The sequence below is a fragment of the Crocosphaera sp. UHCC 0190 genome (assembly GCF_034932065.1).
Lineage (GTDB): Bacteria > Cyanobacteriota > Cyanobacteriia > Cyanobacteriales > Microcystaceae > UHCC-0190.
On sequence record NZ_JAYGHP010000004.1, the window covers coordinates 287,971 to 337,811 of the forward strand.

The 49,841-nt window shown below is 40.3% G+C and carries 48 protein-coding genes (1 of these 48 running past the window's edge); 24 read left to right on the forward strand and 24 right to left on the reverse strand.

Annotation, left to right across the window (positions count from 1 at the left end; all coding sequences use genetic code 11):
* On the forward strand, positions 1 to 56 hold the 3' end of the coding sequence (locus tag VB715_RS08950; protein WP_323300851.1) for a cytochrome c. The gene continues 403 nt to the left of window position 1, outside the view; 56 of the gene's 459 nt are visible here — the last part of the coding sequence; its start codon lies beyond the left edge, outside the window; its stop codon occupies positions 54 to 56.
* A 49-nt stretch (positions 57 to 105) separates the two neighbouring features.
* Entirely contained in the window at positions 106 to 468 is a 363-nt protein-coding gene (locus VB715_RS08955) for an STAS/SEC14 domain-containing protein (protein WP_323300852.1), read from the forward strand.
* 48 nt (positions 469 to 516) lie between these two features.
* Here VB715_RS08955 and secF read toward each other — a convergent pair whose 3' ends face one another.
* The 3 genes from secF to VB715_RS08970 are packed head-to-tail and all read right to left on the reverse strand — an operon-like array spanning position 517 to position 3,853.
* Positions 517 to 1,440, reverse strand: a complete 924-nt coding sequence (gene secF, locus VB715_RS08960; protein ID WP_323300853.1) for a protein translocase subunit SecF — start codon at positions 1,438 to 1,440, stop codon at positions 517 to 519.
* 7 nt (positions 1,441 to 1,447) lie between these two features.
* A complete protein-coding gene (gene secD / locus VB715_RS08965; RefSeq protein WP_323300854.1) occupies positions 1,448 to 2,854 on the reverse strand; it encodes a protein translocase subunit SecD in 1,407 nt (468 codons plus the stop codon).
* Between the two features lie 15 nt (positions 2,855 to 2,869).
* Complete coding sequence (locus tag VB715_RS08970; protein WP_323300855.1) at positions 2,870 to 3,853, reverse strand: alpha-ketoacid dehydrogenase subunit beta; 984 nt, start codon at positions 3,851 to 3,853, stop codon at positions 2,870 to 2,872.
* Between the two features lie 570 nt (positions 3,854 to 4,423).
* On the opposite strand from VB715_RS08970, the gene VB715_RS08975 reads away from it, so the two are divergent.
* Both VB715_RS08975 and VB715_RS08980 read left to right on the forward strand, forming a co-directional pair.
* Complete coding sequence (locus tag VB715_RS08975) at positions 4,424 to 5,509, forward strand: sodium-dependent bicarbonate transport family permease (protein ID WP_323300856.1); 1,086 nt, start codon at positions 4,424 to 4,426, stop codon at positions 5,507 to 5,509.
* 106 nt (positions 5,510 to 5,615) lie between these two features.
* Positions 5,616 to 5,948 (forward strand): P-II family nitrogen regulator, encoded by a 333-nt coding sequence (locus VB715_RS08980; RefSeq protein WP_323300857.1) that lies wholly within the window; start codon positions 5,616 to 5,618, stop codon positions 5,946 to 5,948.
* Between the two features lie 510 nt (positions 5,949 to 6,458).
* Here the strand turns inward: VB715_RS08980 and VB715_RS08985 are convergent.
* From VB715_RS08985 to glmM, 4 genes are all read right to left on the reverse strand, one after another.
* On the reverse strand, positions 6,459 to 7,373 hold the full coding sequence (locus VB715_RS08985) for a S1 RNA-binding domain-containing protein (protein WP_323300858.1): 915 nt from the start codon (positions 7,371 to 7,373) through the stop codon (positions 6,459 to 6,461).
* 161 nt (positions 7,374 to 7,534) lie between these two features.
* On the reverse strand, positions 7,535 to 8,194 hold the full coding sequence (locus VB715_RS08990) for a DUF4335 domain-containing protein (protein ID WP_323300859.1): 660 nt from the start codon (positions 8,192 to 8,194) through the stop codon (positions 7,535 to 7,537).
* Positions 8,191 to 8,799: a DUF3038 domain-containing protein gene (locus VB715_RS08995; RefSeq protein WP_416336917.1), complete on the reverse strand. Its 609-nt coding sequence runs from the start codon at positions 8,797 to 8,799 to the stop codon at positions 8,191 to 8,193. The genes VB715_RS08990 and VB715_RS08995 overlap by 4 nt, the downstream gene beginning before the upstream one ends.
* 172 nt (positions 8,800 to 8,971) lie before the next feature.
* Positions 8,972 to 10,426: a phosphoglucosamine mutase gene (gene glmM, locus VB715_RS09000; protein WP_323300861.1), complete on the reverse strand. Its 1,455-nt coding sequence runs from the start codon at positions 10,424 to 10,426 to the stop codon at positions 8,972 to 8,974.
* 143 nt (positions 10,427 to 10,569) lie between these two features.
* Between glmM and VB715_RS09005 the strand changes: the two genes are divergently transcribed.
* Positions 10,570 to 11,949: a phospholipid carrier-dependent glycosyltransferase gene (locus tag VB715_RS09005; RefSeq protein WP_323300862.1), complete on the forward strand. Its 1,380-nt coding sequence runs from the start codon at positions 10,570 to 10,572 to the stop codon at positions 11,947 to 11,949.
* Between the two features lie 176 nt (positions 11,950 to 12,125).
* Here the strand turns inward: VB715_RS09005 and radA are convergent, their stop codons facing one another.
* Complete coding sequence (gene radA / locus VB715_RS09010) at positions 12,126 to 13,685, reverse strand: DNA repair protein RadA (protein WP_323300863.1); 1,560 nt, start codon at positions 13,683 to 13,685, stop codon at positions 12,126 to 12,128.
* A gap of 246 nt (positions 13,686 to 13,931) precedes the next feature.
* Here radA and rpaB point away from each other — a divergent pair, with 246 nt between their 5' ends.
* Positions 13,932 to 14,663, forward strand: coding sequence for a response regulator transcription factor RpaB (rpaB, locus tag VB715_RS09015; RefSeq protein WP_323300864.1), 732 nt, complete (start codon positions 13,932 to 13,934; stop codon positions 14,661 to 14,663).
* Positions 14,664 to 14,726: 63 nt separating this feature from the next.
* On the opposite strand, the gene VB715_RS09020 is transcribed toward rpaB, so the two are convergent.
* Positions 14,727 to 18,989: a G8 domain-containing protein gene (locus VB715_RS09020; RefSeq protein WP_323300865.1), complete on the reverse strand. Its 4,263-nt coding sequence runs from the start codon at positions 18,987 to 18,989 to the stop codon at positions 14,727 to 14,729.
* A 623-nt stretch (positions 18,990 to 19,612) separates the two neighbouring features.
* Here VB715_RS09020 and VB715_RS09025 point away from each other — a divergent pair.
* The 7 genes from VB715_RS09025 to VB715_RS09055 all read left to right on the forward strand — a co-directional run bounded on the left by VB715_RS09025 (position 19,613) and on the right by VB715_RS09055 (position 27,515).
* Positions 19,613 to 20,953 (forward strand): oligosaccharide flippase family protein, encoded by a 1,341-nt coding sequence (locus tag VB715_RS09025; RefSeq protein WP_323300866.1) that lies wholly within the window; start codon positions 19,613 to 19,615, stop codon positions 20,951 to 20,953.
* 104 nt (positions 20,954 to 21,057) lie between these two features.
* On the forward strand, positions 21,058 to 21,951 hold the full coding sequence (locus VB715_RS09030) for a sulfotransferase domain-containing protein (RefSeq protein ID WP_323300867.1): 894 nt from the start codon (positions 21,058 to 21,060) through the stop codon (positions 21,949 to 21,951).
* A 30-nt stretch (positions 21,952 to 21,981) separates the two neighbouring features.
* Positions 21,982 to 22,914, forward strand: a complete 933-nt coding sequence (locus tag VB715_RS09035; RefSeq protein WP_323300868.1) for a hypothetical protein — start codon at positions 21,982 to 21,984, stop codon at positions 22,912 to 22,914.
* A gap of 29 nt (positions 22,915 to 22,943) precedes the next feature.
* Positions 22,944 to 24,062: a glycosyltransferase family 4 protein gene (locus tag VB715_RS09040; protein WP_323300869.1), complete on the forward strand. Its 1,119-nt coding sequence runs from the start codon at positions 22,944 to 22,946 to the stop codon at positions 24,060 to 24,062.
* Between the two features lie 51 nt (positions 24,063 to 24,113).
* Positions 24,114 to 25,097, forward strand: coding sequence for an NAD-dependent epimerase (locus VB715_RS09045; protein WP_323300870.1), 984 nt, complete (start codon positions 24,114 to 24,116; stop codon positions 25,095 to 25,097).
* A 39-nt stretch (positions 25,098 to 25,136) separates the two neighbouring features.
* Entirely contained in the window at positions 25,137 to 26,513 is a 1,377-nt protein-coding gene (locus VB715_RS09050) for an O-antigen ligase domain-containing protein (protein ID WP_323300871.1), read from the forward strand.
* A gap of 57 nt (positions 26,514 to 26,570) precedes the next feature.
* Complete coding sequence (locus tag VB715_RS09055; protein WP_323300872.1) at positions 26,571 to 27,515, forward strand: sulfotransferase; 945 nt, start codon at positions 26,571 to 26,573, stop codon at positions 27,513 to 27,515.
* A gap of 28 nt (positions 27,516 to 27,543) precedes the next feature.
* On the opposite strand, the gene VB715_RS09060 is transcribed toward VB715_RS09055, so the two are convergent.
* Positions 27,544 to 28,047: a pentapeptide repeat-containing protein gene (locus tag VB715_RS09060; protein ID WP_323300904.1), complete on the reverse strand. Its 504-nt coding sequence runs from the start codon at positions 28,045 to 28,047 to the stop codon at positions 27,544 to 27,546.
* Positions 28,048 to 28,112: 65 nt separating this feature from the next.
* On the opposite strand from VB715_RS09060, the gene VB715_RS09065 reads away from it, so the two are divergent.
* Positions 28,113 to 28,541: a YraN family protein gene (locus VB715_RS09065; protein WP_323300873.1), complete on the forward strand. Its 429-nt coding sequence runs from the start codon at positions 28,113 to 28,115 to the stop codon at positions 28,539 to 28,541.
* A 42-nt stretch (positions 28,542 to 28,583) separates the two neighbouring features.
* Here VB715_RS09065 and VB715_RS09070 read toward each other — a convergent pair whose 3' ends face one another.
* Together VB715_RS09070 and VB715_RS09075 are read right to left on the reverse strand one after the other, a co-directional pair.
* On the reverse strand, positions 28,584 to 29,918 hold the full coding sequence (locus tag VB715_RS09070; RefSeq protein WP_323300874.1) for a serine hydrolase: 1,335 nt from the start codon (positions 29,916 to 29,918) through the stop codon (positions 28,584 to 28,586).
* A 242-nt stretch (positions 29,919 to 30,160) separates the two neighbouring features.
* The gene (locus VB715_RS09075) at positions 30,161 to 30,925 is read right to left on the reverse strand and encodes an RNA methyltransferase (RefSeq protein ID WP_323300875.1); all 765 of its coding nucleotides are present in this window, start codon (positions 30,923 to 30,925) and stop codon (positions 30,161 to 30,163) included.
* Positions 30,926 to 31,035: 110 nt separating this feature from the next.
* On the opposite strand from VB715_RS09075, the gene VB715_RS09080 reads away from it, so the two are divergent.
* Entirely contained in the window at positions 31,036 to 31,362 is a 327-nt protein-coding gene (locus tag VB715_RS09080) for a hypothetical protein (RefSeq protein WP_323300876.1), read from the forward strand.
* Between the two features lie 91 nt (positions 31,363 to 31,453).
* Here the strand turns inward: VB715_RS09080 and VB715_RS09085 are convergent, their stop codons facing one another.
* Positions 31,454 to 31,651 (reverse strand): hypothetical protein, encoded by a 198-nt coding sequence (locus VB715_RS09085; RefSeq protein WP_323300877.1) that lies wholly within the window; start codon positions 31,649 to 31,651, stop codon positions 31,454 to 31,456.
* A gap of 173 nt (positions 31,652 to 31,824) precedes the next feature.
* Here VB715_RS09085 and VB715_RS09090 point away from each other — a divergent pair, with 173 nt between their 5' ends.
* The 3 genes from VB715_RS09090 (at position 31,825) to VB715_RS09100 (ending at position 33,623) form a co-directional block, all read left to right on the forward strand.
* Complete coding sequence (locus VB715_RS09090) at positions 31,825 to 32,544, forward strand: precorrin-2 C(20)-methyltransferase (protein ID WP_323300878.1); 720 nt, start codon at positions 31,825 to 31,827, stop codon at positions 32,542 to 32,544.
* 161 nt (positions 32,545 to 32,705) lie between these two features.
* Positions 32,706 to 32,951, forward strand: coding sequence for a DUF4327 family protein (locus tag VB715_RS09095; RefSeq protein WP_323300879.1), 246 nt, complete (start codon positions 32,706 to 32,708; stop codon positions 32,949 to 32,951).
* Between the two features lie 429 nt (positions 32,952 to 33,380).
* A complete protein-coding gene (locus VB715_RS09100) occupies positions 33,381 to 33,623 on the forward strand; it encodes a DUF4327 family protein (protein WP_323300880.1) in 243 nt (80 codons plus the stop codon).
* A gap of 1 nt (position 33,624) precedes the next feature.
* On the opposite strand, the gene VB715_RS09105 is transcribed toward VB715_RS09100, so the two are convergent.
* The gene (locus VB715_RS09105) at positions 33,625 to 33,981 is read right to left on the reverse strand and encodes a hypothetical protein (protein ID WP_323300881.1); all 357 of its coding nucleotides are present in this window, start codon (positions 33,979 to 33,981) and stop codon (positions 33,625 to 33,627) included.
* Between the two features lie 60 nt (positions 33,982 to 34,041).
* The gene (locus VB715_RS09110; protein ID WP_323300882.1) at positions 34,042 to 34,257 is read right to left on the reverse strand and encodes a hypothetical protein; all 216 of its coding nucleotides are present in this window, start codon (positions 34,255 to 34,257) and stop codon (positions 34,042 to 34,044) included.
* A 126-nt stretch (positions 34,258 to 34,383) separates the two neighbouring features.
* Between VB715_RS09110 and VB715_RS09115 the strand changes: the two genes are divergently transcribed.
* Together VB715_RS09115 and VB715_RS09120 are read left to right on the forward strand one after the other, a co-directional pair.
* Complete coding sequence (locus VB715_RS09115; protein ID WP_323300883.1) at positions 34,384 to 35,592, forward strand: transposase; 1,209 nt, start codon at positions 34,384 to 34,386, stop codon at positions 35,590 to 35,592.
* Positions 35,593 to 35,967: 375 nt separating this feature from the next.
* On the forward strand, positions 35,968 to 37,359 hold the full coding sequence (locus VB715_RS09120) for a M23 family metallopeptidase (protein WP_323300884.1): 1,392 nt from the start codon (positions 35,968 to 35,970) through the stop codon (positions 37,357 to 37,359).
* Positions 37,360 to 37,515: 156 nt separating this feature from the next.
* Here the strand turns inward: VB715_RS09120 and pstB (VB715_RS09125) are convergent, their stop codons facing one another.
* The 5 genes from pstB (VB715_RS09125) to pstS form a co-directional block, all read right to left on the reverse strand.
* Positions 37,516 to 38,310, reverse strand: a complete 795-nt coding sequence (pstB, locus tag VB715_RS09125) for a phosphate ABC transporter ATP-binding protein PstB (RefSeq protein ID WP_323300885.1) — start codon at positions 38,308 to 38,310, stop codon at positions 37,516 to 37,518.
* A gap of 48 nt (positions 38,311 to 38,358) precedes the next feature.
* Positions 38,359 to 39,174 (reverse strand): phosphate ABC transporter ATP-binding protein PstB, encoded by an 816-nt coding sequence (gene pstB / locus VB715_RS09130; protein WP_323300886.1) that lies wholly within the window; start codon positions 39,172 to 39,174, stop codon positions 38,359 to 38,361.
* Positions 39,175 to 39,225: 51 nt separating this feature from the next.
* Positions 39,226 to 40,107, reverse strand: a complete 882-nt coding sequence (gene pstA / locus VB715_RS09135) for a phosphate ABC transporter permease PstA (RefSeq protein WP_323300887.1) — start codon at positions 40,105 to 40,107, stop codon at positions 39,226 to 39,228.
* A 58-nt stretch (positions 40,108 to 40,165) separates the two neighbouring features.
* Positions 40,166 to 41,128 carry a phosphate ABC transporter permease subunit PstC gene (gene pstC, locus VB715_RS09140; protein WP_323300888.1) on the reverse strand — a complete coding sequence of 321 codons (963 nt, stop codon included), beginning with the start codon at positions 41,126 to 41,128 and terminating at the stop codon, positions 40,166 to 40,168.
* Between the two features lie 163 nt (positions 41,129 to 41,291).
* Entirely contained in the window at positions 41,292 to 42,464 is a 1,173-nt protein-coding gene (gene pstS / locus VB715_RS09145; protein ID WP_323300889.1) for a phosphate ABC transporter substrate-binding protein PstS, read from the reverse strand.
* Positions 42,465 to 42,759: 295 nt separating this feature from the next.
* Between pstS and VB715_RS09150 the strand changes: the two genes are divergently transcribed.
* The 4 genes from VB715_RS09150 (at position 42,760) to petG (ending at position 45,742) form a co-directional block, all read left to right on the forward strand.
* Positions 42,760 to 43,800, forward strand: coding sequence for a PstS family phosphate ABC transporter substrate-binding protein (locus VB715_RS09150; RefSeq protein ID WP_323300890.1), 1,041 nt, complete (start codon positions 42,760 to 42,762; stop codon positions 43,798 to 43,800).
* 30 nt (positions 43,801 to 43,830) lie between these two features.
* The gene (gene pgeF / locus VB715_RS09155) at positions 43,831 to 44,646 is read left to right on the forward strand and encodes a peptidoglycan editing factor PgeF (protein ID WP_323300891.1); all 816 of its coding nucleotides are present in this window, start codon (positions 43,831 to 43,833) and stop codon (positions 44,644 to 44,646) included.
* Between the two features lie 76 nt (positions 44,647 to 44,722).
* Positions 44,723 to 45,493: a methanethiol S-methyltransferase gene (mddA, locus tag VB715_RS09160; protein ID WP_323300892.1), complete on the forward strand. Its 771-nt coding sequence runs from the start codon at positions 44,723 to 44,725 to the stop codon at positions 45,491 to 45,493.
* Between the two features lie 132 nt (positions 45,494 to 45,625).
* A complete protein-coding gene (petG, locus tag VB715_RS09165; RefSeq protein WP_008278251.1) occupies positions 45,626 to 45,742 on the forward strand; it encodes a cytochrome b6-f complex subunit V in 117 nt (38 codons plus the stop codon).
* Positions 45,743 to 45,769: 27 nt separating this feature from the next.
* Here the strand turns inward: petG and tsaE are convergent, their stop codons facing one another.
* From tsaE to VB715_RS09185, 4 genes are all read right to left on the reverse strand, one after another.
* Positions 45,770 to 46,246: a tRNA (adenosine(37)-N6)-threonylcarbamoyltransferase complex ATPase subunit type 1 TsaE gene (gene tsaE / locus VB715_RS09170; RefSeq protein ID WP_323300893.1), complete on the reverse strand. Its 477-nt coding sequence runs from the start codon at positions 46,244 to 46,246 to the stop codon at positions 45,770 to 45,772.
* A complete protein-coding gene (locus VB715_RS09175; RefSeq protein ID WP_323300894.1) occupies positions 46,243 to 47,619 on the reverse strand; it encodes a gluconeogenesis factor YvcK family protein in 1,377 nt (458 codons plus the stop codon). Before VB715_RS09175 ends, tsaE begins: the two co-directional genes overlap by 4 nt.
* 280 nt (positions 47,620 to 47,899) lie before the next feature.
* On the reverse strand, positions 47,900 to 49,030 hold the full coding sequence (locus VB715_RS09180) for an aldo/keto reductase (RefSeq protein WP_323300895.1): 1,131 nt from the start codon (positions 49,028 to 49,030) through the stop codon (positions 47,900 to 47,902).
* Positions 49,031 to 49,078: 48 nt separating this feature from the next.
* A complete protein-coding gene (locus tag VB715_RS09185; protein ID WP_323300905.1) occupies positions 49,079 to 49,585 on the reverse strand; it encodes a bifunctional nuclease family protein in 507 nt (168 codons plus the stop codon).
* Between the last annotated feature and the right edge of the window lie 256 nt (positions 49,586 to 49,841).

Sequence of the window (49,841 nt, forward strand, 5' to 3'; positions counted from 1 at the left end):
AAATTGGCAAAGACGATCTAGCTGATTTGATGGCTTACCTGAATACATTACCTTGAATAGAAACAAGAATAAATTTACATAAACTTAGGATTAAGGAGTCAGAAAATGCTGAATATACTCACTGATTTACCGGATCAAGTTTTAGCTTTTTCAGCAGTAGGAAATATAACTGCTGACGACTATGAAACACTTCTCATACCAATAGTCAAAGAAAAATTAAAAAAATACGGCAAAGTCCGTCTACTCTATCATCTTGGAACTGAATTTAACCATTTTTCTATGATGGCACTTTGGGATGATTTAAAATTTGGGTTAGCACATTGGAATGAGTGGGAAAAGATTGCCGTGGTCACTGATTCAAGGTGGTTGCGCGGGATGATTCAAATTTTCCGGTGGCTGATTCCGGCCAGATTCAAATTGTTTCAGAATAAGGAACTAGAGCAAGCACGTCAATGGATATCTAAGTAAAAAAAACTCTATTAGATATTAATCAAATAGTCTGAGAAAGAGTTTTCCTTAATTTTTTGCCAATTCCTGACGGTTACGCCACCAAGCGAGGAGGGTACTCGCAATAAAAATACTGGAATATGCTCCGGCAATAAACCCAATAATTAAGGCGAGGGCGAAATATTTTAGGGTTTCTCCCCCAAACAAGAAAATAGCAATTAGGGGTAAGATCGTGGTTAAGCTAGTATTAATAGAACGGGTTAAGGTTTCATTGACAGAAATATCAATCACCTGATTAATAGAAAGATCCGGTGAACCTTCAAAATTCTCTCGAATGCGGTCATAAATTACTACGGTATCGTTAACAGAAAAGCCCACAATTGTCAATAAAGAAACGAGAAATAAACTATCAATTTCTACCCCGCCTACTAATCCTAAAATAGCAAAAATACCCGCAGTCACTAAAACATCATGAAACAGGGCCACAATGGCAAAAAACGCATAATCAAACTTAAAACGGATACTAAGATAAACAATAATGCCAAAGAAAGACACTAATAAAGCTAAAATTCCCGACTCAAATAATTCTTTCCCAATGGTAGGGCCAACCGTATCAATTTGAATAGTTTCAGGATCAAACGGCCCAATTTTATCGTTTAATTCCTGTTGTAATTGAGTCCTTTGATCCACATCAAGAGTTTTGGTACGAATTGAAAGAATATTTCCTTCTAAGACTTGAATGGTACTTCCTGCCAAATCTTGGGCGACTAAAATATTTCTTACCTCTCCCGTATCAATCGGTTGATCACAGGTTTTCTCAACAGCACAAGCTAACTGTAATTGTAGTCTGGTTCCCCCAATAAAGTCTAATCCTGGACGTAATGGGGCCTTAAAAGTTGAATAAGAAATCACCATACCAATGAGCCCAGCTAGGATGATCAAAGAAGAAATTGACCACCATAACCGTTCCCATTTAATGACATTTAATTGCATAATTGTTCTAAGATTTCGTGGGTAAATTAGGGCAAAATAGTTCAGGTTTTTTACGAACTGCTGGCAGTCCCAAAACCGTTATTAATAGTAAGGTACGACTACAAGTTAAAGCAGTAAACATACTAACTAAAATACCGATCGCCAAGGTAAGAGCAAACCCTTTAACTAAGCCAGAGCCTAACCCAAATAAAGCAGCACAGGCGATCAAAGTAGTGATATTACTATCTAAAATACTAGAAAAGGCGCGATAAAATCCCGATTCTACCGAACTATAAAGAGTTTTACCAGCACGCAATTCTTCACGGGTTCGCTCAAAAATCAAGACATTAGCATCCACTGCCATACCAATACTGAGAATAAATCCGGCAATACCAGGTAAAGTTAAAGTGACACCAATGAGAGAAAAACAGGCTAGGGTTAATAACGTATAAACCCCCAAAGCTAAATCAGCAAGTAAGCCAGGGAGACGATAATAAACCACCATAAAGATTAATACTAAAATTAATCCGGCCACCCCTGCATAAATACTGCGTCGGATACTATCTTTACCTAAAGTAGCCCCAACGGTACGATTTTCAACAATTTCCACCGGAAAAGGTAAGGAACCGCCCTTTAATTGAACTGCCAATTCATTAGCGGTTTCTGTGGTAAAATTCCCCGTAATGACAGCACTTCCCCCGGTAATTCCCGTATTAGCAAATTGGGCCCCAACCACAGGCGCACTAATTAAAATATCATCCAAAAAAATGCCAATACTGCGACCTGTTCCCGCAATATTTTTAGTCAGTGCAGCGAACTTTTTACCCCCATCACCGTCAAAATCAAGAATGACTTCCCATTCCGTGCCTTGGGACGGTCCATAACGAGCATTTTTCAAGTTTTTTCCCGTTAAATCAACAGACTCAAATAAGTCTAAGATCGCTTTATTAGATATTTCTAAAGATTGGGTTAATTCCTCTGCCCTAGCAACATTTTCTGGGGTTTTCGTCGCCAATTTTAAGACGGCTAATTCTGCTTCTTTTTGCCGTTTAATCGTATATTCAGCATTAAACTGCCCTTCTGTTCCCTGACGTTGTTGACGAAACTCTAATTGGGCCGTTCCCCCTAAAACCCGTTCTGCTTGTTGAGGGTCTGTTACTCCGGGTAACTGCACCACAATTTTATCCTGGCCAACGGTTTGAACAATAGGTTCGGCCACCCCTAACCCATTAACCCGATTTTCTAAGACACTCTTTTCTGCGGCCAAGTCTTCGGGACTAATATTGGGAACTTCTTTGGTGGGTTTAACTTGGATGGTTAATTGGGCCCCACCCCTGAGATCTAATCCCAATTGTAAAGGCAGGGCGGCCAAAACGGCGATCGCACCAACTACGAGGGCAAGAATTAAACCGATCAGCAAACGCTGTTTTTGCATGGTAAGTCCTTGATATTAGATTCGCAGGGTCATTAATTTTTCCACTGCTTCAACGATTTTCGGGGGTTGAACAATGGTCAATCTTTCTAACATTCCATTGTAAGGGGTAGGAATGTCTTGAGAGGATAATCGCACCACGGGGGCATCTAATTCATCAAAAAAGTTATCATTAATTAGGGCAATTAATTCTGCGGCAATGCCCCCGGTTTTCATACATTCTTCCACAATAATCACCCGATGAGTTTTGCGTATGGAGTCCCCAATGGTTTGTAAGTCAAAGGGTTTGAGGGAAATTAAATCAATAATCTCCGGATCATAGCCTTCCTGTTCCATTTGTTTGAGGGCCTGTACACAATGATGACGCATTCGAGAATAGGTAAGAATGGTTACATCTTTTCCTTTACGGACAATTTCTGCCTTGTCTAAAGGGACAATATATTCAGTTTCAGGGAGATTTTCTTTGAGGTTGTAGAGTAAAACGTGTTCAAAAAAGAGAACGGGGTTATCATCCCGAATAGCTGCTTTGAGGAGTCCTTTGGCATTATAAGGCGTAGAACAAGCCACAATTTTTAAGCCGGGAACCGCATGAAAATAGGCTTCTAACCGTTGAGAATGTTCGGCCCCTAATTGTCGGCCTACACCCCCTGGGCCACGAATTACCATGGGAATTTTGAAGTTACCACCGGAAGTATAGCGCAACATTCCCGCATTATTGGCAATTTGGTTAAAGGCTAACAATAAAAAGCCCATATTCATGCCTTCAATGATAGGCCGTAAACCTGTCATCGCGGCCCCGACTGCCATTCCTGTAAAGCTATTTTCCGCAATAGGGGTATCCAAAACCCGTAAGTCTCCATACTTCTTACAGAGATCTTTGGTAACTTTGTAGGAACCCCCATAGTGGCCCACATCTTCCCCTAAGACAAACACTGTCTCATCTCGTCCCATTTCTTCATCAATGGCTTGACGAAGTGCATTGAATAATAAAGTCTCTGCCATATCTTTACCAATAACCCACCCTTGTCATCCTATCATCACAGCCTTACATTTTATCGTTTTCGGGAGCGCATGGCCATTTTTTCTGATCCGTTAGACATTAACCTAAGTTGGGTGAAAATTCAGGAGCATAGATCGCAATTATTCAGACAGAAAGCATAAGCAAAGCTTATTGATATGATTTGAAAGTTGTTTTTGCTAAATAAATACTTCCTTAAGATTTTGCTATAGAATAACTTAGATTGAAAAAGTAAGTTGCATCGAAAAAACTCTATGAATTGTCTAATTCGATCGAGCAAGATAGGCGATCGCTCACTTTTACACAGGTGGGCATCACCTTCTATCGAACAAACTTATTCCCGAATATGAATCGCCACTGATTAACGCGATCATTTGCACTCACCGGAGCGATACCCTATCTCCCAGGACACGACGCACCGCGATGCAGATGCAATGGAGTGGCGGGTTGACTCGCTGCTCACCCGAATGCGTAGAGCCAGCCATCTAGGATTCGAGGCCCCACTTGCCTGCAGTCCTGACCCCTAATATCTGAATTTGAGGAGTAATTACAAAGTGGAATTCTTATCTGATTTCTTGACAAAATTCGTGGCGCAGTTGCAGTCCCCGACACTCGGCTTTTTGATTGGTGGCATTGTCATTGCCGCCCTCGGTAGCGAACTGACAATTCCAGATCCGGTCTATCAGTTCATCGTCTTCATGCTGCTGATGAAAGTCGGACTGACTGGTGGACAGGCGATCCGCGACTCCAATCTAGTGGAGATGCTGCTGCCCGCGTTGTTTGCCGTTCTAATTGGTATCCTTATCGTGTTCATCGGGCGCTATACGTTGGCAAAGCTGCCGAAGATCAGGGTCGTGGATGCCCTTGCGACTGCGGGTTTATTTGGAGCTGTAAGTGGCTCTACCATGGCCGCCGCCCTGACGATTTTAGACGAGCAAGGCCTTGCATACGAGCCCTGGTCCGCCGCCCTCTATCCCTTCATGGACATTCCAGCACTTGTGACTGCGATCGTCGTGGCCAGCATTTATCTCAACAAGAAGTCCAACAACTATCTCAGCAAGGAAGAGTCTCTCAGCGATCGGGAGTATCCCGCCACCAGGCAAGAGTATCTCAGCAAGCAGCGCGGTACCGGAGGCAACCAGGTCGAGATATGGCCTATTATAAAGGAAAGCCTCCAAGGATCAGCCCTATCAGCACTGCTACTCGGCCTCGCTCTAGGCCTGTTAACCGAGCCGGAAAGTGTCTATAAGACCTTCTACGAGCCCCTCTTCCGAGGCTTTCTTTCGGTACTGATGTTGATCATGGGTATGGAGGCATGGGCAAGGCTCGGTGAGCTACGCAAGGTAGCCCAGTGGTACGCGGTATATGCTTTTGTGGCACCTCTGATCCATGGATTTATCGCCTTCGGTCTCGGCATGATTGCCCACAAGTTAACGGGATTCAGCCTTGGCGGCGTAGTGATCCTGGCCGTCATCGCTTCCTCCAGTTCAGACATCTCCGGTCCGCCCACGTTACGCGCAGGTATCCCGTCGGCCAATCCCTCCGCCTACATCGGCGCTTCCACGGCCGTTGGCACACCGGTTGCGATTGCCTTGTGCATACCGCTCTTTACCGGGCTCGCCCAGGCACTGGGCGGCTGATACCAAACAGGTTGCGGTCTATTGGGCTAAGATAGCATCGACAGATCGAGTAGATTAATATCTGTCTTGAAACTTTACGATACACCTATGTAAGGAGGTAACCAAAATGGCCAAGCCAGCCAAAAAGCTCGTTATCGTCACGGAAAAGATTCTGCTGAAAAAGATCGCCAAGATCATCGATGAAGCAGGGGCAACCGGTTATACGGTGTTGGAGACTGGCGGTAAAGGCAGTCGCAACGTGCGCTCATCAGGACAACCCACCGTTTCTGACATCGAGTCTAATGTAAAGTTCGAGGTGCTTACCGAAAATCGGGATATGGCCGAGAAGATTGCGGACGAGATCGCAGTGAAGTTTTTCAACGATTATGCGGGCATCGCCTATATCTGTGACGCGGAGGTACTGTATGGGCACAGTTTCTGCGGGCCAGACGGCTGTTGAATCGACACGACGCAGACCGAAAAAGCTGGGGTCATGTCCCAGCTTTTTGTGGTCTTCTCTTAGACCTTACTGTTAGGTTTGAGTGACTTAGTCTTTCTCCTTAAGACACTCTCTATTCACCAGTGAATTTTCTGACAGGTGTTTCCATAGCAGCGGGCACTTGCCCGCCACCGCCACACACATTCGATCGGCATGGAGCGGACATCATGAACAAGTTTGACCCAACTAAACTACGAACCAAATTTGACAACACCAGCGAAGGCTGGCTAGTGCAGGTATATAGGGGCGATCGCCGCCTGCTCTGCGTACTCGATTCCTCTCACACCTGGGCTTTTTTGTTGGGCTGTGGGTTCGGTCTTCTCCTGGCGGTGGGGTGGTTTAATCTCGCCAGTTACAGTCCGTCCAGGACTTATAAGCCGGCAACAACTCCCCCCGAAAAGTGGATTGATTAGCCATTCGTGACGGCTATAGCCAGATGTCAAGCCAGGGCAAGGCCCAACCTTACAGTAATCAACTCTGTGCTTCTTCTGCCATTTTTTCCTGAGCTTGAGCAACCCTAGTAGATGCAGTGGCCATCACTTCATCAAATTTCTCAAGAATTTCTCCCGGATAATTTTCGAGGATTTTTGTGGAAAGAGAAATGCGATTTTTGTATTCATCAATATTCAAAATCATGACCTGAATATCTTGGCCATATTGAAAAATTGTGGTCAAAGCATCAACGCGAGAACCACTGACTTGAGTAATATGTAATAATCCTGATACCCCATCAAAATCGACAAAAACCCCATAAGGTTGAATTTTTGCCACTTTTCCACTGACTAATTTACCTACTTCCAGTTTATTCATACTTGCCGCTGCGATCGCCCGACGTTGAGACAAAACTAATTTATTATTTTCTTGATTCACTTCTAAGAAAGTCGCGGTGAGCAACTGGCCCACCAAAGAACTCAAGTTTTCTTTTTCCTGGAGATGCGATCGCGGAATAAACCCCCGCAACCCTTCCACCTCACCAATAACGCCCCCTTTATTGGTTCCCGTCACGCGCACTTGGACAGAATGGCCCATTTCAGCGATTTCTGCCAGATTTTCCCAAGCGGCTTGTAGTTGTAATTGACGACGGGAAAGTTGAACTTGTCCCTCAGAATTTTGCTCGCTAGTGATGAGAAATTCCCAGTCTGTATTTAGGGGAAGAACCTCAGCCAAATTGGGTTCAAATTGCAAGTCAGCTTCTTTTAAAGGCACATAGGCGATTGATTTGCCACCAATATCAACATAAGCCCCATCAGTAGTATGTTGAATCACCTTACCCCGAATAACTTGTCCCTTTTCAAAATGATAATCATGTTGTTCAAGGGCCTTAGCAAAGTCATCCATTGAGAAGGAAATTTGGGAACCTTTAGGGGAGGTAGAATCTGAAGTCATGGTTATTAAATGAACAGGAAAGATCAATTCGGACTAACATCATCAACCATCTATTATGAGTCATCAAGTCACTCAATCAGAAGATTTGATTACCTGAGTGTTTCATTTCAGGCAGTCCAAATCAATTATAGTTCTCCGTGATCCCCTTTGATTATTACGCTTTATTGATTAGGGGGCGTAGAATTAGATGGGGCTGAATTAGGGATTGGTTGTGTGGGTGTGACTGGTAATTTAGGTTCTGGTTCGCGGACTTCGGGAATAGGGACAAAATAGAAAGCAAAGGCTGCCAGGACGACACTGATAATGCCCAAGGTTGCGGGAACCACCCGTTGGGCGAAGGGTTCATCAGGGGGACGATAGCGACGGGAAACGGGCTGTAATTGTAGAGTTAAATCCGGTAAGGTACGACTATCGGCAAAAAACTGATCGATCCCTTCTACTAAGTCGAATAATTGCACCGTGGTTAAGGTGATTTCCACCGGATTATTATTGTCCTCGGCAGGATACCAGGTCAAACGATGGAGATGTTTGCCCGCAATTTTTTCTAAGCGAATCCGATCTTCTTTGGTTTGGAGATCGACGGGATGAGGAATACCACTCAAATATTCTTGGGCGTAGGCACTCACAACTTTGACTAAATTTTCTAAGAACACGCGCCCCCCATGCAAAGCTTGAGGAATGCCGACAAAGCGACATTCCGCATTAACCAAAATGGAGAGGAGGGGACGACTATCTTGAGCATCCCCAGGAGCAAAACTATCCCCTAACCCTTCTAAAATCAAGGTGCAATTTGGCAAACTATAGTAACGTTGAACGCTCATGCGACTTCCCCATCAAACAAACTAATCCAAAACCGTTGCATTCCGGTGGTTCCTGTACAAAATAACAATTGTTTGAGCAGAAATAGGGCCAATTCGTTTAACTCATCTTCTGACCCTAGATAGATAGAAACTTTAGCACGACGGGGGTTCATCCGACTCTGAAAATGGGAACGAAATTGATCTAAATATTCTGCCAAGAGAAAGTGACAACTGACCGGTAGACCTTTCTCCCGCATTTGTTGTTCAGCTAATAACAATTGTCGAATTTGAACGGTTAAGGGTTTAACTCGATAACTGGCGATAATGACTAGGGATTTTGCTTGTTCTAGGGTTAGGGTATCACGGTTATAGGAACGCCGCCAGGGATTAGTAGAACGCAACCGCCACAAGGCTATTCGACCTCGAATGATCTCCTGCAAGTTTAACTCTTTCAGGGTGGCTAACATATGCTCTGAAGCCCCCAATTCTAAGGCTTCGAGGGCCAGCAACAACAGGTCTATTTGTTGTTGAATACGGGCGGCACATCGCTGCCCAGAAATCGTAAAATCTGGCAGAACATTTAAAATAGTTGGTTTTGAGGCAACTGGAGAACTAGAATCGGACATTAGGTTTACAGAAGGACTCATCCTAGAATAGCTTAGGGGCAAAAGGGTCGATTTGTTTTGTTTTCAACAAAATGTCTTGATCCATTGATGGTACAGGGCAGGTTTATTTAAGCTATTGATAAACCATTGTCAAAAACCCGCCCCTCGAAATTTATGGCTTATCTTGCTCTTATTATCCCAAATATTCTTCAACCTTAGCGACTAAATATTCTACCCAGTAACTGGCATCCTCTGCCCGTTCTGATTCAACCATGACACGAATTAGGGGTTCGGTACCAGAGGCCCGCACTAATACCCGGCCTGTGTTTCCCATGGCTTTTTCTGCTTGGGCGATCGCTTGTTGTAGGGGTTCGCATTCTTGCCAATAACGGCGAAGTTCTCGATCTTCAACCCGCACATTGCGTAAAATTTGGGGATAGGTTTGAAAACTGTCTTGAACTAACTCAGCTAAGCATACCCCTGACTGACGCACTAAGGCCGCTAGGTGTAATGCTGTTTGTACTCCATCTCCTGACACCCCATAATGATGACAGATGATGTGTCCTGACTGTTCACCTCCAAGCATGGCCCCAGTTTCCCACATTTGGGCTTGAACATGGCGATCGCCAACAGCAGTCCGCAGGAATTTACCTCCTAAAGCTTCCCAAGCTCGTTCAAACCCCAAATTGGCCATCACAGTCCCAATTAACAGGTTATCGGGTAATTCTCCCCGTTCTAGGAGGCATTTTCCCCAGAGGTATAAGATATAATCCCCATCTATGGCTTTTCCGCTATTATCAACGGCCATGACGCGATCGGCATCTCCATCAAAGGCAAATCCTAGATCAGCTTGATGGTCAATCACTGCCTGTTGTAACAAATTTAGGTGAGTTGAGCCACAATTAACATTAATGCGATCGCCGTCTGCTTGGTCATGTAAACAGATTACTTCAGCCCCTAATGCTTCAAACATGGCGGGGGCAACTTTAACAGATGCACCCCAAGCTAAATCTAACACCACCCGCATTCCTTGCAAGTTTAAGGACTCTGGTAAGCTTTTCTGAAGGAATTGACAATAATGCTCAACAAAGGCGGGTTGATGTAAGGTTTTGCCCCAAGTCTCTATCTCGTCTCCTGGGAGGAAAATATTGCCCCGTAACCCGTCTTCAATTTGTTGGGCGAGGGTTTGAGATAATTTAGTGCCATCTGCGTTAAAAAACTTGATTCCGTTGTCTTCTGGGGGGTTATGACTGGCAGAAATCATAATTCCTCCTATGGCCTCAGTTTTGCGGGTAAGATAGGCTACACAGGGCGTAGGGCATAGGCCGAGTTGCCATACTTCTAACCCGGCTGAGGTTAGTCCCGCGGCGATCGCCATTGCTAACATATCGCTGGAGTTGCGGGAGTCTTGCCCAATAATAATGGGGCCAAGTTTGATATTATTTGATTTTAAAATTTGTCCGGCCCAAAATCCCAATTGAAGCGCAAAGGGGGCCGTTAATAAGTCTCCTGCTTTACCCCGAATGCCATCAGTCCCAAATAAGGGGGTATTCGGTAGATGGGCTAACTGACCGAATAAATTTGTACTCAGTTCCGTATGGGGACGGTTCAGACGACTACTGCCGTTTGGAGATAGGGAGATAACCATTAATTCACTTCCTCACAACTCACTCACCTTTACAGGATATAACGTTACTACAGATTTGTGGAAAATTTATATTTACCAGACTGTTAAACGCTTAGAGTTGCCCAAATGTTCCTGATCTATAACAGTTCTCTTAATTATTAACTATGAATGGCTCCAAATTTAATCATATTTTTTCGAGATGGTTTCCTTTGGCAGTGGGGGGAATTTTTTTCCTGTCATTGATTTTGCGGTTTTGGCATTTGGGACAGTTTAATCGTTTGGTTTTTGATGAAGTTTACTATGCTAAATACGCTAATTATTATTTAATTGGTAAAGATTTTTTCAATTCTCATCCTCCTCTCAGTCAATATATTATTGCTATCGGAATTTGGCTAGGTTCTCATTTTCCTGCTTCTCCTGATATCACCAATAATTTAACAGGTTCTTTCAGATCAACCCTGAGTTACCGATGGATAAATGCTTTTGTTGGATCCTTTCTTCCTTTAATAGTTGGGGCGATCGCTTATCAATTAACTCATCGTCGTAGTTACACAATAATTGTGGCTTTTTTAGCGGCAATGGATGGGTTGTTTTTAGTCGAATCTCGTTATGCGTTGAATAATATCTATTTAGTGATTTTTGGTTTATTAGGACATTTGTTATTTTTATTGTTTCTCAATAGAACCAATTATTTATATTTAACCATTAGTGGTATCTTTTTTGGAACTGCTGCTGCGGTTAAATGGAATGGTTTAGGGTTTTTATTCGGGATTTATTTAATAATTTTTCTAGTTTATTTCAAAAGTATATTAAATAAATATTTTAGGAGCAATAAATTAATTATCAATAATTGGGGTGTTTTTGAAATAATTAAATCTCTTAAAATATCTCTATTGGCTTTTAATTTATTAATCATTCCTTTGTTTATTTATAGTATTCTCTGGCTACCCCATCTATTAATGAATCCACAATATGATTGGTGGGAAGTCCAACAAAAAATCTGGAAGTTTCATCATAATATTGGTGCTGATTCATCGGTACATCCCTATTGTTCTAAATGGTATACTTGGTTAGTTATGGTTCGACCCGTGGCTTATTTTTATGAACGCACAAAGACTGAATCGGGGACTATTATTCATGATGTTCATGCAATGGCTAATCCAGTTTTGTTATGGTTGTCTACCGGAGCTATTTTAGTTATTTTATTGGTGTTTATCCTAGGAAAATCAAAGAAAATATGTTATAAAAATAATGGTTTATTTATTTATATATTAATTAATTATCTAACTAATTTACTCCCTTGGATTAAAGTAAGTCGCTGTACATTCTTTTATCATTATATGCCTTCTTATGTGTTTTCTTGGTTAGCTTTAGGTTGGATAATTGAACAATGTTTAAATAGTAAACTTATCTTTTGTCGCCGTTTAGGAATTGTCATAATATTATCGATTTTTATAGCTTTTATTTATTGGTTGCCTATTTATATAGGATTGCCTTTATCTCAACAAGGATTTAATATGAGAATGTTATCAAATTGGATATAACTTATTAAGTTTACTTTGCGTATTGATAATCATAGGTTTCTTCGACATTGCTTTGATTCGTATAGTTTATCTTATATTTATCCATTAGATAATGCAGGGACTGGTTTTTGACCAAACTCATTGGCCCTAACAAATATATTAGATAAAATTGCCTTATAGTTCATTTTTTAAGCTAATTAGAAATTCTCTTCATCAGTTTCCTCTGGACTAAAATCAGGCATTTCTTCCCCAAACTTTTGTTGAGGAGGAATAGCAGCAATAATAGCATCAATCACCTTAGCAACGGGAATAATTTCTAAGCCAATATCATCAGCAAAACTCTGTCCTTTTGGCACAATTGCGCGTTTAAATCCTAACTTGGCAGCCTCTTTTAATCGTAATTCCATTTGAGATACTAAACGAACTTGTCCCCCTAATCCTACCTCACCAATTAACACAGTTCTAGGGTCAACAATTCTATCTCGAAAACTCGCTACAATAGCAATAGCAACCCCCAAATCTGCGGCTGGTTCTTCTACCCCTAAACCCCCCGCAGAAGCGACATAAGCATCTAATTTTGATAAAGGAATTCCTACCCTTTTTTCTAATACTGCCAAAATTTGTTGTAAGCGACTATAATCAACACCAGTAGTCGAACGACGGGGAGAGGAATAACTCGTAGGACTGACTAAAGCTTGTAATTCTACTACCAAAGGACGGGTCCCTTCACAAGCAACAACAGTAGCAGTTCCTGGGGCAAATTCATCTCGATTTCCCAAGAATAATTCCGAGGGGTTAGCTACTTCAACTAACCCATGTTCTGCCATTTCAAAAATACCGATTTCATGGGTGGGGCCAAAGCGATTTTTAACGGATCTTAACAGACGATGGGACGCATAGCGATCGCCTTCAAAATATAAGACTGTATCGACCAAATGTTCTAAAACTCTTGGCCCTGCAATCGCCCCTTCTTTAGTCACATGACCGACAATAAATAAAGTAATATTATCCCGTTTTGCTACTTGCATTAAAGCAGAAGTACATTCTCTGACTTGAGCAACGGAACCAGGGGCAGAAGTTAAAGCAGCAAAGTATAAGGTTTGAATACTATCAATAATAGCCACTTGGGGCTGTAAAGATTCTAACTCTCTTAAAATCTCCTCTAAATCCGTTTCTGGTAAAATAAAAAGGTTGGCCCCACCGTCTACTTCTGGAGTCTTTTTTGTGGCTTTTCGTTTGCCATTTTTCCCATTAGTTTCTGCTTCTTTCGCCTCAGTTACACTACTCGCTTCTGCTACCCCCAAGCGAGATGCTCTTAACTTAATTTGTTGTCCTGATTCTTCAGCCGAAACATAGAGAATACGTGGTAAACTTTGAGATAATTGATTAGCGGTTTGTAATAATAAGGTCGATTTTCCGATACCAGGATCACCGCCAATTAAGACTAAAGAACCGGGGACAACTCCTCCCCCTAAAACCCGATCTAATTCCCCATAGCCTGAAGGAAACCGCGCTTGTTCCTCTTCCGTAATATCATTAAAAGGAACAGAAATACGAGGTTTTGGGGCAACATTCCCCCGATTTTCCCCACGATTATTCGACTGCCATCCGCCTCGTGCCGCCCCCGTCGGGTTATTAGGGGCTAACATTTGCTCTTCTAAGGTACCATAAGCTTGACAAGCCTCACATTTACCGAACCATTGGAGAGATTCGGCCCCACAGGTACTACAAATATAGACAGTTCGTGTTTTAGCCATGGTTAATTGGAAAGAAAGGTTAAAAAACTTAAAAAAATAGGGGATCTCAGAAAACAAGACTGAGAAAATGATTGGGAGTAGAAAGACAGTAGTGAACCTTAAATCCGTATTATGTTTGGAGTCGTTACTCAAGAATTTAGGCTTAATGATAACGAGAAAAGGATATTCTAGATCCTATAAAGATCGATGGATCACGACTTAACTTAAAGGTTAGCAATTTTACTTAACGAGGGAGCGTGGGAGCAATTGGAAATTCATAAGGAAAAAATTCTCGTGGTTGATGATGAAGCCAGCATTCGCCGGATTTTGGAAACCCGTCTTTCCATGATTGGCTATGATGTTGTCACAGCCGCTGATGGAGAAGAAGCATTAGATATCTTTCACGATACCACCCCTGATTTAGTGGTTTTAGATGTAATGATGCCTAAATTAGATGGCTATGGAGTTTGTCAAGAATTACGCAAGGAATCGGATATTCCTATCATCATGTTAACCGCGTTGGGGGACGTGGCTGATCGCATTACAGGATTAGAATTAGGGGCTGATGATTATGTAGTCAAACCCTTTTCTCCCAAGGAATTAGAAGCCAGAATTCGCTCCGTTTTAAGACGGGTGGAAAAAAATGGCGCACCGGGAATTCCCAGTTCAGGGGTGATTAGTATTGGTTCGATCAAAATTGATACTAATAAGCGTCAGGTTTATAAAGGAGATGAACGTATTCGCCTGACGGGGATGGAATTTAGCTTATTGGAATTATTAGTTAGTCGTTCGGGGGAACCGTTTTCCCGTTCGGAAATTTTACAAGAAGTGTGGGGATATACGCCTGAACGTCATGTGGATACTAGGGTAGTCGATGTCCATATCTCTCGTTTAAGGGCTAAATTGGAAGATGATCCTAGTAATCCTGAGTTGATTCTTACAGCTAGGGGAACAGGTTATCTTTTTCAACGAATTTTAGAACCTGGTGAAGAATTGTAAAGATTAATCATCCCTCACCATGAAAAACTAGCCCGCCAAGGCGGGCTTTGTGGGTAAAATTAATCAAAGAACAAGTTCTAGAACCCCTGGTAAAACATTAAGGGTTAATTCATTGGGTAAGATTCCTGGAAGGTCAATCCCTTGGTTATTACCCACATCAAGGAAAGCATGGCCAGCTTGTTCAATTAACTTGACAGCATTGGGATCAATATTAGTCAGACGCAGTTTATCCCCCGCCTCAAAATCTTGTATAGTATCTAGCCCATCACCAGCTTGATAATTAAAAATATCGGCACCGGAACCACCCCTAAGAACATCATTACCGCGGCCACCTGTGAGGTTATCTCCCCCGGAACCCCCTGTCAAGGTATCATTCCCCCCGTCACCTGTTAAGGTATCATTGCCTGAACTCCCATCAATGAGATCATTACCCGTCGTCCCATTGATGAGATCATCGCCTCCGGTTCCAGTGATAGTATTGGTTACGGTTGAGGAATTGTCGGCGGTTTGAACCGTTGCAATAGTTTGAGAAGGAGATGGTACTGTATTCGTTGGGGTTGAGGTTGGAGTACCGATAAAAACATTATCGATGGCTTGAAATTCCGTAGCCGTAACCCCCCCTGTGGTAAAACGTATGGCAATAAACTCGTATCCATTTTGAAAGTCAACTTGATCAAAAGTCAATGTCTTCCAGTCAAACTCACTTGTCGCAACATTACCTGTATCAAGAAGGGTAGCAACATTAATTGCTTGAGTTCCATTACTAACCGGGGTTTTAGTATCCCAATTACTCATTTTGAACTGACCATCGATACCATAGACTTGTAAACGCAGTGTATTCCCTGAACCCGAATTTTTAGCATCAAAGCTGATAGTTTGTAACCCTTTAGTATTGGTGTTGTTCCCAATGATTTCCGTTAATCCTGATGCCCCATCATTATCAGCATAAGCCCATTCTTTGAGAGCATCTTTGTTCCATTTGCGAGCATTAGGACGAATCCAACCTTTATCAGCATCCTGCCAAACTGTAGTTCCCCAATTTTGTACAAAGGTATCCCCACTAGCAGCACTAAAAGTAGCGTCATTGACTATATTGCCATTACTGCCATTAACGGTTAGGTCAACTGTTGCTGTGCTTATACCACCTTTTCCATCAGCAATTGTGTACTCAAAACTATCATTTCCTACAAATTGAGATTGGGGTGTATAAGTTAGAGTTCCATCTCCATTGTCAATTACTGTACCATTGGTGGGTTTAGTGACATTATTAACAAAAATAAAATCTCCATTTTCATCACTATCATTGGCGATAACATCAATAGTCACTGACTTATCTTTATCAGTTTTGGCAATATCATTAACCGCTAGGGGAGGAGTATTTTGAGGAGTATAGGGATTAGATAAATTACCAATAAAAACATTATCAATGGCTTGAAATTCAGTTGCACTAACTCCTGTTGTTCTGAATCTTAGGGCAATAAATTCATAACCAGCACCAAAATCAATATTTTCCCACTTAAAGTTTGTCCAGTCAAACTCACCATTGGCAATATTTCCTGTATCTAGAAGAGTAACAGACTCAAAAGGAACGGTGTTGCTGACATTTTGGGGAGAATCCTTACCATTATTAATCAATGTAAATTGTCCATTAACACCAAATACTTGCAATTGTAAGGTATTACTCAATCCTAAATTTTTAGCATCAAAGCTGATAGTTTGAAGTCCTCTATTAACTGATTGATTATAAATAATTTGGGTAAGTCCATCGGCTCCACTATCATCAGCATAAGCCCAACCGTTAACTAGATCTTGATTCCAGCGATGACCGCCAGGAATAAACCAAGTTGACTCTGATGGTGAACTTTTACTATCAAGAACGGAATTATACCAATAAGTAGTTCCATAATTACTACTAAAGCCTGTGTCAGCACTATTAAAACTCCCATAGTGAACAATATTTTGAAAAGGTTGAGATTCAACAGTAATATTTTGAGCAGTAGTTGCTGTATTTCCTTGTAAATCAGTTACTTGAAGTTCTACAGAATAAGTTCCTGGATTTTCATAAACATGAGTGGCGTAACGACCAAAATCATCAAATTGGCCGTCGTTATCAAAATCCCAAGCAAAGGAGGCAATGGTATTATTGCCAGCAGTATAAGGATTATTGGTTGAGTCGGACCAACTAAGAAGATAATCTGGATCAAAAGATTGACTCCCATCAAATTCTAGAGCTAATCCCCCTTTTGAGATAGTTTTGAATTGAGCAACGGGAGCTTTATCATTAGAGGGGATTTCAAAGATAGGATTACCCTGAATTGCAAAATAAGGAGTTATCGGTATTTGATCTGTTCCTGGCGAGAGTGGAGTATCATTTGCAGCATTACCTATACGACCCGCTCCTGGAGCAAGATTATAGATATTATTAGCATAAGTTCCACCGATTAACTGAGAACTCCCAAACGAAGCTTCAGAATTATATGCCTGTGTACCAGTTTGCGGAATGGTTACGCCAAATTCAAAACCTTCTACATGAAGATTATCGTAAATAATATTACGAGCATTCTTATCACTATAAATTCCGACCCCTCTTGGTTGAGAGATGTCAACACCTTCTCGCAAAATCGGTGAGTCAGGATTGCCAACAATCAGAGAATCCTTCAGAGTAATATAGGAAGAGTAAGAAATCTGAACGCCATCTTGACGAACTCCCCAAATTTCAAAACCTTCAAAAATACTTTGTTGATCGTGTCTAATTCCCAACTGATCAAAGCCACTATCATCACGAGTGACTCCTCGAATTTCTATACCAGCATCGGCATTATAAACCGTATTATTTTTAAAGTCCTGAACGGGAACCTTCCAAGAATCAATAGTAGTTGCATCGCCCGCGATTTCTTGCAAACCTGTCGGCAGATTATCAACAGATATTTGAGGTTGGCTAAAAATATCGTTGTGTCCGTAGACAATAATCCCAGAATCTTTGGTTCCTGTTACGATGTTGTTTTCAAAGGCGGTGGCGGAATAAGGAGTTTCCAACCAAAATCCCATACCTTCAGTGCCAAAATCTTTAAGTAGGCCTCTAGCATCGTTAGGTTTAAGTAAATCTGCTGGTTGATCAGTAACTGCTCCTGCTGCTTTAATGGCAATATTACCGCGAAAAGTTGCTTGTTCATCCCCATTTTCAGTGACGTAGTGCGCTCCTAAAACATCAAAAGAGACGTTTTCTTCTACAATAGCTCGACTACTATGGATTGCAACTCCCCAACCTGGACTGCCCCAAACTGCATTTCCGCTAATTTCAGCCGCACCTGTCCCGTTAGGATCATGCTCAAAAACTTCATGGATATGAACAGGATAACGTCCTTTGGCATTAGTTCCTGTGCCTGGAATTAAATTTCCATTACTATCAAATTGAGGATCATTAAGAATAAGATCTTTATTAGTTCTTCCTAAATCATAAAAACCAGCATTATCAATGACTGTATTGTGATCCATAAACATCGTATGTCCCCGTTGGGAGATAGGAGTTTCCTCACCTCCTTCGGTTTCAAAGCTGACATTGCGACTTAAATTGGCAACATAAATATCGAGGCCAAAGCCATCAGGGGTTGTATGATTAAATCTTAAAGCATTGCTATTAACATCATTATGTTTAAAAGTAATTGTATTGCCATCAATCGATTCAATGGTTAAAACTTCATCTTCAGTTTTACTATTATCATCATGGGAACCTTTCTTATTCCATTCGGTTCCAGTGAGAACGATTTTATCACCCACTTCCCAGTTAGTAGGTACAGGGTTAGCAAATGTTAATTGTGTGGCTCCGGCTAAATGATTACCAGATAAGGTGATATAAGGCGTTTTTTCTTCCCCCACAATGCTAACAGAAGCTCCATGATCGGCGACTAATCCGCGACTAAATTGATTAGGGTCCCAATCTAAATCAATCTCGCCATTCCCAGGATCAACAGGGGCAAAAATAATCTTAGCTTCAGCATTAATTGGGTTAATTTTTGTTCCCATCTCTAGGTTTCCTGTATCAGAAATTGCCATGAAATCAACCACCATTTGGGTGTCTTTATTCTGATCAAAGGACAGTTTTCCATCAACTCTTACTGTATGTAACCGAGCGTTGCTGATGCCATCGTAGTGAACTTCAACCCCTTGGGAAATTAAAACATCAGCATTGTCGTTAGGAACGACTCCATTTTGCCAAGTATGAGGATCGAACCAAGAACCATTATTAATCGCTATATGAGTTGCCTGATCTTGGGGAACAAGATCTAAAAAGCTAGAATGTATATCCATATTCATATTCATATTCATATTAATTCACTAATAAAAAATGCTTCCTTAATCTAAATAGTTCCCATTCAAGGAAAAATCAAATCACTATTTACCAGGAATTTACTATATTGTTTGTATTTTCTATTCCATGTATTTTCTATTGGTGAATTTACAGACAAAAGACTTCCTGGTATATACTGAAATCTATTTCTCTGACCAAAAGCAAGTTAAGCTAACAGGCATTTTAAATGTCTGTTAGCAAGGTCAAAACCAAGACTAACCTCAGCAACCAATAATGGATTTAAAAAGTCAAGAAAATGTCAATAGTTTGTTATAAACTACTACAAAAATTTTTTCTTTTATCAATTTTTTCTTAAATACTAAATATTCTTTGTTCTTGGCAAGCTGTCTAATAAAGCAGGAATTTTACTAAATCAAACTGAATTAAGTGGGATCGTGATACACTTGTTGACAAGTAATGAAACTTCCGTGATAAGATGTTCACAAAATATTGACTTTCCTAGAAGGAGAATGATTTTTATAGCATTTTTTCGGACTTATCAACTGCACCCTACTTTATTCCCTATTCCCTAAAACTAGAACATTTCGTACCTCATCAGTATGAGAACTTGTATACTATGTTATTAACTGGTTAAATTTTAATGTCATCAACCAAAAAACAGGCTATTAACGGTACTATCTGGACATTAGTGGGTTATGGAGGCTCTCAAGTCATCCGTCTTGTCAGTAATATTATTCTGACTCGTTTGTTGGCACCAGAATTATTTGGCTTGATGGCTTTGATGAATACTTTTATTCAAGGACTTGCCATGTTTTCAGATGTGGGGATTCAGCCGAGTATTGTTCGCAGTCCGCGAGGAGATGACCCTACATTTCTTAACACGGCTTGGACTATACAAGTGATTAGAGGGTTTGGTTTATGGTTAGCTTGTTGTCTGATTGCTTGGCCAGTTGCCCAATTTTACGGAGACATTCAACTACTTTGGCTACTTCCAATTGTTGGTTTGACAACCATAGCCGCAGGATTTAACTCTACTGCTTTGGCAACCTTAAATCGCAAAATGAAAATAGGCAAGTTAACTATATTTGATGTGGGCATTCAAGTTTTTTCTCTAACTTTCATGACAATTTGGGCTTATTTTCAGCGCACCATTTGGCCTTTAGTTGGAGGGAGCCTATTAGGCAGTTTCGTAAAGAGTATTGGGAGTCATTACCTCGAACCAGAGATATCGAACCGATTTACTTGGGATAAAGAGTCAGTTAAGGAACTTACATCTTTTGGTCGCTGGATATTCCTATCCACAATGATGACTTTCATTGCTTCCCGTGCTGATAGACTAATACTGGCAAAGCTTTTCTCTTTAGAAGTACTGGGAGTATATACCATTGCGATAACATTTGCTGAAATACCCAAATCAATCATCCAATCAATAGCGGGAAAAGTTATTTTTCCGGTGATTTCTCAAAATATTGAATTACCCCGTCATCAACTGCGAGCCAAGATTATCAGATCACGAAAATGGATTTTGATCGCACTGGCATTTGGAGTCGCTATTTTGGTTAGCTTTGGAGACCTGCTAATTTTTGGATTGTATGACCAAAGGTATGCTCAAGCAGCTTGGATGTTGCCATTGATAGCACTTGGACTTTGGCCTCTCATTTTGTATCTGACAATTGGACCATCTTTGATGGCTTTGGGTAAGCCAATGTACACGGCAGCTTCTACTTCTGCTAAGGCTATTTTTATGATAATGGGATTACCGATCGGCTTTAAGCTTGGGGGTATTTTGGGAGTAATTATAGTTATTATGCTTAACGATTTGCCTAATTACTGTATAATCAATTATGGACTATACAGGGAAAAACTTATAGCTATCTCACAGGACGTTAAATTAACCATGTTTTTGGTAAGCCTCATTTTAGGGTTTTCCTCAGTTCGTTTCTTTGGGGGATTTGGTATTTCTATTTCTAGTATTTTGTGAACAAACAATCTAAAAAATTGCTGTTTGGCAAAAATTTTACTTCCTTTTAACTCGAAAAAGTAACCAAGTCCCATTATGGAAATTAAAGATCAGGAGTTGAAATAATGCGATTACCCGACTTTATTATTATTGGTTCTGCTAAATCAGCCACCAATACACTATATGAATACTTGTTTCGTCATCCTCAGATTTATATGAGTAAACCAAAAGAACCAGAATTTTTTGCCAGAGATAACAAGTATGATCAAGGATTAGAGTGTTATGCTTCGTTATTTCAAGAAATGCAATCACATCAAATTGCTGGAGAAGCTTCAACAATTTACACAAGATATCCACAGTTTCCCAATTGCGCTGAGAGAATCGCAAAAAATCTGCCTAATGTTAAGCTCATTTATATTATGCGAGACCCAATTGCGCGAGCTTATTCACATTATCAACAAGAAATTAAAGGACAGCAAAATAAAAAAATACAATTGAAAATTTTAGAAACTTTTGAAGAAAAAATTTATCGAGACTCTATGGTTCTTGATAGTAGTAACTATATGTTACAAATAGAGCAATACTTGCCGTTATTCCCGAGAGAATCTTTTTTGTTTATTATAATGGATGATTTCTTGAATAATATTGCAAGTACCTTAGCTGAAGTATGTCGTTTTCTTGAAGTTGATGATAAAGTTGACTTAATGCAAGAAAATGAACCCATTGCTGCCAATGAAGCTAAAACTCACGCTAAATGGTTCCTCCGTTCTCGTATGACAGAGCCTCTCAAAAGAATTCCAGGCGTAAAAAATTTAGCCACCTTGTTTCCACAAAAAATCAGGGATCAGGTCTATGAAAATTTTATTGTTAATTTACCTTATAAACAAAAAATGGAAAAGGAATATTTACCGCAACCAATGCTACCAGAAACCCGACAAAAGTTGCTTGAATATTTTCGAGAACCGAACCAGAGACTTAGTGAGTTTTTGGCTAGAGACTTATCTCACTGGAATCAGTAAATTGGAAACTTTATTTGGAGAAAATTGGTAATGAGTACATTGAACGAGATATTAAGCGAAATATCCCTAGTAACAGCCAACTATAATGATGGCATTGTCTTTGCCGATATTATCCAAGACTGGTTCAATTTTCTAGGGGGAAAACCAGGTGAAGTTGTTGTTGTAGATTGTGGTAGTAATTCACAAACTCAGGATATATACTGGCAATTATACAAAGAGAGAGTCATAGACAAATTACAAGTTATTCAGTCTGATCATCAAGATAACAAAGAGGGAAAGCACAGCGGATACATTAAGGATTATACTGCCTGGATGATTACCAGTAAACCCTATGTATTGCTTTTCCGTATTGATACCTTACCCTATAGAAATGGTTATGAGAATTGGCTTGAAGAATCGATCAATTATTTAGAGCGAGATGATGTCTTTGCAATTGGTGGTTCATTTAATAGAGCCGCTAAACATCACGATGCTTGGCCTGGATGGTATTTCAGTCATAAATGCAGTCATAATTTTTCTCTCATGAAACGAAGCACACTCATGTCAGCTATTTATGGATATGCTAGTGATTATATTATTTCGGGTTTCCGAAGTCAAAATCCTTCTCAAGCTATAGATCCTCGTGGTGTGTTTGAATTAGCTCTTGAATGGTATATGGAAAAGCATCAGATGTTTACTTTATGTAAAATTGAAGATGAAAATTGGACAGTTTTTCATACTAATGTTCATGAAGAACGTTTAAAAAAAACTCGTGAAAAATATCTTCAGCGAATTGATATTGAGCGTTTTATGAATGCAGGATTAGATCAAGAAGAACCAATTTATGGGCAAGGAAAATACTATGGTAATTTTTATGGAAAACCTCCCGTTAGTTTGGTCAAACAAATACGAATAAATTTTGGAAGATCCTTCTTAGGTTCCTATTGGCGAAATTTGAAAAAACAGTACAATGAACCAACATAACTAATTCAGGATAGTAGCCTTGATAAGTCATGAAAATTACATTCATTCTTAAGAACAGTGCCAATATCCGAGGAGGAGTTCGTGTTATAGCAATTTATGCCAAATACTTACAAAAACGCGGACATCAAGTTTTTATTGCTTCCCTTCCTCAAGCTCACCCAACTCTGGGTCAGCAACTTCGTTCACTAATTAAAGGAAAAATTTTAACTCCTCCTAAGAACAACTCTTCATCTTACTTTAATGATCTAGGGGTTATTGTTCATACTATAGAGAGTCAACGTCCTATTGTTGATTCTGATCTTCCTGATGGTGATGTGGTAATAGCAACTTGGTGGGAAACTGCCGAGTGGGTAGAGAAACTTTCCCAAAAAAAAGGGACTAAAATTTACTTTATTCAACATCACGAACTTCATGATTATTTACCTATAAACAGAGTCAAAGCCACTTATTTACTTCCATTACATAAAATTGTTATCGCTCAATGGCTTAAGGATTTAATGTTTAGTGATTATGGAGATGAGCAAGTTTCCCTGGTAGCGAATAGTGTGGATATGAAGCAATTTAATGCTCCTCCACGTAGTAAACAGTCAATCCCTACCGTGGGACTAATGTATTCTTCATTAGATTGGAAAGGATGTGATATTAGTCTAAAAGCATTCACTTTAGCTCAAAAAACAATACCTCAACTACACCTTATCGCCTTTGGTCAAAAAGATATTTCCCCTAATTTACCTTTGCCCTATGGCACCAAGTACATTCAACAACCTTCCCAAGAAACCATCAAGGATATCTATGCTAGTTGTGATGCTTGGTTATTCTCTAGTCGCTTAGAAGGATTTGGTTTACCGATTCTTGAAGCCATGGCTTGTCGAACTCCCGTGATTGGAACCCCTGCTGGTGCTGCCCTTGAACTAATTGCTAAGGGTGGTGGTATATTAGTTAAACCAGAAGATCCTGAAGACATGGCAAGAGCTATAATAGATATTATTAATTTGTCAAATCAACAATGGCAAGTCGTATCTGATGCAGCCTATACAACAGCAACCAGTTATACATGGGAAGATGCAACCACTCTTTTTGAGGCTGCTCTTTATACTGCTATAGAACGCACCAAAAATGGGGAGTTAGGTGAAACAAAGATCAGATAAAATAGAATGAATACAAGTCTTATAAATAAGACCTAAAAATACCATAAACAAGTGTCTAAAATTTTAGTGACTGGTGCGGCTGGGTTTATTGGCTTTCACCTAAGCCAAAAACTCCTAAATAGAGGCGAAACTATTGTTGCCATTGACAACATTAATAGTTACTACGATGTATCCCTCAAAAAAGCTCGCCTTGAGCAGATAGAAACAAACAAAGAGTTCCGTTTTTACCAATTAGACATTGCTGATAGAACAAGTATTTCAGAGTTATTTTTTCAGAACGATTTTGACTATGTTATTCACTTAGCGGCTCAAGCAGGTGTTCGTCATTCCTTAAAAAATCCTCATGCTTATGTTGATAGTAACCTAGTCGGATTTGTTAATATCCTAGAAGGCTGTCGTCACAGCAATATTAAACACTTAGTCTATGCTTCTTCTAGTTCTGTATATGGAGCTAATAAGAAAATTCCTTTTTCAACAGAGGATAATGTCGATCATCCCATTAGTTTATACGCTGCCACGAAAAAAGCCAATGAATTGATGGCTTATAGTTATAGTCATTTATATGGTTTACCTACCACTGGACTCAGGTTTTTCACTGTTTATGGCCCTTGGGGTCGTCCAGATATGGCCTATTTTATGTTTACCAAAGCCATCCTAGCAGGTGAACCGATAAACGTATTTAACAATGGTAAAATGAGACGAGATTTTACCTATATTGATGATATTGTTGAAGGGATAATAAGAGTGATGAACCATATTCCTAAATCATTAGACTCCGGTGAAGGAGTTGCCTATAAAGTTTATAATATTGGTAATAATCAGCCAGTAGAACTGTTGAAATTTATTGAAATGTTGGAGAATTCTTTAGGAAAAAAAGCCATGAAAAACTTTTTACCAATGCAACCAGGGGATGTTCCCATGACTTATGCTGATATTGACGATTTAAGGGGAGATGTCGGGTTTCAGCCTAAGACACCACTAGAAGTAGGGCTAGAAAGGTTTGTCTCTTGGTATCAAAGGTACTATCAATCTTAAAAAATTGCAAAATCTACCTCAAAGAAGTGAGGCTAATTTATGATTCTTCCACCTCAACTGGTTATGTTAGCCTGGTTGCCGATACTCCTGTCTATCTTTACAAAATTTTCATCCAGGAGGGCAGTCATCATCAGTTTCTTAGTAGCCTGGCTGTTTTTACCCCAAAGAGCAAGTTTTGCTTTACCAGGACTTCCAGATTACACAAGGATATCAGCTACCTGTTACGGAATTTTGCTGGCAACGTTTCTTTTCGATGGTCAACGCTTTCGCTCATTTAAGTTTGGTTGGCTTGATGTCCCCATGGTGATTGCGTGTATTTGTCCATTTTTTTCCTCAATGAGTAATGATTTAGGAGCTTACGATGGACTCTCAGCTACATTAAACCAGATAGTTAGTTATGGGTTTCCCTATTTTTTGGGTCGAATTTATTTTAATGATCTCTCTGGTTTGCGTCAGTTAGCTATAGGAATTTTTATTAGTGGATTAATCTACGTTCCCTTATGTTTATATGAAATTAAAATGAGTCCCCAACTTCATCGTATCGTATATGGTTATCACTCATACGGTTTTGTTCAAGCAATTCGATATGGGGGATTTAGACCAACAGTTTTCATGCTACATGGACTTGAAGTAGGAATGTGGATGATGTCAGCAACATTAATTGGAATGTGGTTGTGGCAAGGGAACGTTCTTGAGAAAGTTTGGAACATTCCTATCAATTGGTTAGTGTTAACATTAATAATTACACTTATCTTAATTAAATCTACTGGGGGATACGCTTATTTTGCTTATGGAATTATAATTCTTTTCACAGCTAAATGGTTTCGTAATTCTACTGCTTTATTAATGCTGATTATAGGAATCTCACTATACTTATGTTTGGCATCTAGTGGCAACATGACTGTTCAAAAAGCTCAACCATTACTGTCTACAATCTCTAATATAGCTGGCCCAGATCGAGCCGGTTCTTTAGAATTTAGATTAGCGAATGAAGAGTTACTGGTAAAAAAAGCTCTTGAAAGACCAGTTTTTGGTTGGGGAGGATGGGGACGCAATCGCGTATATGATTATAACTGGGAAGGTCAATTAGTAAGTGTGTCGGTTACTGATAGTTTATGGATCATTACTTATGGTACTAAGGGCTATGTTGGTTTAATTAGTTTATACGCTTCTTCGTTGCTCCCCGCATTAAGTTTTTTTTGGACAGGCTATCCTGCTCGCTTATGGTTTCATCCCAAAATAGCACCGGCTGCTGTTCTGTCAGTTATAATTGTCTTGTATATGTTAGACTGCACTCTGAACGCGATGTTTAACCCAATTTTTACTCTTGTATCTGGGGGTATAGCTGGATTGGTAATGCAAAAACAAAAAACATCCATCAGGACTTATAGCCAACTCGGCAAAATTAAAATATAATTTCCCTAATCAGAGTTTCTCCGATATCAAAGCAATAAGGTTCTACCACAAATTTCTATGACTGTAATTAGACAAGCTATTTTTCTTGTCGGTGCCGAGCGTTCTGGAACAACTGTTCTTAGGCTAATGCTCTCTCACCATTCCCAAATCTCTTGGTGTCAAGAATTTGAATATGTAGTAGATCAAGTTGAAGATGATGGGAAGTTTCCTGAACTTGATCGGTACTATGAATGGCTAGAAACTAACCGGGTTTTTCAAGGGAGAAATTTTGCCATTGATCGAAGTTTAGATTATTTTCAATTGGTTAATAGCTTTTTAAAACAGCAATTAGAGCGAGATCATAAAAAACTTGTTGGTGCAACTGTTCACCGTCATTTTGATAGACTAATTAAAATTTGGCCAGATGCCCGTTTTATTCATTTAATTCGAGATGGTAGGGATGTCGCTCGTTCTTGTATAGGTATGGGATGGTCTGGTAATGTTTGGACAGGAGTAGAACGTTGGCTAGATGCTGAATGTTTATGGAATCAACTCAAAACACAAATTACCCCTGATAGATATATTGAAGTTACCTATGAAGATCTTATTACAAACCCAGCGCAAATATTGACACATATTTGTCATTTTATGGGCTTAGAATATGATCAAGCCATGTTGAATTATGCCCAGGATACAACCTACGATTTACCGGATGCTAAATTTATACAACAGTGGCGCAAGAAAATGTCCGAGCATGAAATTCAATTAGTTGAGTCAAAAATTGCACCTTTACTTCAAGATAGAGGGTATGAATTGAGTGGTTTACCTCATCTAGAAGTGACACCATCAATGGAACAAAAAATTCGATTTCAAGATTGGTGGTTTCGCTTAAACTTTCGGGTTCAGCGTATTGGGTTAGGATTATTCTTAGCAGATTATCTGTCTCGAAAACTGAGAATTAAGCCACTCGAAAAAAGCACTAAGTTAAAAATCAATGAAATTTCTGTGCGTTATCTTAAGTAAAATTATGTATTTTTTGTCTTCAATATTTCTAAGGACAAAATAAAGTATCTTTTGTATTTTTTCCCGTTATTGGATTAGTTCCTTTCGCAATTGTACATAATTTTTGTTCTGCGTCAGGACGTAACAAAACATCGGTAAAATCTGCCCCATCAATAATTGTTGTGCTACTAAATAAGGTATTAGTGGCAAATGCTCCTTCTAAAATTGCATTGGTAAAGTTAACTTTTGTTAATCTTGCTGACTCTAAATCAGCAAATCTTAAGTCTGCTCCTTCAAAATTAGCGGATTCTAAATTAGCGGAAAAAAAGCGAACTCCTTGTAAGTTTGCATGGCTGAAATTAGCTCCCCTTAAGTTAGCATGATCAAAAATAGCATCCCGTAAATCTTGACCCGAAAAATCTCTTTCCACTAAATTTTGTTGACTATAATTAACTGCCCAAGCAGGTTCAATCTGTGCTAACAATAGGAAAGAAATCAATACATAAGTAATTATTAGGAATAATCGTTTATAATAAAAAGTTCTAGGGATCATTATCTTCATAATTTCGATTAACACTTTCTGAATAATAGTCTCTTAATCTACTTTACACCAATTTTATGACATCAATTGGTCAAATTGGCGAACAATTTGTGGGTCAATGGTTAATTACCCAAGGTTGGCAAATTTTGAAACAGCGTTGGCGATCGCCTTGGGGAGAAATTGACCTTATTGCTCAACATTATAACCCTTGTGTGGTGGCTTTTGTCGAAGTCAAAACCCGTCAAAGTCGTAATTGGGATAGTGGGGGAGTCTTGTCAATTACCGCACAAAAACAAGCTAAAATTAGGCAAACAGCCGATTATTTTTTAGGAGAATATCCCCAGTTTGCCGATTTTCCCTGTCGGTTTGATGTGGCTTTAGTTCATTATAAACCTTGCCCGAAAAAATCTTTAAACCAAGAAAATATTACCATTAACATAGGTGAATCTCTAGAATGGCAGGGTTATAAATTAACCTTATTAGATTATATTGAAGCTGCTTTTTAACAATGTTTTCTCGGAGCAATTCATGAATTGCTCCTACTTTATTTATATCCCTAACTGATTAGGATTACTCGGTTTTTCTTGAGGTTGAGGTTTATTGTCAGATTGATTAGAATTATTTGGTTTAGGTTGAGGCTTATTTTCTACTTGTTTAGGAACAGGACGAGGTTGATAATATTTAAAGTGTTGATAAACCGTTCGAGAAAATTCTTGAATTAAAGCACGACCTGCTGGATCATTATAAGCGCGTTGGGCAAATACTGCCCCAATATAACGTTTACCCGTGGGAATATCAATAATGCCAACATCCCCTAAAATTATCCCAATATCACCAGTTTTATGAGCAATATTAGCGTCTTTTTCTAACCCTTGAGGTAGTAAAGTTCTAGTTTTTGTTTTTTCCATAATACCTAAGAGGCGATCGCGGGATCTCGGACTGATAAAATCTCCCCGTTCAACTCTCGCTAAAAGTTTGGCTAAATCTTCTGAACTGGTGGTATTAGTTCCTTCTAAATCAGGTAAAGGATTATTAATAACTGTATGAGTTAATCCCCATTCTTTAAACCTTTGATTAAGAACTTCTTTACCGCCAATTTGCCGAATTAACATATCAGTGGCCGTATTATCACTAATAATAATCATTTTAGTCGCCACTTCTAAGGCGGTAAATTTTTTCCCAACCTGCATATACTGCATATCACCGGAACCACTGGTTATGATAGATTTATCCATTGTCAGCATTTGATCGAGATGAATATTTCCCTTATCCACTTCTTCAAAAAAAGCGACTAAAACCGGAACTTTAATGGTACTGGCCGCAGGAATAGGTGTCGATCCATCTAAGCTCACATAGGCCCCATTATCTAAATCAATAAACCAAGCTTGCGGCTTAATTTTAGGATATTTTGTCGCAATAGTTTGTAATTTAGCTTTGAGATCCGTTAACTCTTGACTGACAGGAATAGTTGTCTCTTGAATCGCTGTTACTTTTGGTTCGGGAGTTGATGGACTTTCTTCAGGAGGAGTAGCAACTTGAGTAGTCTTAAAATAAGTACCTAAAATTCCTGTAGGATTGAAAATAGTCAAAGTGGTTCCCGCGATCGCCCCAATACCTACCCCTGCAATCCCAATACGAAGCAAGTACAATAACAGGGAAGTTAACAGATTGGGGGAACGTTTTTTATCCCCTTGACGGGACTTTCTCTGAGAATCTACCCCCTGACGCTCAACCATTAGGGTCGATGATTCTTCTGTATTATTGGCCCCAGGGGAACGCTTTGCTCCTGATACAACGGTTACTCGTTGACTACCCTTATTACTATTAACAGCACGGCGAGATGATAGCTTAGTTTTAGAAGAATCAGCAGTTCGACGGGGCATGATTAATGTTCCTTATGATACAAATTACTATGTGTTAATGAGCCAATGATTATTTAATGTACTGCAAATTTTGTGTTTCTTAGCACAGGAGTTTCCATCTATCTTGAGAATGATTTTTTAGAGAATGAGGAGGCGATAAAAGTATGATCATTATTGTCTGAATCTTCTGCATAGTGTGTGATTGATGAGTGCGTAACTGACAACCTCAAAATCTTCTAGCTGGTTCGTGATTCAACAAAAAGTTAGGGTTGCTTGCCTTGGTGACTCTCAACTGGGGGTAAAAGTTGCCAAACCCAATCAACTTGTCTCAAAATTCCCCGCAACATTGCCACTTCTTCTGTTGTCAGGTTAGCTTTACGATAGAGTCTACGGAATTTTTCCAGACGGGCATTAGCCGTATGGGGATGAAGATAACCAATTTTTAGCAAAACTGCCGTAAGATGTTGATAATAGCCTTCTAATACTTCAAAAGAGGCAGATTCATCAATTGATGATAAGGGGGTTTCTGTGTGAATTTGTGCTGCTTGGTAAAGTTCATAGGCACAGACAGCCACCGCTTGCGCTAGATTTAAGGAAGGATATTCAGGGTTGGCGGGAATGGAGACAAAACGCTGAGCATAGTTGAGTTCATCGTTGTTTAAACCCCGATCTTCAGGGCCAAATATTAAAGCAGTTGTCAGGGTTTCTATTAATAACCAGGGTAAGGCTTCCCGTGGTGTTTCAAAGGTGGTGGAGAGGGAACGCGATCGCCCGGTGGTGGCAATAATGCGCTGACATCCTTGCAAGGCTTCCGGTAAACTGTTAACTTCTGTGGCTTGTTCTAACACATCAAGGCCATGAACAGCCATGCGTCTTGCTTCTTCACTCAGGCGATCGCAATGGGGATTTACTAATATTAATTGATTTAATCCCATGTTCTTCATCACTCGCGCTACTGACCCCACATTTAAGGGGCCTGCTGGTTCTACCAATATAATCCGAACTTTTTCGAGTACAGTATTATTCATACATGAGACAAGCTATAATTACAATCAATACTCAACTCAACATTAACGAAACTTATTTCCCTAATTATAAATAAGCAATTTCCTTAAGTTGAAATTGAAGGAATCGAAAAATGTCAGATGAAGAACTTAAACAGTTAATTGCGTCTAATGCTAAAGTGATTGAAGCTTTAGCAAATACTATAGCAGAAGATAAAGCAGAAAGAAAAAAAGCCTATCAACAATGGGAAAAAGATCGTAGTCAATTATATCAATACATGGGAAGAATTGCGGCTGCACAGTCTAGCTTTTACGAAATACAAGCTGATTATTATCATCAATTAGCAACTTTATCGGAAAAACAGACGACAATTAAAGAAAGACAAGTAGAGATACAAGAGAAAATTAGTCAACAACAATCTCAAATTATTGAAATCCTTAACCGATTAACTTCTTCATAACTTTATCGATATTTTTTCAATGCCAAAAGGTTAGATACAGTGTTATACCTAACCTATTTCTTCAAAAATAATTGCTAAAAAAAATCTAAACTTAAAGACGTTGACGAGAAACCAGCTTTTCGACAGTTGCTTGGGTTTCGTGGAGTAATTGCTGTCGAGGATCATTACTTTGGGTTAGGGTAGGAACTAAATTTTTCGCTTGTAGTGCCATGTGTAGTTGTAGCTGAGCAACATAGTCCCGAATGTTTTCTTGAGCAAGGGAGTGATCGACGTTAGCGGTTTCCATCATCAAAAATATCCTCCTGGCTTGAGTGCAACCTGTTTATTCATCACCATAGACGTTATCATGTCTCTCGGATTCCTGTACTAAAAAACTACAAATTTTAAATATTTCTCAACATACCGTAATATTTTTCTGTAGGGGCAATGCCCCAAACCGCAATACTTTGAAATTAATCATACATGAGAGAATCCATTGGTATTTTTTATGGGATCAGTGTGGGAACAGGTGATCCTGAACTGATAACGATTAAAGGGCTAAAATTATTACAAAAAGTTTCGGTGATTGCTTTTCCGGCCGGTATCAATCATCAACCAGGTTTGGCTGAACAAATTATCTCCCCTTGGCTGAGTTCCCAACAAAAAAAACTCCCCCTGATCTTTCCCTATGTCCAAGACGAGGCCAGGTTACAACAGGCCTGGAAACAGGCTGCTATTGATGTCTGGGGCTATCTTCAGCAAGGTGTTGATGTCGCCTTTGCTTGTGAGGGGGATGTGAGCTTTTATAGTACCTTTACTTACCTCGCCCAAACTCTCCTTGCAACTTATCCTCAAGTGGTCATCAAAACTGTGCCTGGGGTCTGTTCTCCTATGGCAGTCGCTTCTGTCTTAGGAATACCTCTCACCCTTCGTTCTCAACGTTTGGCTATCCTTCCTGCCCTCTATAGGGTGGCTGAGTTAGAAGAAGTGTTAACCTGGGCGGATGTGGTGGTCTTATTAAAGGTAAGTTCAGTCTACAATGAAGTATGGACGATCTTACAAAAGCTAAATCTATTAGACAAGGCCTGGATTGTTGAACGGGCGACTCAAGCTGAAGAAAAAATCTATCGAGATCTTGGCGATCGCCCTCACCTTACTCTCTCCTACTTCTCCCTACTCATTATCCAAGTTACCCCTTCCTGACTTTCGTAATATTTCTTAATATTCTGCAAAGCCTGATATAGCAAGACTTCAGAAGATAAATATAAAAATGTATTCCTTGTTACAGCAAGATTGGAGTTTATTATTTAGGGCAATTGGTTTATAGTAAACATTAAGCCTCCTTAGTCACTTGGAAGATTTCTATGAGCCTTACTACTCTTAAACCCTCTCCTGCTTCAACCAATTACACTATTAGCATGATCAAAGATGAAGTTCGTCAGTTAGTGGAAACGGGAACAGTTAGTCGTCAGCAACCCCTTTATGTTCTCTGTGAGTTCATTCCTCCCCGCGAGTGGGTTTGTGTGGAAAGTGAATTAGAAAGATCTGAATATTTACTACGGGATCAGATTGGAGATCTGATCGCTTGTGAGAATTGGGATAATGACTAATCTTTAAACTCTTTGAAAAAATCGTCATTTCCTACAATAGTTTGATTGTTAGATAAGCCACTAAAACAATTGTCACAGATAAACTTTGAAAAAGCGAGTGAAGTCTTAGTCACCCAGTCTAGGACTTCAATTGTGTTGATTTTCTGACAATATATGATTGATGGGTGAGGGATAAATATTGATGGCGACTCTTCTCTTGAGTTTTTCTCATAATAGATTGAAAAAAACGTAATCTGACCAAGGAACGTAAGCATTATTACTGATAATTACCCTAGATTATTAAGAAAAGCATAAATTTATTAAATTTGTGACAATAATACCTAGAAAATGTAATAGGTAACACGAAAAATCTTGACACATTTGGCAGCAAAATTGGATTATTCTAAGTATATAAGGACTTAATGTTCACACTGGTTTGGTATTGTTCTGATGAATACTCACACACTTCCTGCTCCCCATCGTCCCAACTATTCCATTGATATTCTACAAGAAGAAGCACGCCAGCTAGTTGATCGCGGCGCAATCAGTCGCCAACAGCCCATTTATATCTTATGCGACTATATTCCTGCGAGAGAATGGGTTTGCGTAGAAAGTGAACTGGAAAGATTTGAATACTTATTACGCGATCGCATTGGAGATCTGATCGGGTCAGAAAATTGGGATAATGACTAGACTATTTTTGCCGTAGTTCTTCAAGTTCCCGCCGTAAGGCCATCACCTGTTCTGTCAACTGTTGAATTTCTGAGTCAACATTGCCCTTGGTTGAGATGGAAGAGCTTGAAGATTGACTAGGGTTGGAAGGGCGATTTGACTGATTCAACCATTGATCAAGCAAGCGACGGGCTTCTTGTTCAGTTATCTCGCCTTTTTCCGCCCATTCTTGAGTTTTTTCCGACATCTGAGTTTGCAGAATTGAGAGAGTTTCTGATCGCTTTTGAGGATCTTGAAGGGTTTCTAACAGGGCAGCAGTGGCTCCCACTCCGATGTGGAAACTTTGCTGTAACAGTTGAAAGAAAGTGTCTGTATTCATAAACCCAGATGAGTTAACACAAGCGTTTAACAGTATAACCCAAGTTTTTAGGAAAATTTTTTAAATTAGGAGATCCCGTTTCCACAAGGAATTAATTCCCGTTGAGACATAATCCCAACTAATCGGATGATTATTACCCAGAGCCACAGCGATATCTTGTTGAATGGCGATCACCTTAAAGCCAATTGCAGCGATTTGGGGACAATATTGCATCACATTTCTCCGCCAACGTCTGACAGCATGAACTCCTCCTTTAGCATAAATAATTCGTCCCAAATATAAATAAATTCTGGATTCTTGGCCCTGACCAGAAAATTAGGGGTGCAGGCTCCCCGCCGTTGACGGCGCACAGTCTCAATATTTTATGTTATACTGAGTTTACGCCCACAAGTCTTGCGTCAAATGATAGTTTACGAATTCAAGCTCAAAGGAAAAATCCAGCAGTATCAAGCCATCGACGAAGCCATCAAAACCGCTCAATTTGTCCGTAATAAATGCTTACGGCATTGGATAGACGGTAAAAACGTTAGCCGTGCGGAACTTTATCGGTACAATACAAAACTACGTTCTGAATTTCCTTTTGTCAAAGACTTAAACTCTCATGCAAGCCAAGCTTCCGTCGAAAGATGTTGGTCGTCAATTGCTAGATTTTTTGATAATTGTAAAAAGCAAATCAGGGGGAAAAAAGGTTATCCGAGATTCAAGAAAAATGCTCGTTCCGTCGAGTATAAAACCAGTGGCTGGAAACTTCTAGATCCCAAACATATTGAGTTTACTGATAAAAAAGGAATTGGTAAACTCAAGTTAATTGGAACCTGGGATTTAGCTTTTTACTCTGAAGATAAAATCAAGCGGGTTAGGTTAGTTCGTAAAGCAGACGGTTATTATTGCCAGTTTTGCATATCTGTTGATATTAAAGAGGAATTGCTGCCAACTCATAAAACTATTGGTTTAGATGTTGGTTTAAAGGAATTCTATACTGATTCCCAGGGAAAAAATGAACCTAACCCTAGATTTTATCGTCAAGGTGAGAAACGATTGAAGTTTTATCAACGTCATGTTTCTCGTAAAAATAAAGGCTCAACCAACCGTAAAAAAGCTATTAATAAACTTGGACGTAAACATCTCAAAATAAGTAGGCAACGTGAAGAACACGCTAAGAGACTAGCTCGTTGCGTAATCCAATCTAACGATTTGGTAGCCTATGAAGATTTGAGAATAAAAAACTTAGTTAAAAACCACTGTTTAGCCAAGTCAATTAATGATGCTGGTTGGTATCAATTTAGAAAGTGGTTAGAGTATTTTGGGGGAAAAATGGGAAGAATAACTATTGCTGTCAACCCTGCCTATACTTCACAAAATTGCTCTAACTGTAATGCTGTGGTTAAAAAATCATTATCTACAAGAACTCATATTTGTACTTGTGGATGTCAATTAGATAGAGATTATAACGCAGCAAAAAACATTTTAAATCGAGCCTTGGGTACGGCAGGTCATGTCGGAACCTGGATCTTAGATCCGAACGATTCAGGAGATTTGTCCTCTACTTTTGTTGGAGAAATCCTGCATCAGCAAGACGGGTCGTTGATTGAAGAATCCCCGCACCTTTAGGTCGGGGAGTGTCAATATCTTGTAAATGGAGTTGACCACTAAATTGATCCTTCTTAAGATTCTGAAATAAAGTAGCTTGTTGAGAAGTTGCAAAATTAGTAAAACAAAAGGGCGAAGGCTCGGTGGTCACTGGTGTTGCGGGGGAAGTACCAAAAGAGGTTGAAATGCTGGTTTTTTCTGTTTCTAGGTTAGCCTTGGTCATTTAAAGGGAACTTTGATGAATTCATAATTATTGATATCCTGTCATGGTTCTTCCTAAATTCCCGTGATTTTTATCCCTTCCTTAACCTAACCATTATGAATTAGGTAAGTGATTTGTTCCAGAATTCGTTATCATGCCTTAATAAGTCGTGAATTGTGAGAAGTGAGACGGAAATGAATCAACAATCTTCCCTCGAATCAAGTAAGAGAAACAGACCCAAGGTATCACCTTGGCTGAAACAAGGAATGAGTCTTCTAGGAGGACTGGGTATTATCAGCAGTGGGTTGGGGTGGACGCAAGCGTTTGCCTTGACGGAAACTTTGGTAATTCCTGAGAGTCCTGCCCCTGTAACGAAACCCGAAGCCATTTCCCCCAGTCCGGTCAAAATCCCTAAAGCCTCGCCCTATGTGGTTCCTAGTGGTGCGACTCAAACCAAGCCCACCCTACAAAGAACCCAATTTAAGCCGGAAGAACCGAAAGTTGCGCCCAAACCTTCCATTTCCCCTCGTCAAGAAACAGCGGCTCCGAAAGTTAAACTTTCTGCCCCTAAAATTCTAGACCCAGCAACCGCTAAAAGTGATAGCTCCTCGTCTATTAATCCGGTTATTTCCCAACCTCAAACCATTCAGTTAGCCCCCTCTGTTACCATTCAGGGTCAGAATAGTTACATTGATACGACCTCTTACGGTAAGGTGCCAAGTCAACGGGCAACATCTCCCGGTTCAGTCGTGCTAACGGAACGTTCTACGGGATGTCAAACCGTTGCCAACAATGGTCAGTTATTACGGGTGAGTTGTGGCCCAGTGGCGAGAAACCAGCCTACTCCAACCCTTGCCCAACCGATAGCACCTCGTCGTGTGACCTTAGCCAGTCGCCGACAAACTATCCCCGTTACGGTTGCCGTTGCTCAGGGGCTTGGTTCTGCACCTCTCCAAGTGCAACCCCTTCGGATTAAAAATCGTCCTGTTTCTTCAGAGCAGGTGGTGAGTTTACAACCCATTGCCCGACAAGGGTTTTCTATTGCCCTAGAGCCAATTCCTCGTTACAATCGGGCAGCTTCAATGTATGCTGCCGCGACAGGAACGCCCCAAGGTCGTACTGACTTAATTTTCCCCTTACCTGTGGTAGCAAGTATTACGTCGGCTTTTGGTTGGCGGACTCACCCCATTGCTGGTACGGGAAGAATGCACAATGGGACTGATATTGGCGCACCTCTTGGCACACCAGTTTTAGCAGCCTATGCGGGAGAAGTGCTAAATGCTGACTGGTTAGGGGGTTATGGGTTAGCGGTCACGCTACGCCACCTAGAAGGCACTCAAGAGTCTCTTTATGCCCACTTATCGGAAATCTATGTTCAGCCTGGAGAATCGGTGGAACAGGGTACGGTCATTGGACGGGTTGGTAGTACCGGATACTCAACGGGGCCCCATTTACACTTTGAATGGCGACATCTCACAGAAGAGGGATGGGTTGCTGTCGATGCCGGGGTTCATTTAGAGTATGCTTTGGATAATTTGATGCGTGCAATGCAGTTGGCTCAGTCACAGAACAAGCCTCAAGGATAAAATTGGACCATAATGATCTTTTTTGTTGATGGCGGGTTGTGTTCTTATGCAGCATAACCCGCTCTTATTTGCCGCCAAAAATAAAGATTTTTATAGAAAAAAAGCCTACGAATTTAGGCTTTTTGAATTGATATTTGCGCTCAATTTTTAACCGATTTAACCGAATCTTCCACTCACATAATCTCTGGTAGATTCTTGGGCGGGATTTTGGAAAACGACTTCAGTATGATCATATTCCACTAAATAGCCCACTTTACCGCCTTTTGGGGTAGCTTCTGCATTATAAAAAGCCGTTAAATCTGATACCCGTGAGGCTTGCTGCATATTGTGGGTGACAATAATAATGGTGTAATCTTGCTTCAATTCATGAATTAATTCTTCAATTTTTAGGGTAGAAATGGGGTCAAGAGCCGCGCAAGGTTCATCCATTAAAATAACGTCAGGTTTCACAGCAATGGTTCGCGCAATACATAATCTTTGTTGTTGTCCCCCTGATAAAGCAAGGCCACTTTGCTGTAATTTATCTTTGGTTTCATCCCAAATAACCGCTTTTTTTAGGGAGGTTTCAACTAATTCATCCATGTCCCCTTTAAAGCCATTTAATCGCGCACCAAAGGCAATATTTTCATAAATTGATTTGGGGAAAGGGTTGGGTTTTTGAAATACCATCCCAATACGACAACGCAAGTCTACAGGGTCAACTTTATTGGCGTAAATATCCTTGCCATGATAGGTGATTGTTCCATCAACTCTGCAAATAGGAATCAAATCATTCATGCGATTAAAACACCGCAAAACGGTACTTTTTCCACAGCCAGAAGGGCCAATAAAAGCCACTACTTTATTTTGAGGAATGTCTAAGGAAACATCCCGAACAGCTAAATTAGACCCATAAAAAACATTAAGATTCTGAGTCCTTAAAACGGTTTCTGTTGCAATATCAGTCATCATTTTCCTACCTTCAACCTCTAGTAATTAGTAACAAAAATCTGCCCAAGTTTAACCAAAACGTCCACTGACATAATCCTTAGTATCCTGTTGACTAGGATTGCCAAAAATTACCTCAGTATTATCATATTCAACCAGAAAACCGACCTTACTGCCTTTATCCGTTGCCTCAGCATTAAAGAAAGCCGTCCTATCAGCAACACGGGTGGCTTGCTGCATATTATGGGTGACAATGACGATGGTATAATTTTCCTTTAATTCGTGCATTAATTCTTCTACTTTTAAGGTAGAAATGGGGTCTAATGCAGAACAAGGTTCGTCCATTAACACAACTTCTGGTTGAGCCGCAATGGTACGAGCAATACAGAGTCTTTGTTGTTGTCCTCCTGATAAAGAGAAGCCACTTTCTCCTAATTTATCTTTGACTTCATCCCATAAAGCAGCCCGTCTTAAAGAAGTTTCTACCAACTCATCTAAGTTCTCTTTATAGTTATTAACTCTGGCACCATAGGCAACATTATCATAAATAGTTTTAGGGAAAGGATTAGGTTTTTGGAACACCATCCCGATGCGTTTTCTCACTTCAATGGGGTCAATATCAGGGGCATAAAGATTTTGTCCATGATAGTTAATTTGGCCATCAAGGTGAAAGCTATCAATTAAATCATTGAGTCGATTTAAACAGCGTAAAATGGTACTTTTTCCACAACCAGAAGGGCCAATAAAAGCTGTTACCTGATTTTTAGGAATGGTAAAAGTAACATCACGAACAGCGCGATAACTGCCATAATAAATATCCACATGGTCTAAACTAAAGACCGTCTTTTCTGTGGTAACTTGTAAAATTTCTTGTTCTAGGTTTTCCATCTTAATTTACTCCTGAAAATGTTCAATTTCCTCCTCAATTTTGTCTCACAATTAATAAGTCTTCTGACGAGTTGCCCAGCGAGCCGTGACACTCGTAATTAACACTAACAACACTAAAATTAAAGACCCTGCCCAAGCCAATTCCTGTTGTGGTTTAAACGGCACAATGGCATAGTTATAAACTAACACGGATAAGGTGGCGATGGGTTCTAACAGTCCTTTGGGGGGGGGACTGGGCCAAAAGTTGGAAAAAAGGGCAGTAAAAATTAAGGGAGCAGTTTCTCCCGCAGCACGGGCAACCGCTAGAGTAACACCCGTTAAAATTGAAGGAATTGCCGCCGGAAGGACAATTTTTAAGACGGTTTGATACTTATAAGCTCCGATACCAAAAGCGGCCCAGCGCACATCTTGAGGAACAATTTGTAGAGCCTCATCCGTCGTTCTAATAATAGTTGGTAACATCAAAACCGAGAGCGCAACACCCCCGGCAATGGCGGAAAATCCTACAATTCCTGATGCCACTAATAAACCATAAGCAAATACCCCCGCAATAATAGAAGGGACTCCACTTAACACATTGGTAGCAAAACGTACCCAATAAGCGATTTGATTTCCCTCACTAAATTCCGAGAGATAAACCGCAGCTAAAACCCCAATAGGAACAGCAATCAATGTGGCAATGGCTACAGTAATTAAAGTCCCAATAATTGCATTGGCAATGCCTCCTTCCGAGAGTCCAGGAGGGGGCGGTAACTGAGTAAATAAGTCAAAATTAATTCTTCTAAATCCCTGAAGTGTCACAAAAACTAAGACAGCAAACAGAGGAATTAGGGTAATAATCATACAGAGAGAAGCGATTCCCGTCCAGAAGCTATTAATAAGGGAACGGGGGCTAGTGGGCTTTTTTTTCAGACTTAATTCTTGAGATTCCATGATTGAATGAGAAAGAAGCTAGGGGACAGCAAATAGGCAATGGTCAGACATTAACCTATTAATATTTGGCTTTGACTTGACTCACAATATAATCAGCTATAATATTAACCACAAAAGTTAATATCATTAACACTAAACCAGCATACATTAAGGCTGCAACCTGCATTCCTGATGCTTCAGCAAATTGGTTAGCAATAAGAGAAGAAATTGTATTCGCAGGTTCTAAGATAGAAACGCTAATTCTATTGACATTACCAATAATCATGGTAACAGCCATGGTTTCTCCCATCGCACGACCCAAAGCTAACATAATGCCCCCAACAATACCAGAGAAAGCGGCGGGAATGAGGACACGAAAAATGGTTTCCCAACGAGTTGCACCTAACCCTAAAGAAGCTTGTCGTAAATCAGGGGGTAAACAGGCTAAAGAGTCACGGGAAATGGCAGTAATAATCGGTAAAATCATGATGGACAAGACAATACCTGCTGGAAACATTCCAGGGCCGCCCGCAGGAGGGGTACTAAAAATAGGAATCCATCCTAAATAATCGTGCAGCCATACAGCAATGGGGTTAACCAGGGGAATTAAGACAAAAATACCCCAGAGTCCATAAACAACACTGGGGATAGCCGCTAATAATTCTACGAGAAAAACTAGGGGCGTTCGGAACTTTAAAGGAATGAAATTTTCACTCAAAAAAAGTGCTGTACCAATGCCTAACGGAATGGCAATAACTAGGGAAATTAAGGAACTAACTAAGGTTCCATAAATAACAGGTAAGGCCCCAAATTCTTCCCGTCCCTTAACAGGGTTCCAGGAACTACTAAAGAGAAAGCCTAAGCCATAGGTTTGAATCGCTGGCCAGGCTCGCCAAGTAATAATAATAGCAATGGAAAGTAAAATTAGACCAATGGTCAGGGCAAAGGCTAAGGTTAACCAAACAAACCCTGTATCAAAGGTTTTTTCCGTGTGGGGACGAAAGCCCACTCCGGTTTGTCGTCTAGAAGGTGTTGCAGTCACGATAGGTTTAGCAATTTTTTGCTTAAAGAAACAACAATAATTTACAGAGAAAGGTGAGGAGAAAAGAGGGGTTCTCAAGAGTCAGGAGCAGGGTAAACATTTCCCATAACTTCTGACCTCCAGACTTTTTGTTAAGAATTCCCTTAACTAATCATGTCAGCAATTAGTTAAGTTTGATTTGAAAATCGGGGGAAATTACATCAGCTGCGGCTGCTACTTTTTCTCTCACACTAGGAGGTAAAGGCACATAACCAAGGGCTGCACTTTGATCTTGGCCGGTGGTTAAGGCATATTGAATCATGGCTTCCATGGCGATCGCTTTTTGAGGATCATCAAAGGTTTTAGGAACTAAAAGCCAACTATAGGTAACAATGGGATAGGAAGCTTCTCCTTCAGGGTCCGTAATAAAGGCCCGTAAATCTGGAGGTAAGGTAACAGCATCTAGGGTTGCTGAGGCGGCTGCATCACTGGGTTCAATGAATTTACCCGCCGCATTTTCTAGGGTTGCCATGGTTAAGTCATTATTCTTGGCATAGCCATATTCAACATAACCGATTGACCCTTGATTCTGTTGGATAGAAGCCGTTACCCCTTCATTTCCTTTAGAGCCGATAAATTTACCTTTGCTGGTGGGCCATTCCACACTTTTACCCTGGCCAATGGCGGTTTCCCACTCTTTGCTGATGGTACTGAGGTGTTTGGTAAAGACTCCGGTGGTGCCGCTACCATCAGAACGGTGAACAACGGTAATGGCTTCGTCAGGTAAGGTTACACCTGGGTTAGTTGCGGCGATTTTGGGGTCATTCCATTTGGTGATACTGCCATCAAAAATTCCCACATAAGCCTCTCTGGAAAGTTTTAATCCTTCTACTCCAGGTAAGTTATAGGCGAAGACGATACTTCCTGCGGTGACAGGCAGCATTAAGACTCCTTTACTCACTTTGGCAATTTCTTCATCCTTCATGGCCACATCACTGGCCCCAAAGTCAACGGTTCCCGCCGTAAACTGTTCAACGCCGGCCCCACTTCCTACAGACTGATAGTTGACTTGAAGTTGAGGAACTTCTTTGTTAAGTTGCACAAACCAGTTCTGATATAAAGGCGCGGGGAAAGAAGCACCCGCACCCGTCAGAGACACATTGCCTTCTAAGGGGGGCTTTAATTCTGGTGCGGCGGCGGTTTCGGTGCCTGTCCCTCCCTCTGCGGGGCTGGCTTCTGGGGAGGCGGTGGTATCAGTTTTAGGCGCACCACCACAAGCCCCTAAACTAACAGCTAAAGTAAAAATTGATAGTGAGGATATTATGGTGCGTTTGCTCGATGAGATAGTCTTGAACATAGAATGTTTTGTTAGTTAAGTAAACTCACACAAATCTTAGAGCAGAATCTAGCAACTTATGGTAAACATTAGGTTAAGAAAACTAAAAATCCTAATGATTTAAGGGTTTTATTCATAAAAATTCCTTTCTAAATTTTTTGTTAAATTTAGCCTTTGGTTCTCGGCCATAGCATTAAACTAAGTCTGTTTCAAGAGCTTAATCCCAAAAAGTTTAGACAAACTGTGATAAAGCCGAGGATAATTTTCAAAGCCTAATAGTAATTGACAATTTTTTGCATTTAATTGAGGAAACGTAATGAAGATAACCAACTTCGAGCTAGGGTTTAAGGGGAAAACATGGGGAATAGTTTTGACCTCTATTGCCCTATTCTCAGCTTGTGCTTCCATACCAGACACTGCTATACAACCGATTAAAATTGATGGCTCTAGTACCGTTTATCCTATCACTGAAGCTGTCCTGAATAGTTACAAAACTCAAGCCGCGAATCAACGGATTAAAGAGATTAAAATTGAGGGAGATTTTTCCGGGACTGGAGGAGGGTTTAAAAAATTCTGTGCCGGAGAAACTGATGTAAATGCTGCATCTCGTCCCATTTCCTCTGAGGAAATGACAGCCTGTAATAACAAAGAAGTTCGCTATATTGAACTCCCTATTGCCTTTGATGCCATTACCGTTGTGGTTAACCCCAAAAATACTTGGACAGAGTCTTTAAGTGTAACACAATTAAAAACGATGTGGGAACCCTCAGCCCAAGATTATATTAAACAATGGAACCAGATTGATGCCAATTATCCCAACCGTCCCTTAACCCTTTATGGCCCCGATAAACTCTCAGGAACCTATGATTATTTTACCCAAGCAATAGTAGGTAAAGCAGGAGCAAGTCGTCAAGATTATGTTGATAGCGAGAATGACGAAGTATTGGTCAAAGGTGTTACCCAAGACCCCAACGCCCTGGGATATTTTGGCTATGCTTATTATCAACAGCATCAAGATAAACTGAAAGCCGTGGCCATAGATAACGGTAATGGGGCCATTCTTCCTTCCAGAGAAACAGTAGAAAATGAACAATATCAACCCCTGGCCCGTCCCCTTTTCCTCTACATCAATGCCAAAAAAGCCCAAGAAAATCCAGCCTTAGAAGTCTTTGTGGAATATTATCTCGAAAAAGCCCCAGAATTAGTGGCTGAAGTGGGTTATATTCCCTTGCCTCCAGAAGCTTACAAATTAGCCAAAATTCATTTAGAACGCTTTAAAGTGGGGACAGTGTTTGAGGGAACCACTAACGTTGATCTCTCTATTAGCGATTTATTGCGAAAACCCGCTAAATTCTAAGAGTAGATCAAAAAATTGAGGTCATCTGTTGTGGTTTCTCATCTAATCAGCGATCGCCAAACCCAAACCCCGATATGGCAATGGCAAGCAGGAGACAGTTTACCCTATTTAACCTGTTCTTTGTTACAAGCTTGGCCCCACGGCTTTTTTACCCAACCTTTTTACCCCCGTACTCCTGAAAGCTTAACAGAAATTCTCCACCCAGAAGCCATTGCCTATAGACTTAAACAAGTTCATGGCAACCGAGTCTTAACCCCCGCCGAAATTGCCGCAGAGGGCTTGAATGAAGGGTTTTCGTCCGCAGATGGCCTCATTGCTAACCAAGCAAAACAAAGCATCTGGGTCGCCAGTGCTGACTGTACACCTGTACTTATAGGAGATGTGGAAACCGGAAACATCGCGGCCCTTCATGCGGGGTGGCGCGGTACAGCGCAAAGAATTGTCCCAGAAGCGATCGCCCGTTTGCAAGTATGGGGGAGTTCTTTGGAAAATTTACGCATTGCTTTAGGGCCTGCCATTAGTGGAGAGGTTTACCAAGTCTCGATTGAGGTGGCGGCTGAGGTTGGGGCGAGTTTGTTTAAAAAAGAGGAAATCGATGGTTTAGAGAGCATTTTAACGCCATTGCAAGCTGTGTCTGCACCGCCAATATTGCCTGATCCAGAAGTGGGTAAAGTTCGCTTAGATGTGCGACGGGTCAATCAATTACAATTAGAACAATTGGGCATTGAACCAGAACAAATTGCGATCGCCCCTTATTGCACCTATCAATCTCCGTCTCATTTCTTTTCCTATCGACGAACTCAAGAAAAAAAGGTTCAATGGTCAGGAATTGTTAAAGATTGTTAAAGGGAAAGGGGGGAATTAAGGAATAGGGAAGAGGGAAGGTGTATTAATTTATTGTTCATCATTGATAAGGTTAAAGATGCAAACACAACCAACGGTTAATTCTTTTAATTTAGGCAGAATTTTTGTCTTTCTCTATGGGGTAATTTCCTATATTATCTTTTTGATAACCTTTCTCTATGCTTTGGGATTTGTCGGGAATATTCTTGTGCCAAAATCCATTGATGCTGAGGCTCAAATTTCTTTTTTACCAGCTTTATTACTCGATACTTTGTTATTAGGAATTTTTGCCCTACAACATAGTGTGATGGCCCGAAAAGAATTCAAAGCTTGGTGGACAAAGTTGATTCCTCAACCGATAGAAAGAAGCACCTATGTGTTATTTTCAAGTTTAGCTTTATTATTGATTTTTTGGCAATGGCAACCTTTGGGGGGAGTTATTTGGAATATTGAGCAATTGTGGGGACAGATTATTTTATTGTCTTTATTTGGTTTGGGTTGGTTAATTGTCCTTGTTTCCACCTTTTTAATCAATCATTTTGATTTATTTGGACTGCGACAAGTTTATCTCTATTTACAAGGGAAAAATTACACCCATTTAGAATTCAAAACACCTGCCTTTTATAACTATGTACGACACCCCCTTTATGTGGGTTGGTTACTTGCTTTTTGGATGACACCTAAAATGACGGTAACACATTTATTGTTTGCCATTATAACAACCCTGTATATTTTAATTGCCATTCAATTTGAGGAAAAAGATTTAGTTGAAATTCATGGCGAAACCTATGAAAATTACCGTCGTAAAGTTCCCATGTTGATTCCTTTTTTCGGCAAAAAAGCAAGTTAACTTACATTCATTAATGTAGAGATAATTCATGAATTGCCTCTACAGGGTAATCGGTTAATGAGAACTACCATATTTTATCGTCAAAAAATATGTTAATTTAGATCATGCTTAGTCTTTTCAAGGAGAAATACCGTGATTGAACCCTTACTCTTAGGCATTGTTTTAGGTCTTATCCCTATCACCTTAGCAGGATTATTTGTTGCTGCTTATTTGCAATACAAACGGGGTAATCAGTTAAACCTCGATTAAAAGGACATCGGGACAAGTTCGCTCTTTTTAACCCTTGTCCCCCCAAAATTTAGAGAAATCCAAGGTAAAATTATCCGTTGCTGTCAAAATTGCCTGACGACCAGATTTTTCACCATAAAGCAGTTGCATCGTTAAATAAGCGGGTGGTAGATAGGGCAACTTTTCCGGCCATTCAATCACTGTAATTCCTGGGACAACCTCGAACCCTTCCCAATACTGTTCTACATATAACCCTTCAACCCCTTCCGGTTGCAAACGATATAAATCCAAATGATATAAGGGTAAGCGTCCTTGAGGGTACTCATTGACTAAGGTAAAAGTGGGACTAACAATCGAGTCTGTAATGCCTAACCCTTCCCCGATACCTTGTACCAAGGTAGTTTTACCAGCACCTAATGTCCCTTGAAGCAACAACACAGTACCCGAAGGCAAACATTGCCCTAATTGCTTCCCCAGTGCCTGAGTTGCCTCAGCATCCGGTAAGATCATGGTCTTGACACTCATTTCTCACTATACCAGCGTAATAAAACCCTTGCTAGACGTTGAGGATGATGACGAACCTTTCCCGTATTGGGATCTTCTTCCATCACATTCGCTAAGATGATACGATAGCCCAATTTCACCACGTCTTCTCGATCTAAAAAGACAGGATGACAGTTTTCTTGAGCATAACGTTTTAAGGCATAAGGAGAAGGAGGAAGACGTTGTGCTAACACTGCATCAATCAACCCTTGGCCACAAATGCGCTCAATAGCTTCAATATGATTAGCCACAGTATACCCTTCCGTTTCCCCTGGTTGGGTCATAATATTGCAAACATAAATACGAGGCACTTTAACCTTCATCAATGCTTCCTTAATCTCAGGAACCAGAAGATTAGGAATGACGCTAGTATATAAACTGCCTGGGCCAATAACAATATAATCTGCTTCTTCGATTGCTTGTAAAGCTGCGGGTAAAGCAGGAGGGTTAGCAGGAAGACAACCCAGATGACGAATTTTTCCCCCGGCTTCCGTAATACGGGACTCCCCTTCAATTAAACGGCCATCATCTAATTCTGCCCAAAGACGGACATCACTGAGGGTTGCGGGTAATACCTTACCCCGAATGGCCAAGACTTTAGAACTTGCTGCGATCGCCTTTTCAAAATCTCCTCCCATCACCTCTGTCATCGCGGTTAGGAATAAATTGCCAAAACTGTGGCCCGTCAGGCCATCCCCTGCTTCAAAGCGATATTGAAACAATTCCGTCAACAATTTTTCTTCATCAGCCAAAGCGGCCACACAGTTACGAATATCCCCAGGAGGCAAAACCCCAATTTCCTCTCTCAGTCGTCCTGAAGATCCCCCATCATCGGCTACGGTGACAATAGCAGTAATATTAGCACTATACTGCTTTAAACCCCGCAATAGGGTTGATAGTCCCGTTCCACCACCAATGGCCGCAATTTTGGGGCCACGATGTAAACGACGATGGGCCAAAAGGCGATCGACTAATTCTCCATCCCCTTCTGGGAAAGCTTCTGTAATAGAACCCACCGTGCGGCTTTGACCCCACAATAACAAAAAGATTCCTAAAATCAGAGCTAAAGGGCCAGAAATGTAACTGGGAACATAATTGGAGATAGCTTGTAGGAGTTGAGAAATTAATTCTAAGAGACGGTTGACTGGGGTGAGTTTTACCCAGATAGCAAGTCCGAGAAAGGTTAAAACTAGGCCAGTTGCACTAATCAGTAACCAACGTTTGACAAAGAGGCCAGGGGATAGCCATTTAAACCAGAGGTTTACTTGTTTGGGGGTTCTTTGGCCAACGGTTGCCCATTTTCGCTGTTCTGTTTTTAGCTTGCGTATCGCTTGTTTTAAGGGACTGATAGACATAGATCATGATCGCCAGATAAATCTTATGGGAGAAAGTTTAAAATAAGGGGTTTAAGGAAATTAGCATAAAAAGCCAGATTTTAAAACCGAGTTGCGTCAAGATGTTGCGTCAAGATACAGAATCATCGGGTTTGGGTTTATTGTATGTCAGATGTTGGAAAAAATGCTAAGGGAGTATTTGAGTCGCTGTGAAAAGCAGGGGGAGAGTCCAACCATGAAGATAACTACATTTAAGTTTAAGTTAGCCATCAACTTGCAAGACTTTAATTGTTCATAAAAATTATTCCCACAAACGCCGACGAGAAGGGCCATTTAAGCGTTCATGAGCATTTTTCAATAACCGAGGAATCTCTAAATTTTCAGGGCAACGAGGCAAGCAATCACCGCATTCTGTACAACGATTTCCCTTATTTCCCGGAAACCAATGACCCGCATTTTCTAACATTCGATATCGATATTGACCATAAGTTGTCATCCCATAAGCAACGGCTAAATTTCTCAACCGCAAAATCTCAGGAATATTAATATTTTCAGGACAAGGTAAACATTGATAACATTGACGACAGTGATCGCTATTTAGGACATTTTCTAAATGACTTTCTAATGCTTGTAATTTATTTATCTCTACCTCAGTTAACTCATTATCTTGCTCAAATAATGGTACAATGGACGCAAATTCTCTAGGATTTGCTGGCCCCATACTCAAGGTGTTAATGCGGCGATCACTTAACAAAAACCGATAGGTTAATTCTAAGGGAGAAACAGGCGAACATAATCCTTCAAGCAAGGATGATGGGTTATAAAGTAAACCCCCTTTATCCCCAGGAGAAATAATAAAAATGCCTAGATCTTTCTGAGAGGCTAACTCAATTGCCGGGCCATGATGTTGAAAAAAATAATAATAATGTAGGTTAATAAACTCAAATAAATCCGTCTTAATTGCTGCTAAAATTACATCTAAGCTACCATGAGTCGAAAATCCGATGTGATTTATCTTACCCTCATCTAACGCCTTTTCTAGAGCTAAAAAACACCCATTAGGTTGTGTCACATAATTGAGATGTTCCCAAGTATTAATGCCATGAATCGCCACACAATCAATATAATCTAATTGTAACCGTTCCAAAGATTCATCAATCCACTGACTCATAGTATCAGCATCAGCAGTGGGCGTTAACTTAGTTGTAATATAAATTTGTTGTCTGGGAAGGGATAATCCTTGGTTTAAAAATTTTCCTAAAAACCGTTCACTATTCCCATAACCTCTGGCGGTTTCTAGATGATTAATTCCCAGAGAAATTGCCGTTTGTAGGGTTTGCTGAAAGACCTCCTCAGAAGCAAGACAGTGCATCGTTCCCAGAGAGAAAATTGAAAGCTGTAAATTCGTTTTCCCAAACCGTCGATAACGCATATAGAAGAAGTCAGAAGTAAACCTTTTACCTATTACTTATTACTTGTTCTATTGTTCATCATTTTGTTCTAATCCGCGACGTTGAATTAAATCTTCAGGACGCAAATTAGCCACAAAATCCCGAAACGCTTGACGTTCCTCTTCATCTGCATCTCGATCAACCGGAATAGAAGCATCTGCGATCACTTCTTCCATTACCCAAATCGGACTATCCGTTCGTAACGCGATAGAAATAGCATCACTAGGACGACAGTCAATTTCTTTTTTGATTTCCCCTTGACGCATACAAAGAACGGCATAAAAAGTATTATCTTGAAGGGAATGAATAATAATTTTATCTAAAGACAGACCCCAAGCTTCAAACAAATTAGTAATTAAATCATGAGTCAGGGGCCGGGGAGGTTTCTGATTTTCTAATGCCCCCATAATCGCTTTAGCCTGATCTTGTCCAATATAAATCGGAAGGGCGCGGCGATCTGAGCCATCTTTCAGCAAAACGATGGGACTCCGTGTGACAGCATCTAAAGCAATTCCCGCAACTTTCATTTCAATCATCGGCCTATCCTCTTCAATATCCTCGAAAAGAGATTGTTCCCATAGTAGAAACAGATCAATCTGTACTGCCTCAGTCATCTTAGCCCCGCTTATATGGAGAGTCAAGCCATGAGGTATACTCACAGTATGCGTGCGATTCGTTGAGATGTAAAGTTTATGGTAATAACCAAAAACGAACATCTCGTAAGGTCAACAGCCTTATAACTATCAGTTTGTTGTCTAAAGGAGACAAACACGGAGTCAAGGTAACATATAC

What these genes read in the sequence shown, in the direction of transcription:
- VB715_RS09115 (WP_323300883.1), top strand. Translation starts at nt 34,384, where the DNA reads ATGATAGTTTACGAATTCAAGCTCAAAGGAAAAATCCAGCAGTATCAA.
- VB715_RS09075 (WP_323300875.1), bottom strand. Translation starts at nt 30,925, where the DNA reads ATGAATAATACTGTACTCGAAAAAGTTCGGATTATATTGGTAGAACCA.
- VB715_RS08980 (WP_323300857.1), top strand. Translation starts at nt 5,616, where the DNA reads ATGGCCAAGCCAGCCAAAAAGCTCGTTATCGTCACGGAAAAGATTCTG.
- VB715_RS09025 (WP_323300866.1), top strand. Translation starts at nt 19,613, where the DNA reads ATGTCATCAACCAAAAAACAGGCTATTAACGGTACTATCTGGACATTA.
- pstB (WP_323300886.1), bottom strand. Translation starts at nt 39,174, where the DNA reads ATGGAAAACCTAGAACAAGAAATTTTACAAGTTACCACAGAAAAGACG.
- VB715_RS09180 (WP_323300895.1), bottom strand. Translation starts at nt 49,030, where the DNA reads ATGCGTTATCGACGGTTTGGGAAAACGAATTTACAGCTTTCAATTTTC.
- VB715_RS08985 (WP_323300858.1), bottom strand. Translation starts at nt 7,373, where the DNA reads ATGACTTCAGATTCTACCTCCCCTAAAGGTTCCCAAATTTCCTTCTCA.
- VB715_RS08970 (WP_323300855.1), bottom strand. Translation starts at nt 3,853, where the DNA reads ATGGCAGAGACTTTATTATTCAATGCACTTCGTCAAGCCATTGATGAA.
- secD (WP_323300854.1), bottom strand. Translation starts at nt 2,854, where the DNA reads ATGCAAAAACAGCGTTTGCTGATCGGTTTAATTCTTGCCCTCGTAGTT.
- VB715_RS09050 (WP_323300871.1), top strand. Translation starts at nt 25,137, where the DNA reads ATGATTCTTCCACCTCAACTGGTTATGTTAGCCTGGTTGCCGATACTC.
- VB715_RS09085 (WP_323300877.1), bottom strand. Translation starts at nt 31,651, where the DNA reads ATGATGGAAACCGCTAACGTCGATCACTCCCTTGCTCAAGAAAACATT.
- VB715_RS09185 (WP_323300905.1), bottom strand. Translation starts at nt 49,585, where the DNA reads ATGATTGAAATGAAAGTTGCGGGAATTGCTTTAGATGCTGTCACACGG.
- VB715_RS08955 (WP_323300852.1), top strand. Translation starts at nt 106, where the DNA reads ATGCTGAATATACTCACTGATTTACCGGATCAAGTTTTAGCTTTTTCA.
- VB715_RS09065 (WP_323300873.1), top strand. Translation starts at nt 28,113, where the DNA reads ATGACATCAATTGGTCAAATTGGCGAACAATTTGTGGGTCAATGGTTA.
- VB715_RS09090 (WP_323300878.1), top strand. Translation starts at nt 31,825, where the DNA reads ATGAGAGAATCCATTGGTATTTTTTATGGGATCAGTGTGGGAACAGGT.
- VB715_RS08990 (WP_323300859.1), bottom strand. Translation starts at nt 8,194, where the DNA reads ATGAGCGTTCAACGTTACTATAGTTTGCCAAATTGCACCTTGATTTTA.
- glmM (WP_323300861.1), bottom strand. Translation starts at nt 10,426, where the DNA reads ATGGTTATCTCCCTATCTCCAAACGGCAGTAGTCGTCTGAACCGTCCC.
- VB715_RS09020 (WP_323300865.1), bottom strand. Translation starts at nt 18,989, where the DNA reads ATGAATATGAATATGAATATGGATATACATTCTAGCTTTTTAGATCTT.
- VB715_RS09060 (WP_323300904.1), bottom strand. Translation starts at nt 28,047, where the DNA reads ATGATCCCTAGAACTTTTTATTATAAACGATTATTCCTAATAATTACT.
- VB715_RS09070 (WP_323300874.1), bottom strand. Translation starts at nt 29,918, where the DNA reads ATGCCCCGTCGAACTGCTGATTCTTCTAAAACTAAGCTATCATCTCGC.
- tsaE (WP_323300893.1), bottom strand. Translation starts at nt 46,246, where the DNA reads ATGAGTGTCAAGACCATGATCTTACCGGATGCTGAGGCAACTCAGGCA.
- VB715_RS09105 (WP_323300881.1), bottom strand. Translation starts at nt 33,981, where the DNA reads ATGAATACAGACACTTTCTTTCAACTGTTACAGCAAAGTTTCCACATC.
- VB715_RS09150 (WP_323300890.1), top strand. Translation starts at nt 42,760, where the DNA reads ATGAAGATAACCAACTTCGAGCTAGGGTTTAAGGGGAAAACATGGGGA.
- VB715_RS09095 (WP_323300879.1), top strand. Translation starts at nt 32,706, where the DNA reads ATGAGCCTTACTACTCTTAAACCCTCTCCTGCTTCAACCAATTACACT.
- secF (WP_323300853.1), bottom strand. Translation starts at nt 1,440, where the DNA reads ATGCAATTAAATGTCATTAAATGGGAACGGTTATGGTGGTCAATTTCT.
- VB715_RS09175 (WP_323300894.1), bottom strand. Translation starts at nt 47,619, where the DNA reads ATGTCTATCAGTCCCTTAAAACAAGCGATACGCAAGCTAAAAACAGAA.
- mddA (WP_323300892.1), top strand. Translation starts at nt 44,723, where the DNA reads ATGCAAACACAACCAACGGTTAATTCTTTTAATTTAGGCAGAATTTTT.
- VB715_RS09005 (WP_323300862.1), top strand. Translation starts at nt 10,570, where the DNA reads ATGAATGGCTCCAAATTTAATCATATTTTTTCGAGATGGTTTCCTTTG.
- VB715_RS09035 (WP_323300868.1), top strand. Translation starts at nt 21,982, where the DNA reads ATGAGTACATTGAACGAGATATTAAGCGAAATATCCCTAGTAACAGCC.
- VB715_RS09100 (WP_323300880.1), top strand. Translation starts at nt 33,381, where the DNA reads ATGAATACTCACACACTTCCTGCTCCCCATCGTCCCAACTATTCCATT.
- VB715_RS09030 (WP_323300867.1), top strand. Translation starts at nt 21,058, where the DNA reads ATGCGATTACCCGACTTTATTATTATTGGTTCTGCTAAATCAGCCACC.
- VB715_RS09080 (WP_323300876.1), top strand. Translation starts at nt 31,036, where the DNA reads ATGTCAGATGAAGAACTTAAACAGTTAATTGCGTCTAATGCTAAAGTG.
- VB715_RS09120 (WP_323300884.1), top strand. Translation starts at nt 35,968, where the DNA reads ATGAATCAACAATCTTCCCTCGAATCAAGTAAGAGAAACAGACCCAAG.
- VB715_RS09055 (WP_323300872.1), top strand. Translation starts at nt 26,571, where the DNA reads ATGACTGTAATTAGACAAGCTATTTTTCTTGTCGGTGCCGAGCGTTCT.
- radA (WP_323300863.1), bottom strand. Translation starts at nt 13,685, where the DNA reads ATGGCTAAAACACGAACTGTCTATATTTGTAGTACCTGTGGGGCCGAA.
- VB715_RS08995 (WP_416336917.1), bottom strand. Translation starts at nt 8,799, where the DNA reads ATGTCCGATTCTAGTTCTCCAGTTGCCTCAAAACCAACTATTTTAAAT.
- pstS (WP_323300889.1), bottom strand. Translation starts at nt 42,464, where the DNA reads ATGTTCAAGACTATCTCATCGAGCAAACGCACCATAATATCCTCACTA.
- VB715_RS09040 (WP_323300869.1), top strand. Translation starts at nt 22,944, where the DNA reads ATGAAAATTACATTCATTCTTAAGAACAGTGCCAATATCCGAGGAGGA.
- pstB (WP_323300885.1), bottom strand. Translation starts at nt 38,310, where the DNA reads ATGATGACTGATATTGCAACAGAAACCGTTTTAAGGACTCAGAATCTT.
- pstA (WP_323300887.1), bottom strand. Translation starts at nt 40,107, where the DNA reads ATGGAATCTCAAGAATTAAGTCTGAAAAAAAAGCCCACTAGCCCCCGT.